The 56,074-nt window shown below is 63.7% G+C and carries 56 protein-coding genes and 1 pseudogene (2 of these 57 running past the window's edge); 30 read left to right on the forward strand and 27 right to left on the reverse strand.

Annotated elements, in window-relative coordinates:
* The 6 genes from stbB to mobF all read left to right on the forward strand — a co-directional run.
* On the forward strand, positions 1-471 hold the 3' portion of the coding sequence (stbB, locus tag ABD022_RS02535; protein ID WP_343819892.1) for a StbB family protein. It extends 237 nt beyond the left edge of the window; the window shows 471 of its 708 coding nt (coding positions 238-708); the start codon falls outside the window, past its left edge; it ends in the stop codon at positions 469-471.
* Between the two features lie 5 nt (positions 472-476).
* Positions 477-917, forward strand: a complete 441-nt coding sequence (locus ABD022_RS02540) for a hypothetical protein (protein ID WP_343819894.1) — start codon at positions 477-479, stop codon at positions 915-917.
* Between the two features lie 13 nt (positions 918-930).
* Positions 931-2,529: a type IV secretion system DNA-binding domain-containing protein gene (locus tag ABD022_RS02545; RefSeq protein ID WP_343819896.1), complete on the forward strand. Its 1,599-nt coding sequence runs from the start codon at positions 931-933 to the stop codon at positions 2,527-2,529.
* Positions 2,530-2,688: 159 nt separating this feature from the next.
* Complete coding sequence (locus ABD022_RS02550; RefSeq protein ID WP_343819897.1) at positions 2,689-3,426, forward strand: hypothetical protein; 738 nt, start codon at positions 2,689-2,691, stop codon at positions 3,424-3,426.
* A 295-nt stretch (positions 3,427-3,721) separates the two neighbouring features.
* Positions 3,722-5,785 carry a hypothetical protein gene (locus ABD022_RS02555; RefSeq protein WP_343819898.1) on the forward strand — a complete coding sequence of 688 codons (2,064 nt, stop codon included), beginning with the start codon at positions 3,722-3,724 and terminating at the stop codon, positions 5,783-5,785.
* Between the two features lie 89 nt (positions 5,786-5,874).
* Positions 5,875-8,757, forward strand: a complete 2,883-nt coding sequence (gene mobF, locus ABD022_RS02560) for a MobF family relaxase (RefSeq protein ID WP_343819900.1) — start codon at positions 5,875-5,877, stop codon at positions 8,755-8,757.
* Between the two features lie 10 nt (positions 8,758-8,767).
* Here mobF and ABD022_RS02565 read toward each other — a convergent pair whose 3' ends face one another.
* Together ABD022_RS02565 and ABD022_RS02570 are read right to left on the reverse strand one after the other, a co-directional pair.
* Positions 8,768-9,268 carry a GIY-YIG nuclease family protein gene (locus ABD022_RS02565; RefSeq protein ID WP_343819902.1) on the reverse strand — a complete coding sequence of 167 codons (501 nt, stop codon included), beginning with the start codon at positions 9,266-9,268 and terminating at the stop codon, positions 8,768-8,770.
* A 560-nt stretch (positions 9,269-9,828) separates the two neighbouring features.
* A complete protein-coding gene (locus tag ABD022_RS02570; protein ID WP_343819903.1) occupies positions 9,829-10,065 on the reverse strand; it encodes a DNA translocase FtsK in 237 nt (78 codons plus the stop codon).
* A gap of 182 nt (positions 10,066-10,247) precedes the next feature.
* Here ABD022_RS02570 and ABD022_RS02575 point away from each other — a divergent pair, with 182 nt between their 5' ends.
* From ABD022_RS02575 to arsH, 6 genes are all read left to right on the forward strand, one after another.
* Positions 10,248-10,502 (forward strand): hypothetical protein, encoded by a 255-nt coding sequence (locus tag ABD022_RS02575; protein WP_343819905.1) that lies wholly within the window; start codon positions 10,248-10,250, stop codon positions 10,500-10,502.
* A gap of 586 nt (positions 10,503-11,088) precedes the next feature.
* Positions 11,089-11,412: an ArsR/SmtB family transcription factor gene (locus ABD022_RS02580; RefSeq protein WP_343819907.1), complete on the forward strand. Its 324-nt coding sequence runs from the start codon at positions 11,089-11,091 to the stop codon at positions 11,410-11,412.
* A gap of 4 nt (positions 11,413-11,416) precedes the next feature.
* Positions 11,417-11,914: an arsenate reductase ArsC gene (locus ABD022_RS02585; RefSeq protein ID WP_343819909.1), complete on the forward strand. Its 498-nt coding sequence runs from the start codon at positions 11,417-11,419 to the stop codon at positions 11,912-11,914.
* A 7-nt stretch (positions 11,915-11,921) separates the two neighbouring features.
* Positions 11,922-13,001, forward strand: a complete 1,080-nt coding sequence (gene arsB / locus ABD022_RS02590; protein WP_343819911.1) for an ACR3 family arsenite efflux transporter — start codon at positions 11,922-11,924, stop codon at positions 12,999-13,001.
* 16 nt (positions 13,002-13,017) lie between these two features.
* The gene (gene arsC, locus ABD022_RS02595) at positions 13,018-13,440 is read left to right on the forward strand and encodes an arsenate reductase (glutaredoxin) (protein ID WP_343819912.1); all 423 of its coding nucleotides are present in this window, start codon (positions 13,018-13,020) and stop codon (positions 13,438-13,440) included.
* On the forward strand, positions 13,433-14,158 hold the full coding sequence (gene arsH, locus ABD022_RS02600; protein ID WP_343819913.1) for an arsenical resistance protein ArsH: 726 nt from the start codon (positions 13,433-13,435) through the stop codon (positions 14,156-14,158). Before arsC ends, arsH begins: the two co-directional genes overlap by 8 nt.
* A 37-nt stretch (positions 14,159-14,195) precedes the next feature.
* Here arsH and ABD022_RS02605 read toward each other — a convergent pair whose 3' ends face one another.
* The 4 genes from ABD022_RS02605 to ABD022_RS02620 all read right to left on the reverse strand — a co-directional run bounded on the left by ABD022_RS02605 (position 14,196) and on the right by ABD022_RS02620 (position 17,553).
* Complete coding sequence (locus ABD022_RS02605; RefSeq protein ID WP_343819915.1) at positions 14,196-16,154, reverse strand: ParB/RepB/Spo0J family partition protein; 1,959 nt, start codon at positions 16,152-16,154, stop codon at positions 14,196-14,198.
* 14 nt (positions 16,155-16,168) lie between these two features.
* Positions 16,169-16,324, reverse strand: a complete 156-nt coding sequence (locus ABD022_RS02610; RefSeq protein ID WP_343819916.1) for a hypothetical protein — start codon at positions 16,322-16,324, stop codon at positions 16,169-16,171.
* 86 nt (positions 16,325-16,410) lie between these two features.
* A complete protein-coding gene (gene ssb, locus ABD022_RS02615) occupies positions 16,411-16,899 on the reverse strand; it encodes a single-stranded DNA-binding protein (RefSeq protein WP_343819918.1) in 489 nt (162 codons plus the stop codon).
* Between the two features lie 84 nt (positions 16,900-16,983).
* A complete protein-coding gene (locus ABD022_RS02620) occupies positions 16,984-17,553 on the reverse strand; it encodes a DUF6573 family protein (protein WP_343819919.1) in 570 nt (189 codons plus the stop codon).
* 637 nt (positions 17,554-18,190) lie between these two features.
* Here ABD022_RS02620 and ABD022_RS02625 point away from each other — a divergent pair.
* Both ABD022_RS02625 and ABD022_RS02630 read left to right on the forward strand, forming a co-directional pair.
* Positions 18,191-18,463: a metal/formaldehyde-sensitive transcriptional repressor gene (locus ABD022_RS02625; protein WP_343819921.1), complete on the forward strand. Its 273-nt coding sequence runs from the start codon at positions 18,191-18,193 to the stop codon at positions 18,461-18,463.
* 17 nt (positions 18,464-18,480) lie between these two features.
* Positions 18,481-19,536 (forward strand): DMT family transporter, encoded by a 1,056-nt coding sequence (locus ABD022_RS02630; protein WP_343819923.1) that lies wholly within the window; start codon positions 18,481-18,483, stop codon positions 19,534-19,536.
* A gap of 94 nt (positions 19,537-19,630) precedes the next feature.
* Here the strand turns inward: ABD022_RS02630 and ABD022_RS02635 are convergent, their stop codons facing one another.
* On the reverse strand, positions 19,631-20,161 hold the full coding sequence (locus ABD022_RS02635; RefSeq protein ID WP_343819925.1) for a JAB domain-containing protein: 531 nt from the start codon (positions 20,159-20,161) through the stop codon (positions 19,631-19,633).
* Positions 20,162-20,647: 486 nt separating this feature from the next.
* Between ABD022_RS02635 and ABD022_RS02640 the strand changes: the two genes are divergently transcribed.
* The 3 genes from ABD022_RS02640 (at position 20,648) to ABD022_RS02650 (ending at position 23,134) form a co-directional block, all read left to right on the forward strand.
* Positions 20,648-20,872: a DUF2188 domain-containing protein gene (locus ABD022_RS02640; RefSeq protein WP_343819926.1), complete on the forward strand. Its 225-nt coding sequence runs from the start codon at positions 20,648-20,650 to the stop codon at positions 20,870-20,872.
* 162 nt (positions 20,873-21,034) lie between these two features.
* The gene (locus tag ABD022_RS02645) at positions 21,035-21,838 is read left to right on the forward strand and encodes a PD-(D/E)XK nuclease domain-containing protein (RefSeq protein ID WP_343819928.1); all 804 of its coding nucleotides are present in this window, start codon (positions 21,035-21,037) and stop codon (positions 21,836-21,838) included.
* Between the two features lie 18 nt (positions 21,839-21,856).
* Complete coding sequence (locus tag ABD022_RS02650; RefSeq protein ID WP_275162860.1) at positions 21,857-23,134, forward strand: IS256 family transposase; 1,278 nt, start codon at positions 21,857-21,859, stop codon at positions 23,132-23,134.
* 141 nt (positions 23,135-23,275) lie between these two features.
* On the opposite strand, the gene ABD022_RS02655 is transcribed toward ABD022_RS02650, so the two are convergent.
* Entirely contained in the window at positions 23,276-23,512 is a 237-nt protein-coding gene (locus tag ABD022_RS02655) for a transcriptional regulator (RefSeq protein WP_343819930.1), read from the reverse strand.
* 134 nt (positions 23,513-23,646) lie between these two features.
* Entirely contained in the window at positions 23,647-23,775 is a 129-nt protein-coding gene (locus ABD022_RS02660; protein WP_343819932.1) for a hypothetical protein, read from the reverse strand.
* Between the two features lie 619 nt (positions 23,776-24,394).
* Here ABD022_RS02660 and ABD022_RS02665 point away from each other — a divergent pair.
* The 6 genes from ABD022_RS02665 (at position 24,395) to ABD022_RS02690 (ending at position 29,147) form a co-directional block, all read left to right on the forward strand.
* The gene (locus ABD022_RS02665; protein WP_343819933.1) at positions 24,395-24,622 is read left to right on the forward strand and encodes a helix-turn-helix transcriptional regulator; all 228 of its coding nucleotides are present in this window, start codon (positions 24,395-24,397) and stop codon (positions 24,620-24,622) included.
* A gap of 138 nt (positions 24,623-24,760) precedes the next feature.
* Complete coding sequence (gene xth, locus ABD022_RS02670; protein ID WP_343819935.1) at positions 24,761-25,561, forward strand: exodeoxyribonuclease III; 801 nt, start codon at positions 24,761-24,763, stop codon at positions 25,559-25,561.
* A 101-nt stretch (positions 25,562-25,662) separates the two neighbouring features.
* The gene (locus ABD022_RS02675; protein WP_325124218.1) at positions 25,663-25,995 is read left to right on the forward strand and encodes a hypothetical protein; all 333 of its coding nucleotides are present in this window, start codon (positions 25,663-25,665) and stop codon (positions 25,993-25,995) included.
* A gap of 12 nt (positions 25,996-26,007) precedes the next feature.
* Positions 26,008-26,652: a guanylate kinase gene (gene gmk / locus ABD022_RS02680; protein ID WP_343819939.1), complete on the forward strand. Its 645-nt coding sequence runs from the start codon at positions 26,008-26,010 to the stop codon at positions 26,650-26,652.
* A gap of 12 nt (positions 26,653-26,664) precedes the next feature.
* Positions 26,665-26,868: a DNA-directed RNA polymerase subunit omega gene (rpoZ, locus tag ABD022_RS02685; protein ID WP_325124216.1), complete on the forward strand. Its 204-nt coding sequence runs from the start codon at positions 26,665-26,667 to the stop codon at positions 26,866-26,868.
* A 14-nt stretch (positions 26,869-26,882) separates the two neighbouring features.
* Positions 26,883-29,147, forward strand: coding sequence for a RelA/SpoT family protein (locus ABD022_RS02690; RefSeq protein ID WP_325124215.1), 2,265 nt, complete (start codon positions 26,883-26,885; stop codon positions 29,145-29,147).
* A gap of 75 nt (positions 29,148-29,222) precedes the next feature.
* On the opposite strand, the gene ABD022_RS02695 is transcribed toward ABD022_RS02690, so the two are convergent.
* Positions 29,223-31,181, reverse strand: a complete 1,959-nt coding sequence (locus tag ABD022_RS02695; protein ID WP_325124214.1) for a SurA N-terminal domain-containing protein — start codon at positions 31,179-31,181, stop codon at positions 29,223-29,225.
* Positions 31,182-31,378: 197 nt separating this feature from the next.
* Between ABD022_RS02695 and ugpQ the strand changes: the two genes are divergently transcribed.
* Together ugpQ and ABD022_RS02705 are read left to right on the forward strand one after the other, a co-directional pair.
* On the forward strand, positions 31,379-32,146 hold the full coding sequence (gene ugpQ, locus ABD022_RS02700; RefSeq protein ID WP_325124213.1) for a glycerophosphodiester phosphodiesterase: 768 nt from the start codon (positions 31,379-31,381) through the stop codon (positions 32,144-32,146).
* A 17-nt stretch (positions 32,147-32,163) separates the two neighbouring features.
* Positions 32,164-33,108: a 23S rRNA (adenine(2030)-N(6))-methyltransferase RlmJ gene (locus ABD022_RS02705; protein ID WP_343819941.1), complete on the forward strand. Its 945-nt coding sequence runs from the start codon at positions 32,164-32,166 to the stop codon at positions 33,106-33,108.
* Here ABD022_RS02705 and ABD022_RS02710 read toward each other — a convergent pair.
* Entirely contained in the window at positions 33,081-33,812 is a 732-nt protein-coding gene (locus tag ABD022_RS02710) for a pseudouridine synthase (protein ID WP_325124211.1), read from the reverse strand. The two genes, ABD022_RS02705 and ABD022_RS02710, sit on opposite strands and share 28 nt — an antisense overlap.
* 122 nt (positions 33,813-33,934) lie before the next feature.
* Here ABD022_RS02710 and ABD022_RS02715 point away from each other — a divergent pair, with 122 nt between their 5' ends.
* Positions 33,935-34,477: a chorismate--pyruvate lyase family protein gene (locus ABD022_RS02715; protein WP_325124210.1), complete on the forward strand. Its 543-nt coding sequence runs from the start codon at positions 33,935-33,937 to the stop codon at positions 34,475-34,477.
* Between the two features lie 5 nt (positions 34,478-34,482).
* On the opposite strand, the gene ABD022_RS02720 is transcribed toward ABD022_RS02715, so the two are convergent.
* Positions 34,483-34,821 carry a P-II family nitrogen regulator gene (locus ABD022_RS02720; protein ID WP_325124232.1) on the reverse strand — a complete coding sequence of 113 codons (339 nt, stop codon included), beginning with the start codon at positions 34,819-34,821 and terminating at the stop codon, positions 34,483-34,485.
* Positions 34,822-34,963: 142 nt separating this feature from the next.
* Between ABD022_RS02720 and argH the strand changes: the two genes are divergently transcribed.
* Positions 34,964-36,382, forward strand: a complete 1,419-nt coding sequence (argH, locus tag ABD022_RS02725) for an argininosuccinate lyase (protein WP_325124209.1) — start codon at positions 34,964-34,966, stop codon at positions 36,380-36,382.
* Between the two features lie 22 nt (positions 36,383-36,404).
* Here the strand turns inward: argH and ABD022_RS02730 are convergent, their stop codons facing one another.
* The 6 genes from ABD022_RS02730 to surE form a co-directional block, all read right to left on the reverse strand.
* Positions 36,405-37,616 carry an MFS transporter gene (locus tag ABD022_RS02730; RefSeq protein ID WP_325124208.1) on the reverse strand — a complete coding sequence of 404 codons (1,212 nt, stop codon included), beginning with the start codon at positions 37,614-37,616 and terminating at the stop codon, positions 36,405-36,407.
* A 10-nt stretch (positions 37,617-37,626) separates the two neighbouring features.
* Positions 37,627-38,949 carry a 23S rRNA (uracil(1939)-C(5))-methyltransferase RlmD gene (rlmD, locus tag ABD022_RS02735; protein ID WP_425545193.1) on the reverse strand — a complete coding sequence of 441 codons (1,323 nt, stop codon included), beginning with the start codon at positions 38,947-38,949 and terminating at the stop codon, positions 37,627-37,629.
* Positions 38,942-39,721, reverse strand: coding sequence for a 3'-5' exonuclease (locus ABD022_RS02740; RefSeq protein ID WP_325124207.1), 780 nt, complete (start codon positions 39,719-39,721; stop codon positions 38,942-38,944). Before ABD022_RS02740 ends, rlmD begins: the two co-directional genes overlap by 8 nt.
* The gene (locus ABD022_RS02745; protein WP_343819944.1) at positions 39,718-40,578 is read right to left on the reverse strand and encodes a peptidoglycan DD-metalloendopeptidase family protein; all 861 of its coding nucleotides are present in this window, start codon (positions 40,576-40,578) and stop codon (positions 39,718-39,720) included. Before ABD022_RS02745 ends, ABD022_RS02740 begins: the two co-directional genes overlap by 4 nt.
* A 13-nt stretch (positions 40,579-40,591) precedes the next feature.
* Complete coding sequence (locus tag ABD022_RS02750) at positions 40,592-41,362, reverse strand: protein-L-isoaspartate(D-aspartate) O-methyltransferase (RefSeq protein WP_343820180.1); 771 nt, start codon at positions 41,360-41,362, stop codon at positions 40,592-40,594.
* Between the two features lie 70 nt (positions 41,363-41,432).
* A complete protein-coding gene (gene surE / locus ABD022_RS02755) occupies positions 41,433-42,179 on the reverse strand; it encodes a 5'/3'-nucleotidase SurE (RefSeq protein ID WP_325124205.1) in 747 nt (248 codons plus the stop codon).
* 217 nt (positions 42,180-42,396) lie between these two features.
* On the opposite strand from surE, the gene plsY reads away from it, so the two are divergent.
* Complete coding sequence (gene plsY / locus ABD022_RS02760; RefSeq protein WP_325124204.1) at positions 42,397-43,038, forward strand: glycerol-3-phosphate 1-O-acyltransferase PlsY; 642 nt, start codon at positions 42,397-42,399, stop codon at positions 43,036-43,038.
* A 42-nt stretch (positions 43,039-43,080) separates the two neighbouring features.
* On the opposite strand, the gene tsaD is transcribed toward plsY, so the two are convergent.
* Complete coding sequence (gene tsaD / locus ABD022_RS02765; protein WP_325124203.1) at positions 43,081-44,127, reverse strand: tRNA (adenosine(37)-N6)-threonylcarbamoyltransferase complex transferase subunit TsaD; 1,047 nt, start codon at positions 44,125-44,127, stop codon at positions 43,081-43,083.
* A gap of 236 nt (positions 44,128-44,363) precedes the next feature.
* Here tsaD and ABD022_RS02770 point away from each other — a divergent pair, with 236 nt between their 5' ends.
* Together ABD022_RS02770 and trxA are read left to right on the forward strand one after the other, a co-directional pair.
* The gene (locus ABD022_RS02770; RefSeq protein WP_325124202.1) at positions 44,364-45,656 is read left to right on the forward strand and encodes an NCS2 family permease; all 1,293 of its coding nucleotides are present in this window, start codon (positions 44,364-44,366) and stop codon (positions 45,654-45,656) included.
* A gap of 134 nt (positions 45,657-45,790) precedes the next feature.
* Positions 45,791-46,171 (forward strand): thioredoxin, encoded by a 381-nt coding sequence (trxA, locus tag ABD022_RS02775; protein ID WP_325124201.1) that lies wholly within the window; start codon positions 45,791-45,793, stop codon positions 46,169-46,171.
* 4 nt (positions 46,172-46,175) lie between these two features.
* Here the strand turns inward: trxA and ABD022_RS02780 are convergent, their stop codons facing one another.
* The 8 genes and pseudogenes from ABD022_RS02780 to recD all read right to left on the reverse strand — a co-directional run.
* On the reverse strand, positions 46,176-46,760 hold the full coding sequence (locus ABD022_RS02780; RefSeq protein WP_343819947.1) for an IMPACT family protein: 585 nt from the start codon (positions 46,758-46,760) through the stop codon (positions 46,176-46,178).
* A 31-nt stretch (positions 46,761-46,791) separates the two neighbouring features.
* Complete coding sequence (locus tag ABD022_RS02785) at positions 46,792-48,393, reverse strand: ABC-F family ATPase (protein ID WP_325124199.1); 1,602 nt, start codon at positions 48,391-48,393, stop codon at positions 46,792-46,794.
* A 108-nt stretch (positions 48,394-48,501) separates the two neighbouring features.
* On the reverse strand, positions 48,502-49,518 hold the full coding sequence (locus ABD022_RS02790; RefSeq protein WP_325124229.1) for an LD-carboxypeptidase: 1,017 nt from the start codon (positions 49,516-49,518) through the stop codon (positions 48,502-48,504).
* A 105-nt stretch (positions 49,519-49,623) separates the two neighbouring features.
* Positions 49,624-50,142, reverse strand: a pseudogene (gene tadA / locus ABD022_RS02795) (tRNA adenosine(34) deaminase TadA); the annotation flags it as partial.
* Positions 50,135-50,983, reverse strand: coding sequence for an HAD family hydrolase (locus tag ABD022_RS02800; protein WP_343819949.1), 849 nt, complete (start codon positions 50,981-50,983; stop codon positions 50,135-50,137). The gene ABD022_RS02800 and the pseudogene tadA, both read right to left, overlap by 8 nt.
* On the reverse strand, positions 50,971-52,539 hold the full coding sequence (locus ABD022_RS02805) for an NAD(P)H-hydrate dehydratase (RefSeq protein ID WP_325124197.1): 1,569 nt from the start codon (positions 52,537-52,539) through the stop codon (positions 50,971-50,973). Before ABD022_RS02805 ends, ABD022_RS02800 begins: the two co-directional genes overlap by 13 nt.
* Before the next feature lie 10 nt (positions 52,540-52,549).
* Entirely contained in the window at positions 52,550-54,196 is a 1,647-nt protein-coding gene (locus tag ABD022_RS02810) for an acyl-CoA synthetase (RefSeq protein WP_325124196.1), read from the reverse strand.
* Between the two features lie 98 nt (positions 54,197-54,294).
* Positions 54,295-56,074: the 3' portion of an exodeoxyribonuclease V subunit alpha gene (gene recD / locus ABD022_RS02815; RefSeq protein ID WP_343819951.1), read on the reverse strand. It continues 188 nt past the right edge of the window; 1,780 of the gene's 1,968 nt are visible here — the last part of the coding sequence; the start codon falls outside the window, past its right edge; it ends in the stop codon at positions 54,295-54,297.

Raw genomic sequence — 56,074 nt, forward strand, 5'->3', positions numbered from 1 at the left:
GATTTCCTGGCGCACATGATGCGCTACGAGGGTGCCCACGAAGAAATCAGCTACTTCGTCCTGCCGGTCATCAACACCGGCAAGGCCCAGCGTGAAACCATCAAGACGGTGGCCGCGCTGGCCGGGCTGGGGGTCGCCCCGGAGCGGGTGCGGCTGCTGTTCAATCGCGTGGAAACCAGCGTCGAGGAAGAATTTCCGTCGCTGCTGGCCTATGCCGCCAAAACCGGCGAAGCCCAGGCCAACCCCAAAGCGGCCATTTTCGAGAACGAAGTGTTTGAACTCCTGGCCGATCTGCGCACGACCATTGCCGATGTGCTGGCCGACCAGACCGACTACCGGGCGCTGTTGCAGCAAACGGATCGCAGTGACCATGACCGTATCTCGCACCTGAGCAACATGCATGCCTTGCGGGCCTTGGCCCGGCCCGTGGATCGGCAGATGCATGCGGCCTTTGCCGCCCTCTTTGCGTGAACGCCATGGACACATCCCCCAACCCGGCTGGGGGCCAGGCCCGAACCAAACTGGACTTGCTGTACCGCGAGGTGCTGGGCGAGGTCGCCAGCCTGGTGGACCGGCTGGAGGCCATCGGCCAACGCCAGGACCAGGCCCTACCGCACATCCAGGCGCTGACCGAAGCCCTGCAACTGCTCCCCCGGCAACTGGACCGCCATCTGGCGGCCACCTTGCGCGAAGTCGCCACGCCCATCCATGAACAATCACAACACGCCATGCAGGCCATGCTGGACGCCACAGGCGTCCGGCTGACGCACCTGGCCGAAGAATCCGCGCAATGCGCCCAGATCGCCCGGCAGTCAGCACGGCGCATGACGGTCATCGCCATGGTCATCGGCGGCGCATCCGGCATCCTGGGCGGGATGCTGGCTGGGCTGGCTTTGGGCCAATGGCTCGTTTCTTGAAGGCACAACCCCCATGTCTACCCTGCTCTCCCCCATCACGCGGCGACGCATTGCCGCCTTTTCCCTGGGCCTCTTTCCGGTCGGTGCCTGGATGACCGCCGCCACCTACGGCAGCGGCATGGCCTGGCAGGACTGGAATAGCCGCACAGCCTGGTATTTCGTGAAACTGACGCCAGGCTATCCGCTGCTCTACGGGGCGCTGGGCATCGGCCTGCTCACCGCCCTGGCACTGATCCTGTTCGTGGGCCGCACCGCAAAAACCCAAGGGTTTGAAGGCGCGGCCTACAAACGCTTCGTCCGGGGCACCCGCATGACCACGGCCAAACACCTGGCCAAGCTCTGCACGGAATCCGGCCAGCAACAGATCGACGTGGCGGGCATCCCGCTGCCGACCGCCAATGAAAACCTGCATCTGCTGGTCAGCGGGGCCACGGGGTCGGGCAAATCCGTGCTGCTGCGCAATATGGCGGCCTCCGTGCAAGCCCGGTCAAAAAACAGTCAACCCGGCTCCTTGTCAGTCCGCAAACCACCACGCAATGACCGCATGATCGTCATTGATCCGAATGGCGACATACTGAGCAAGTTCTGGCAACCGGGCGATGTGATCCTGAACCCGTATGACGCCCGCAGCGAAGGCTGGTCGCTGTTCAACGAAGTGCGGGCCGACTACGACTGGAAGCATCTGGCGCGTTCCCTGGTCCCCATGAGCCAGGACAAAAATGCAGAAGAATGGAACGATTTTGGCCGTCTGCTGCTGCGCGAAACGGCGAAAAAACTCTATCAGCTACAGGGCAAGAAAGCCCAGATCATGGATCTGTTTCGCCTCTGCACCATCGAAGATCCCAAGACCCTCAAACAATTCCTGGAAGGCACGCTGGCAGAGTCCCTGTTTGTCGGTTCCAGTGAGGCCAGCAAGGCGCTGTCCTCGGCCCGATTCGTGCTGTCCAACAAACTGTCGGAACACACCAGTATGAAGCCCGGCCCGTTCTCCATCCGCAGCTGGCTGGATGATCCGCAGGCAGGCAACCTGTATATCAACTGGCGCGAAGACATGATGCACGCCATGAAGCCGCTGGTGTCGGCCTGGGTCGATGTGTTCATCACATCCATCCTGTCCATGCCTGAACACACCGGCAGGCGCTGGTGGTTGTTCATTGACGAGCTGGCCAGTCTCGAAGGCCTGCCGTCGCTGGAGGCCGGACTGACCAAGGGCCGCAAGAATGGCCTGCGCATCGTCGCCGGTCTGCAAAGCACATCGCAGCTGGAACACATCTACGGACGCACCATGGCCACCACCCTTCGGGCCAGCTTCCGCAACCTGGCGGTCCTGGGCGGATCGCGCACCGATCCCCAGACGGCCCGCGACATGAGCGAAAGCCTGGGAAAACATGAGGTCGAGCGCCCAAAATTCAGTGTTAGCCGCAGTGTCGATCACCGCAACACCTCGGATAATATGGACCGCACCACGGAGGATGTGGTGACGGCGGCGCAGATTCAGGCGCTGCCGGTGCTGGAGGGGTATGTGGCGATGGCGGGGGATTTGCCTGTGGCTCGGGTGAAAATGCCGTATCGGCGGTTTATGGAGAAAGCAACATCATTTTTAGAAGTTTAAAACCGTCACCAACCAAAATCAGGCCACCCCCGCCCATAAAATTTTAGCCCCAACAGAAAACCCTCACACAGCAGTAGATTTATTTTTTAACGCTTAGGAAAACAGCACCATCTCGTATTATGCCGTCTATTTTCAGGCAGACCGCAAAGAGAGATCATTATGAGAGTAAAATTAAAACCAAACCTTCCACCCCAGACCGATGCATACAAAATATTTGAAAAGACGAATACCGATCTAAACCAGTTCTACTGGACATTCAGGTGTGCACTTGACTACACAGCTTCGAAAATTCATACGGTCCCCACAGTCCCAGAACTCATTCCGGGAAATTCAGGAGAGAGACTTAATATTTCTTCAAGTCAATTCCTTTCAGAACAACCACAAACGGAAAGAATTGCGCGACACTCTATGTTGGTTCTTTCGGTAACCGCGTTTGAAGACTACATAAAAGGCGCACTGACTACATTTCTCATTAAGAACTGGAAGCCCGAGAAAACGTATCACATATCGTTTAAGCCTCAGGATATACCAATTACCAACCTGCAAGACTGGCTCAAGGAAAAGTCAATCCAAGAGATTGTTGATGACCACCTTAGACGCAGTTATGACAAGCGATATAAATCCATTGAAAAACTATTGATTGAACATGATGCAACTGCGCCCGAACTCTCAGAGTCCATGCAGAGTCTGTCCATCATCGCTTGCGAGGCTAGAAACTGCATCGTCCACTCCTCCTCAATTATTGACCCCAGAGCACATACGGCTCTCGAACCGATTATTCCGGGATTCTCTGTCGGAGATCCTCTTGACATAACCGAATCAATCCTCTGGCAGTTGCTAGGGGCACTGCGCGATTCCGCAAGAGCGTTGGATGTGCGACTTAGAAAGCTGATGTGAGCGTACAGCCGCAGCCTACCCACTCATTCAATCCGACGCTACATTGCAACACGGCTTAAGTCAGGCGATAACGCCTTGCAATACCTATTTTTGACTATGTATTTACTAGCCACCACAAGCCGAAAACAGCTGATTAAAATCAACACCTTCAATTTAAAAATATATCTTATAAATAGAGCACCTTTAAGATTTCGTTTTACACCTATAAACATTACCTAGACACCAACAATCAAACAGCCATTAAACTTGGACCTGATTCTGACATCATTTATTGGGTGTTTGAGAGCAGAGAGCAATGAATCTTCAAGCCTTTCGACAAATTGTTGACTCATCAAATCCTGGAATTACTTCCTGCGCCAATAATCCTCACCAATTGTACGAGTATGTTGACCTTCCTCCGGGATCTTCATTCTCTAGTAGAGCAGTGTCCGACGCGTTGTACACCCGAATTCGGGATTCCTTTACTGCTGGCCATACTGCTGTCTGGAAGACATGCAAACTGCTACGCACAGACCTCATTAGAGAGCATGTGCTTCTAGGAGCAAAGCTAAATCCTTACCTAGATATTATTGACCACCTTGCAGATGCCATACGTACTGGAGAGAACTCTGGATCGACGATTAAGGGTGACTGGTACCTAGCGATCCGAGCAGCTTATGATCATACCCATCTCAACAACTGGGGTGATCGGAATCCGGAAAAATTATATTCTCGGGAATTTAATGTTGCCAAAGCAGCGAAGATCTTACGCGACAATGGGTTTTCGATTCATTTAGAACCCGGGAAGTTAAATCTTGAGGAAACTGCCGAGAGGGCATTAGTTACCACTATCGAAGACATAATTTCCGAGATGGGAGGAATAAATGTAGCGCGGCGGATTTTCAATGAAATTTCGTCACATTTTGATTTTTCACAGCAACGCTATCACATCATTCGTCGCGTATCAATCACTCACGATGCAGCACCACAAGTACCTTGGGGATATTTGATCCAGTTAGCGGTCAAGCATGCACAGGGTAGAAAACCCTACATCAACACCAGTGCCCAATGGCAAAGGCTTTGTAGCTTAGCGCAATCTTTTGCTGCGGTTATTGACGTACAACCTTATACACCAACATTTTTCGGATCAATGGATGCTGCAGAACTAGTCCCATTTCTGCAAGAGATAGCCGTCTACGATACCCTATTTTGCATCCCACAGATGAGACCGCAGGACGTAGTTAAGCTCGCTCGTGGAATGCTGGATTGGTTGGATTTCGAGGCCCCAACAAAAGCAGGGTGGTCGATTGGGCAAGTATTAGAAATCATTGCCTATTTCATGGATTCCTCGTGCAATACAAGGGGTCCAGTTTTTATACAAGAATCCGATATCAGACGCGCTTGCCCAACAGTACCTCACGAGATCGTTACGAAAATTCTAGACGATATACTGAGCCATTCTACTAGCGGCCCCAATAGAAATTTCTCCAATCCTACGGATGTCGCAACCACCGAACACCCAAAAGCGGGGCACGACTTTTTTCTACGCCCTCTAATTCGTTCATCTGGCAGAAAATTTATTCTAATAGACTGCTCTGTTTGTGCTCCAGCTTGCATAGAGGCAGTGCTGTCAGCATTGAGGCCTGAGATCAAAAACCTTGATGACAAAATCGGCTTAGCTGTTGAGAGATTTCTCAAATCGGAACTGGCATATCGTGGCGTAGCCGTTAGTGGAGGTAACTATGAATCAGGTGGCGAACACGGTGAATGCGATCTAGTAATCGAAACCCCCGAGACCGTGATATTTGCTGAAGTTAAGAAGAAACCTCTCACTCGAAAAGCGAAAGCGGGTTCTGATACTGCCCTCATGTTGGATCTTGCTGGAAGTCTTCTAGCTGCACAAGCTCAAGCCGGATGGCACGAAGTGCGGTTTCGACGTGATGGCCATCTTAATCTTGATGACAAGGGAACGACGACATTTATAGAGCTTTCCAACCGAGGGATTGAGCGAGTGGCCATATCCCTATTGGATTATGGGGGATTTCAAGACCGGATTATTCTGAAGCAATTCCTTGAAAGCACCATCGGCGCAAAATTCATGGTGGATGATGAAAGGCTCAAAAACAAATTTGAAAAAATTAATGACGCTCTGACTGACATCCACACTCAATTAGTACAGCTCCACCCTGGAGAATCCAAGATCAACCAGCCTTTCATCCATTGCTGGTTTATTAGCGTTCCGCAGTTTCTGATTCTCTTGGATGACGTTACCGATAGCCTCAGTTTCAAGAATGCACTTTGGAGTAGCAGACATATCACGACCGGAAGCTCAGATTTCTACTTCGATTTGTCATACATGAGGCGGTTAAAAAATAAGTAGCTCCCTCCTCCACTCTTCTCTCCACAGTCGGCATTGACGCGCCTCTCATCCACTGGCTGATCTCTAACCACCCCCACCCCGGAGTCTCCATGATCTCGCACAGCCAGATCTATCGGGTCCGTGCGGCCCTCGCTACCCACTACTACGCCGACCAGGCCGATGACTACTACAGCCGCGACGGCAGCGCCGCGACCTGGCAGGGCGAAGGTGCCCGCCGCCTGGGCGCGGTCGGGGCAATTGATCCGGCCCGCTTCAAAGCCATGCTCCAGGGCGATTTTGGGCATGGCATCACGGCGGTCCAGTCGGTGCGCAAGGACGCCAAGGCCCGCGCCGCGCTGGATTTGACCTTTGGTGCGCCCAAAAGCATCACCTTGCAGGCGCTGATCGGCGGTGACGACCGCCTGATCCAGGCCAATGACGATGCCGTCGCCACGGCGCTGGCCTATGTGGAAAAGCACCTGGCCATGGGCCGACGCAAGGAAGGCGGCAAATCCCGTGTGGAACACACCGGCAATCTGATCATCGCCAAATTCCGCCATGAAACCGCACGGCCCACGGAAGGCGCGGCCCCCGATCCCCATTTGCATGTCCACGCCCTGCTGATGAACCTGACGCAGCGGGCCGATGGTCAATGGGTCGCGCTGTCCAATGAACAGATTTTCCAACTCCTGCGCGTCACGGATTCCATCTACCAGGCCACGCTGGAACGCAATGTCCGGGCGCTGGGTTACGCCGTGCGCCATGAGAAAAACCATATCGAACTGGCGCACATCAGCCGTCAGCAGATCGAGTTTTTCAGCAAACGCAGCACCGGCATCACGGCTGAACTGTCTGCACGCGGCACCCGCCGCGACCAGGCCCCCCATGCACTGCGCCAGGGTATCAACCTGGCCCACCGGCAAGCCAAGGCCCAGGACATGAGCCGCACCGCATTGCATCAGACCTGGAAGGAGGCCGCTGTCGCCATCGGCATTCAGTTTGGGCAGGCGGGGCCACAGGCCCAGCCGCAGCACGAAGCGGAACAATCCTCCCCACTGGTGGCCCAGGCATCGTTGACCTGGGCCATTTCGCATCTGGCCGAACGCGAATCGGTCATGCCCCTGGCCGATCTGCTGCAACAGGCGGTGCGCCACGCCGGGGGCCATGCCGATGTGGCCGCCATCCAGGCACAGGTCCAGGCAGGCCCCCTGATCCGCGAAGCGCCTCACTACCGCAGCACCCAGGACACCCAGGCGGCACCCATGACCCGTGAGGGCTGGGCCGCCGAGGTCGTGCGCCTGGGCGGATCGTCCCATGAGTCTGCCTTGCAGCTCGTAGACCAGGCCATTGCCCAGGGACGGCTGCTGATGGAAAGCCCGCGCTACGCTACCCGTCAGGCGCATGAAGCCGAATCCCGCATCCTGGCGGCGGAACAGACCGGGCGCGGCACCTGGCGGGCCGCCCTGCCCGCCCAGGCCATCGAAACCGGGCTGGATACCCGTCTGACCGCCGGGCAACGGGAGGCGGTCATGCTGATTACCACGGACGCCGACCAGATCAGCGGCATCCAGGGGCTGGCCGGTACGGGTAAATCCTTCGCGCTGCAAAACGCCCAGACGGTGCTGCAACAGCACAACCGGACCTTGGTGGCGCTGGCCCCCTACGGCAACATGGTGCGCAACCTGCGCAACGATGGCGTCCAGGCCAATACCATCGCCTCGGTGCTGGCCGCCCGTGACAAACGCAGCTTCACGGACCGCCTGGGGCCGCACACCGTGGTGGTCATTGATGAGGCCGGGGTGGTGCCCGTACGCCAGATGGACAAACTGCTGGCGCTGATCCAGCCGACCGGGGCCAAGGTGGTGCTGCTGGGCGACACGGCACAGACCAAGGCCATCGAGGCGGGCCGCGCCTTTGCCATGATGCAGGAACAGGGCATGAAAACCGTCCTCATGGGCGACATCCAGCGCCAGCGGTCCGAACGGCTGCGCCAGGCCGTGCAACTGGCCGCCACCGGCCAGGCCAGCCAGTCCCTGCCGCTGCTGGATCAGGTGCTGACCATCCCCGATCAGTTCGGCGTGGATGAACACGGCCACAAGACCCGCGACAGCTCTGGCCGCTATGAGGCCATTGCCCAGGCCTATGTCTCGCTCCCTGAGCGCGAACAGGCCAGTACCCTGGTCGTCACCGGCACCAATGCCTCTCGCCAGGCCATCAATGCCCACATCCATGCGCTGCGCGGCCTGGAGGGTAAAGGCCAGCGTTACCAGCTGCTGGCCCGCCACGACACCACTCGCGCTCAGCGCAGCGTGGCCCGTTACTACACCGTGGGCGATATCGTGGTGCCCGAACGGGACTACCAATGCGGCCTGAAACGCGGTGAACGCTATCGCGTCATCGGCATGCCCCAGCATGACCGCATCACGGTGGCCGCCCTGCACCCGGACGCAGCCGACCAGCCCCCCATCGACATCATCCCCAGGACGATGAGCCGCCTGTCGGTCTACCACCTGAACGAATCGGAGCTATCCGTAGGGGATCAGGTCCGCATCACGCGCAATGATGCCCGCCATGATCTGGTCAACGGTCAACTGGCCAAGGTAGTCGAGGTCCTGGCCGACCGCATCACCATCGCGGCAGGCAACCGGCACATCACCCTGCCCGCCGACCAGCCGCTGCACCTGGACTATGCCTATACCAGCACCGCGCATAGCGCCCAGGGGCTGACCTGCGACCGGGTGCTGTACAACGCGGAAAGTTTCAGCCGCACCACGGCCCAGGACACCTATTACGTCAGTATTTCTCGGGAACGGCATGCCGTCACGGTGTTCACCGACGATGCGGAAAAACTGCCAGAACGGGTGGACCGGCAGGGGTATAAAGGACTGGCACATGATCTGAAATTAATAACAAACAAAGACCTGAATTCAAGCCGAAGCGATCACGATTTCAACCTCTCTCAAAGGGTGCCTGAGCTAGAAATTGAATCATGACCTAATGGCTCTATCCGATCTGCTTGTTGAACAACGGCAATTTTTTATGCCGCTTCAGGTGAACGGTATGCAAATACACTTCCGCCAGCGATACCACTTCAGGGTCAGAGAAGGTAATTACACCAAGTCCCGCCTTACCGTTCAAGACTTCAGCTTCGTATTCTGCTGCTTCAGGTTCAGCTCGAAAACAGTGTTTTGGAAAAACCCAGACCCCGCCCGTGTCATGCTCCGGTGTCTTTACATGATCCCATACCCGTTCATGGAGATTGTTCTTCGTAGCTTTTCCGATATAAATAATCTGACCTTGGGAACAAGTGAAAAAATACAGACCACTTTGGGACCCAATCCCATCGCCCCTTATCAAAAAGCCGGGATCTTCGGAATCAGTCCGATCGCCAATAGCACGCCGCCCACCTTTGTCAAAGGCAAGTTCAATATGGACCTGGCTGAACATGTCTGGCATAGCGGCAGCCAGCTTCCGAACCTCATCAAACGCTTCTTGAACCTTCATCTCTTCATACCTCCTTGGTCGAGAATTGGCTACGATCCCCTGAGTCACAGACTTCGCACGATTCATCAAATTTGGCAACGTCCATGCAAATTAGCGGGCTCACAATATCCTGGCCCTCCAGGGAATAGTAGATAAAATTTGACACCATAGCGGCGTGCAAGCTTACAGGCCTAGGATCGACCTAACGTATTGAATTTTACAATATGTTTCATTTACCCAGCAATCTATTAATTCTTCTTCTAAGTCGCAGCAGGACCGGATCAAACTTTTCCAGCAAGGAAATCTGGACACCTTCAAACCATGGTCCTCTTTGACCGCCGACCTGTATGCAGGCTGTCTAATGGCCGTAGCCATCGCGTCTTCAAAACGTATCCGCAGTGTCTGGGACATGCACCGCATCTGTCACAACGCCGCCCCCAAAGCGCCGCCCTTCTGTTTCTAGCCTGTCTCCCAAACTAATTTTCCCACCTCCCGCAAAATTGCTACGGCCATGTTGGCTACAGACGTAGCCGAAATTCATACCATCTGATCAATAATGTGCGCGACTCCGATTCAACCATTCAGAAAAACTCTGGATTCTCCCTGGCATCGCTCATCAGAACTTGATGCTGTCCTTGTGCGTCTATTGGACCAACCAAACCTTGGTCCTCTAAAGACTGCATAATTGCTAAAGCCTTACCATATCCGATGCGCAAGTGAATCTGAAAGAGGCTTACTGACACCCACCGCACCTGGCTAGAAACAGCTTTAGCCAACTTCTCAAGCTCTGGATGATACAAGGTCGCCCGTTCATTCATAGTGATTTCTCCTGGTCGCAATTGAGTGCGCCGTAATGCTCAACGAGGAAAACAGGCTCGAAGGCAGCCTAACGTTCGCTGTGCCGTAATCGATCCTGCCGCCATTTGTCTGCTACAGCGTCAATTGGGCAGAATGAGTATTCCTCTCTACGCACAGCGCCCAGGGGCTGACCTGCGACCGGGTGCTGTACAACGCGGAAAGTTTCAGCCGCACCACGGCCCAGGACACCTATTACGTCAGCATTTCGCGGGAACGGCATGCCGTCACCGTCTTCACCGACGATGCGGAAAAACTGCCAGAACGGGTGGATCGGCAGGGGTACAAAGGGCTGGCGCATGACCTGGTGCAATCGCAGATTCCACACCCCGTCACGCAGCCACATGATCCGCAAACCGCCCTTGATGCGCAGCCGGCCCCAGCCCTCGAAATCGAATGACGCCAGCCTGTCTGCCATCCGTCCCCAGACTGTCGCGCTGAAGTCCCCAGGCAGTATTGCTCATGCCCTGCGCGTGTCGCAGCAATGTCGCCGCCTTGTCTCCATCATGTCCCAAGGGTGTCTCTAGCCCGGCATTTACCCAGGTAGCACATCCGTCTACGGCGCTTTAGGCCACGGCTGTGGCCGCCAGTTCCGCCGATAGACCAATGCTTTAGGTGATCCCGGTGCCCTATGTGTTCCACAATCCCGGATTCAGCCCAATCCCCGCAAACCCTTGGTGGGCAAGGCTTTCCGGCACCCTGCCAGGGGTGCGTCATGTGTGGGACGTTTAAGGCCACAAATGAGCGCCAGCGAATTTGGGGACAAACGGCCCAGCCTGACCGGAAACCGGGCAGGCAGCGTCACACGGCAGGGACCCAGGCGCAGCCTGGGAAGTGGACGATACGGCGCAAGACCAGCATGGCATAGACCATCAATAGAACTTGACCAGCAACACAATGCACTACGCTTCTAGCAAGCGTAGATCGAGCGGAATCAATCAACAGAAAATAATTCAATTATTCCATTATTGTTGTATTATTGATTCATGAACGAGACTCAAACTGTTTCCGCCCTGAGCGCGCTGGCCCATGCACAGCGGCTGCGTGTGTTTCGCGCCCTGGTCATCGCCGGCTCCGAAGGACGGACCCCCAGCGCCCTGGCGGACCAACTGGCCGTGGCCCGCAACACCTTGTCTTTCCATCTGAAAGAACTCGCCCATGCGGGCCTGGTCACCATCGAGCAACAAGGCCGCAACCTCATCTATCGCGCCGACTTTGCCCAGATCAACGGGCTGCTGGGCTATCTGACTGAACACTGCTGCCAAGGCGGCGTGTGCGAAATCTCCGAATCCACCCACTGTGACTGCTGAAACCATGACCACCAACACCCCCTACAACGCACTGTTCATCTGCACAGGTAACTCCGCCCGCTCCATCCTGGCTGAAGGCATCCTCAACGAATTGGGCCAAGGCCGCTTTCGCGCATACTCGGCGGGCAGCCATCCTAAAGGTGAGGTGCACCCGTTGGCACTCGACACGCTGAAACGGCTGAATATTCCTGCGGCTGATTACCGTAGCAAAAGCTGGGATGAGTTTGTGGCACCCGGTGCACCGCTGTTCGATTTCATCTTCACGGTCTGCGATAACGCAGCCGGCGAAGTCTGCCCTCTTTGGCCCGGCAAGCCGGTTTCAGCGCATTGGGGGGTTCCCGACCCAGCAGCGGTTGAAGGCTCCGAAGAACAAAAAGTCAAAGCCTTCAAAGACACCGCATTGATCCTGCGCCGCCGCATTGAACTGTTCGTGTCGCTACCTTTCGAACGCCTGGATGCCATGTCCTTGCAACACAAACTGCGTGACATCGGCAAGCAGTGAGACGCCCATGACTACAGCAACCGAATCAGCCCACACTATGCCGGCTGCCTCGACCATGAGTGTCTTCGAACGCTACCTGACGGTGTGGGTGCTGCTGTGCATCGTCGCCGGGATTGCGCTCGGCCAATTCGCCCCCACGGTCTTCCAGGCCATCGGCCGCCTGGAAATAGCTCAGGTCAACCTGCCCGTCGGGCTGCTGATCTGGATCATGATCATCCCCATGCTGCTCAAGGTGGACTTCGGCGCACTAGGCCAGGTCAAACAACACTGGCGCGGGATCGGCGTCACCTTGTTCGTGAATTGGGCGGTCAAACCGTTCTCGATGGCCCTGCTGGCCTGGATCTTCATCCGCCATGTCTTCGCCGATGCGCTGCCGGCCGATCAGCTCGACAGCTACGTCGCCGGACTGATCCTGCTGGCTGCAGCCCCCTGCACAGCCATGGTGTTCGTCTGGAGCCGGTTGACGGGTGGTGACCCCGTATTCACCCTGTCCCAGGTCGCCTTGAACGACACCATCATGGTGTTTGCCTTTGCACCCATCGTCGGCCTGCTGCTTGGCTTATCGGCCATCACGGTGCCGTGGGATACGCTGCTGGTGTCCGTAGCACTCTACATCGTCATCCCCGTCCTCATCGCACAGGTATGGCGGCGCACCTTGTTGCGGCGTGGCCAGGCGGCCTTCGATGCCGCCCTGGCGCGGATCGGCCCGCTGTCCATCGCGGCCTTGCTGCTCACCCTGGTGCTGCTGTTCGCTTTTCAGGGCCAGGCCATCCTGCAACAGCCGCTGGTGATCGCGATGCTGGCCGTGCCGATCCTGATCCAGGTGTTCTTCAACTCGGGGCTGGCCTACTGGCTCAATCGCAAGATGGGCGAAAAACACAACATCGCCTGCCCTTCGGCCCTGATCGGCGCGAGCAACTTTTTCGAACTGGCGGTCGCCGCCGCCATCAGCCTGTTCGGATTCCAGTCCGGCGCAGCATTGGCCACCGTCGTCGGTGTGCTGATCGAGGTGCCCGTAATGCTGCTGGTCGTACGCGTGGTCAACCAATCACGCGGCTGGTACGAATGCCGCCCCGCTACACATTGACGCTAAAACCCCACCTATGAGCACCATCACCCTCTATCACAACCCGGCGTGCGGCACGTCCCGCAATACGCTGGCCTTGATCCGCAACAGCGGCGAAGAACCCACCATCATCGAATACCTGAAAACGCCACCCGACCGCGCCACGCTGGTCCAGCTGCTGGCCGATGCGGGCCTGAGCGTACGCGACGTGCTGCGTGAAAAAGGCACCCCCTACGCCGAACTTGATCTGGGCAATCCGAAATGGACGGATGCGCAGTTGCTCGACTTCATCGAACAACACCCTGTCCTGATGAACCGGCCCATCGTCGTGACGCCACTGGGTACGCGCCTCTGTCGGCCATCAGAAGAGGTCCTGGACATCCTGCCCCAGCCGCAGCGAGGTGCGTTCAACAAGGAAGATGGCGAACCTGTGATTGATGCGGAGGGCCGCCGTGTCTGAACCGCTGCAGATGGATTTGCCCCACCTCGACACCGCGCTGTTCCAGCAGCCCGACGCCCAGCAGTTATTCAATCCGGCACGGGCGACCCATGCCCCGCGCTTTCTGCTGCTGTACGGCTCCTTGCGCGAACGCTCGTACAGCCGCCTGGCCGCCGAAGAAGCCGCGCGCATCCTGCGTGCGCTCGGTGGCGAAACCCGGATGTTCAATCCGTCGGGATTGCCCCTGGTGGATGACGCCCCGGCGGATCATCCTAAAGTGCAGGAGCTGCATGCACTCACGCAATGGGCAGAAGGCATGGTGTGGTGTTCGCCTGAGCGGCATGGTGCCATGACCGGGCTGATGAAAACCCAGATCGACTGGATTCCGCTATCCGTCGGTGCGGTACGCCCCACGCAAGGCAAAACACTGGCCGTCATGCAGGTCTCGGGAGGTTCACAATCATTCAATGCCGTCAACCAGATGCGGGTGCTGGGCCGCTGGATGCGGATGCTGACGATCCCGAATCAGTCCTCGGTGGCCAAGGCGTGGCTGGAGTTCGATGAGGCAGGCCGCATGAAACCGTCCGCCTACTATGACCGCATCGTGGACGTCATGGAAGAGCTGATGAAATTCACGCTGCTGACACGCGACAGCGCGGCGTATCTGGTGGATCGCTATAGCGAACGCAAGGAAAGCGCAGACGCACTGAGCCAGCGTGTGAATCAGGCAGCAATCTAAAGCAATGAGCCGCAGAAGCGGCCCGATGAACGGCGGTTTATGCCACCAGGGCGGGATCAGGGGACCGGACCCGCATAGGTTCCGGTATCCAACGCTTCCCAGCCAGGGCCAGGGTCGCAGCCTCAACGGCTGCGGGCTTCTTCATCGCAGACAGGGGCAGCGCAGCATCAGCGCCTGCACCATCGGTCACAGCCTGGGCAATCATGCCCTTGCTGACATGCTGTAGAAAACTTGGCCCGGTAGGCTCCCACCATTCAACCAGGTCAGTACCTGCGGTCGTGGCCAGGACATCAAGCGGCGTTGCATGATCGAGTGCGTGGCTCTCAATGCCCTGCACCGTCCCGGCCACGATGAACGCCAGCAGGTCCACCAGTGTTTGCTGGTCTTGGGCCAGCGCCCAGGCCAGGACATCGGTGATATGCCCGTTTTCGTCTGTAGGCAACACATCCAGCCAGTGCCGCCGCAGACCACCCATCGTTTTTGCCGCCTTGCTGTCGGCGTAGTCCGGCGCGTGGGTGTCGATGGGTTCCGTGTGCAGCGACACGCCCAGGCCAAACCCCCGCGTGTATCCTTTCCCCAACTGATCCTGGGCAAGCTGCGCCACCAGGACGGCCAGCGCAATCGCAGGTTTCCCGGCCAGATCGGCAGCGACGGCGGCGACCTTGTTGGCCGTCAACTGGCGCATCAGCCGTTCAGAATACGCGGGCCGCGTGGTCGGTGCTGGCAGTGAAGTGCGCAGCGCCGGGGTATCGCAGCCCTCGCCCTCTGCGGCCTGGACCGCCGCCTGCACAGCGCGGCGATCTTCGGGTCGGATCAGCCCATAAGTGACATCCAGCGCCCCGCTGCGGTCGATGTAGACGCCGACTCCGGCGATTTTCTTGGCTTCATCCGGCCAGACCTTGGCGGCGTTCGTGATAGCCGTGCGCTGCGTTCGCAGCGGTTCCAGTTCCTGGGCCAGCCGATCCCAGGTTTCTTCATCGGCACCGTTAGCATCTTCCAGCGCCTCCATTTGGCCCGCAATGGCGTCTATTTTTTTCGTCAGCGCCTTGACCTGGGCGGCTTCGGCTTTCGTCAGTGCGCGGGGTTCGGCGTGGACTTGGCCGTATTTGTTGCTATAGCCGGTCCAGCCTGCTTCACCGGCTGACAGCACCGCCTCAATCCAGGCCCAGCCCTCGCCCAGCCGCGCCAGCTCCGCCTGCATTTTGTCGGCTGCGATGCCTTGCAAAATATCCGGGTCATGCAGGTAAATCCTTTGCAAATCGCCATCTGCTGCAAACAGGTCCCGCGTCATCCGGCCCCCTGCTGCCTCGTAGGCATCCAGACCGACATACTTGGCCAGGGCATGATCAGCGGTCCAGGCTTCATCCGTCAAACGATGGCGGATGCTGGACGGGTTGGCATTTTTCCGGTCCCAGGCATCCATACGCGCCCATTGCTCCCGCTGCCGGTCGTGGTCGTCGGTAATCGCAAAGGCCATGAGAACCGCTAGGCTCATTTCGTCATTCTGGTATGCCTGGATCAGTTCGGGTGCAACATGGGCCAGCCGCATGCGCCCCCGGACAAAGGCCGGATCTTTGCCGTAGCGGGCGGCGACATCATCCACCGTCGCGCCCTGCTCCAACAGTGTGGCGAACGCCCGGAATTCATCGACCGGGTGCATGTCCTCGCGGATGATATTTTCAGCCAGGGAGGCATCCAGCCCCTGGGTGCCGGGAACGATCAGGACCGGGACCGGACGATCAGCGGGCCACCGGCCATCCTGCATCAGCAACTGGATCGCGGCCCAGCGTCGGCCCCCGGCAACCGCTTCATACTGACCGCGTTTTTTCCCTTTCACGACGACAAGGTTTTGCAGTAAACCCTGGGCGGCGATGGATGCGGCCAGTTCGGCCAGGGGCTTCTGCCCCGGCTTTTTGCGGGCTTGGTAGCGGTCCGACAAAATGAGGGATTTGGGCAAAATTTCCGTGCGGCCTGCGGTGGGCATGTCCGTAGTCATGATGTCGGCCCCCATCAATGGATCGTCTTGGATTCGTGCGCGGCAGGCTGGCGCAGCAGCTTGACCAGCGCCGCGATGTCGCGGCCCTTGAGTGCCGGCAGACGCATGGGCGTATGCGCGTCATGGACGGCCCGCACATAAATATCGAGTTTGGTAAGATCATGTTTCATCGCTAGTGCTCCCTCAAAAATGTAGTAGCGGTGTGTGCCCCTGGATCGGTTGCCGCCGCCCAGGGGCTTTTTGCATTTGGCTGGATTTAGAACGGGATGTCCGGATCATCGGCCAGATTGCTGGCCGCAGGCTGCGCAGCAGGTGCGGCGCTGCGCCCACCCCGTTTGCGCGGCTGCGCGGGCTTGCCGGTCTTGGGGCCGTCCTCGCCTGCACCGTCGCCCGCAGCAGGGCCACCGTCACGGCCACCCAGCATCTGCATCTGGTCGGCCACGATTTCGGTGCTGTAGCGGTCCGCGCCGGTTTCCTTGTCCTGCCATTTGCGCGTTTTCAGACGGCCCTCGATGTAGACCGAACGGCCCTTCTTCAAATACTCGCCCGCGATTTCGGCCAGGCGGTTGTAGAACACCACCCGATGCCATTCTGTTTCCTCGCGCTTCTCGCCCGTGGCCTTGTCCTTCCATTGGGTCATCGTGGCAACCGAAGCATTGCAGATCGCGGCACCGTCCGGGCTGTAGCGCACTTCGGGATCGCGGCCCAGGTTGCCGATGAGGATGACTTTGTTGACTGATGCCATGGTGTTTCTCCTTGCTTTCCGTGGTTGGGATTTCAGCGACAGCCGCTGTCAATGCTCCGCGCCGCGAAGCATTGGCCGGGGTTGTCAGTCCTCGTTGGGCTGGCTGATCGTGATGACCGGCTCACCGGCATCCCCGGCACCGATGCGCATGGTCAGCACTGCGCTACGCGGGCGGATGCCCCGGCCTTCGCGTGGCACCCGCAGCACTTCAAAGGCGCAGCATCCAGCCCCGGCCGCCCGCCGTGCGGCCCGGTGCGCCATCCACACGACATCCCACAAGCGCCCCGCCTCGTCCTGGCTCGTCGCCTTGCGCCGGTCGGTTTCTTCGGTCCACTCCACACAATCGGCCCAGGCGGCGCGGGTCATGGCGACCGGCACCGTAAACCCGGCTTCGCAGGCCGTCGCGGTCACATCCACCAGCACACCATCTGCGACCGCCTGAGCGCGGCTGTAGGCATGGATCAGGTCTGATGCTTCAAACAGCTTGTTCATGGGTTTCCATCCTTCAAAAAAGCCTTTTGGGGCTGGTTTTTCTGCTGACCGGATTCGAAGATTCTTGAGCCGGATCGTTGATGCGATGTGGGGGGATTGATCCTGGCTCCCGGTGTTGCCGCCGTCTTTCGTGAGTTCCGTCGCCGTGCCGATCTGGACCATGCAGCGGCCAGCCGGAGAGGGTCGTGGAATAAATGGAGGGGACCCGCGCAGCGGGGAGGCAGCCGTTTATGCCGCGAAAGCCCTCGGAGGCTGGACGCGGAGTGGTACACGTCGGCGATTCAGGCGGCGGAACTCACGAAAGACGGGGATGTCGGCAGTGGCGCGGATCTGTCGCCCCACATCGGCTGCGCGGCGAGCGCCCCTAGTCGCGCCCGCACGGGCGCGGCTCCATCTGCGGCCAGCGGCCGCCTGGCAAACGCAGTGCGCAGCGCCGCAAGGCGCGAAGGCGTGAGGGATGGAAGCCCGCCAGGGTCAAGACCCGGCACGGGGCTTGATGCGCAGCACGACAGCCCGACCCCGACGCCCACGGCGGCGGGGACACGTTCAGGTTTGACGGCAATGGGGTGTTGATCGGGGCGCAACCCACAGAAACCGGATGAGGACCCGGCAACGCGCCCCTGATCAGGCTAGGGTCTTTCGAGTCCGAGGGGCTTTTGTGTCAGATACAGAAGACAGGGCAATGAATGTATAGCTGCACACCATAGGTCAGTTACAGCCCCGTTTTTTTCAACGTCTTACCTTGATCTGAAGTTTTTATTTAATATAGTCCCCTAGACTATATTAATCATACTCCATCATGTCCCATACCTCCCGTGAAAAGGCCAAACTGATCGCACGCGTTCGCCGTATCAAGGGTCAGCTCGAAGGCATCGAACGAGCGCTAGAACTGGAAGTGACCTGTGCAGAGGTACTGCGCCAGCTCGCCTCCGTCCGTGGCGCAGTCAGTGGCCTGACAGCCGAAGTGATGGAAGATCATCTGCGTGAGCACGTCCTGGCCCCCTCAGACGACAAGGCGCGTTTTCAAGGCGGTGAAGAAATGATCGAAGTCATCCGAGCCTACATGAAATGAACCAGCCTAGGCCCGTTATGCCGCACGTCTCCATCCGTTGGCCAGCGCTGCGCGGCGGATTGCTCGCCTTGCTGGCCGCTGCATTGTTTGGCATCAGTACGCCACTGGTCCAGCTCATCGGTACAGGTGTCGGCACTTTCTGGACCGCATCACTGCTCTACGCGGGCGCCGCGATCATTGGGGTGTGCTCACGTCAGCAGGTGGACAAAGAAGCCCGGGTCAAGCGTGGCGACCTATCACGTTTGCTGTGGATGGCCGCCTTTGGGGCCGTATTGGGACCAGTAGCGCTAGTCTGGGGCCTACAGCACACCAGTGGTACCGGTGCTTCACTGATGCTCACACTCGAAGCCTTGTTCACCGCCTTGCTGGCACGACTGCTCTACGGCGAAACCATGGATCGGCGTGTTTGGGTCGCCATGTTGCTTCTGCTGGCGGGAGGCATGGCTTTGGTACTCGATCAGGGTCGCCAAGGCAGCAGCCAGCTCTGGGGGCTGCTCGCAGTGTTTGTTGCCACAATGGCGTGGGGAGCGGACAACACGCTGTCACGCGCCCTGGCCGAGCGCGATCCCGGACAAGTCGTGCTCGGCAAGGCCGTTCTGGGTGCTTTGGCCACGGCCATTCTCGCTGCGCTCTCGGGCGATCCGCTGCCCTCATGGGGCTCAGCACTGGGGCTGATGGTCATAGGTGCTACCGGCTATGGCCTGAGCCTGCGCTTTTACCTGCTGGCACAACGTGCCTTCGGCGCGGCGCGCACAGGATCGGTATTTGCATTTGCACCCTTTATCGGCGCGGCCCTTGCCATTGTGCTAGGCGACCGTAGTGGCACATGGGTGATGGCAATCGGTGGGCTGCTGATGGTGCTGGGGGTGATACTGCACCTGGCGGAATCGCACAACCATGAACATACGCACGAGCGGCTGGAACATGAGCACGCGCATCGCCACGATGACGGCCATCACAATCACACGCACGACCCGATGCCGATAGGAGCACACAGCCATCCCCATGTACATGAACCCATGGTTCATGCGCATCCGCATGTCCCAGATGCGCACCACCGGCACACGCACTAGCGCGCAAGCTGGCCCGGTTAATTCAGACCCAGAGGCAGGGCGGCAAACCCGCCCTGGTACAGGGCGGGGCCGCAGCCCCACCCTGCCGACCGCCTTACACCTGACCGCGTTCAGCCAGGGAAACCGCCTGGGTTGCTGCAACCACGACATGATCCAGCAAGCGCACATCCACCAGGGCCAGCGCCTGCTTGAGTTGCCGCGTCATGCTCACATCAGCCGCGCTGGGTTCAGCCAGTCCCGACGGATGGTTATGCGCCATCAGCAGCGCGGCGGCATTCACACGCAAGGCCGTTTTCACAATTTCGCGGGGGTAGATGCTGGCATGGCACAGCGTCCCGAAGGCCTGTTCGATGTAGCGGATCGGCTTTAACTGCGCGTCCAGATACAGGAACGCCGCACACTCATGACCCAGCCCGGCCAGCTTCGCCTGGAAAAACTGCACCACCCGTGCAGGCTGCGCCATCGGGTTGGACACAGAAATCAGGCTTTCAGCCGCCACCCGGCCCGCTGCCAGCACCTGATCATCGGACGCCAGCCGATAGCGCCCGCTGGGGCTGCGGACATACAGCGTATGCACATCGTTCATGTTGTCGTAGCCCAGCGCGGCGGTGCTGATTTCTTTCATGGTGTTCTCCTTTCGGGGTTATCCGGCTACCGGGGCCGAAGATTCCGAGCCTTCTGTAGGTTTTGCGGTGTTCGCAGTCCTACTGTCTGGCCCGGAGTGCCACCGTTGCCGTGAGTTCGTCGCCTTGCCGCGCTGGATCACGCAGGGACGACCGAAAAGGGGCGGGCACGGAGGCCGCAGCCCGCAGGAGAACGAAGAGAAACGAAGGGACCGGGTGAGTACCCGGCGAAGCGCACCCCTTGCAGGAAGGAACGCAGTGATACAGTCGGCGTTTTAGGCGGCGCACTCAGGGCAATGGCTGCCCGCACCATGGAGATGGACTGGGGACACTGGCCGCGCGGCGAGCGCCCCTACCGGACGGAGGACGGTCCAACTCATCAAAAACACCATATATAGATTATTTAAAAATCAAAACTACCATATATAGTATAAATGGCGTAAAATCCACTATGCATGCATCCACGTGCCTACATTTGGAGTCTTATCATGACTGGAAAAAATCAGTGGGTAGTGCCCAGAGAAGATGGCTGGGCGGTTCGTGGCGAGGGCAATAGTCGCGATACATCGCACCACGCCACACAACAAGAAGCAATCAATGCCGCAAAGGGGATCGCTCAAAATCAGGCCAGCGAATTGTTTATCCAGAACAAACAAGGCCAAATTCGAGAGCGTAATTCCTATGGCAATGATCCATTTCCCCCTAAGGGGTGAATTCGAGCAGACCGGGCTGCTCGCCGGTTTTGCAATCCAGCGGAGCCCGTTTTTCACTCCATATCGTCAAAATCCGCGCTAGTGAGCTGCGCATCAGCGAGGCAGTGTTCAAGAGACGGAGTGATCAGTCGCTCGGCTGTCGAAATGAAGGCATCGAGAATCATGGAATCCGCTCGCGCAATCAAAATCTTGGAACGGCAACGTGCCACCATTGACGAACTGCGCTCGTCTCGCCGTTCGCAGGAATTCACGAAATGGAAGCGCGACACAGAGGTTGCAGTTCAGAGGATTTTCGGAGCAGACAGCCGTCACCTGACAGATTTTTCCGAGATTCGTTACTCGCTGAGTGTCTTCACCACCGGTACGCCGGATTCCGACTTCCATGACGCGTATCTACGAGGGCTGGATACGGCAAAGTCCATTCTGTCATCGATGATCGACGAGATTCGTGAATACGACCTGGACTCGAACGCCGATAGCCCGACAAAGGCACTTGGCACGTTGGAGCAGGTGTGTCTGCGATTCCACATAGTCGCGCGACAGCTCCGTGTCCGCTACTCCAACAGAACGACACTGGAGATCGAAGATGAATACGACGTCCAAGACTTGCTTCACTCCTTATTGAAACTGAGTTTCGACGACGTGCGTCGGGAGGAATGGACGCCGAGCTATGCTGGTGGATCGGCAAGAGCCGATTTTCTACTGAAAGAAGAAGGGGTTGTCATCGAGGTGAAGAAGACGCGGCAAGGGCTCAGCGTCCCAGATATTGGCGCTCAGTTGCTGGTTGACATCGCCCGTTATCAGACGCACCCGGATTGCAAGCAGCTCGTCTGCTTCATCTACGACCCAGAGGGGCGAATTGGAAACCCGATTGGCCTTGAGCGTGACCTTGAAAAAACCCCGGCTAAGATGCCGGTGAGAGTCATCGGAGAGTGTCCAGAATTTTGTGGGCGAGGCATAACATGAGAGAAAACGATCATGGATATGCCCGTGAAACACAAGAAGCCATCTATTGCGGCCCAGGCGGCCGCCCGTACGGCCCGATTTCCGAAGCTGCCTGAGCATTTGCTGGACGGCCTGGTCGAAGGTCCGATGTCGGCCATGGAGGTCGAGGATCTGATTGATGCCTTTGGCAAGGCGGTGATCGAGCGGGCCATGGCTGGCGAGATGAACGCCCACCTTGGCTACCGTGCCGGCGAAGACAAGCCGGCCCAACAAGCCGACGAACGCAACGGCGTGAGCGCCAAGACGCTGTTGACCAAACACGGCTCGATGCGTGTTCAGTTGCCCCGCGACCGGGACGGTACCTTCGAGCCGGTCTTGATCCCCAAGCATGAGCGCCATTTCGCCGGGTTCGATGAACGCATCATCGCCCTGTACGCCCGAGGCATGAGCGTGCGCGAGATCCAGGCATTCCTGGCTGAGACCTATGGCACGGATGTCTCGCCCGAGCTCATCAGCGAGGTCACTGACGAGGTCATGACCGAGACGGTGGCCTGGCAGAATCGGCCCCTGGAGCGCATGTACCCGGTCGTGTTCTTCGATGCCCTGCGCGTGAAGATCCGCACCGACGGGCTGGTGGTCAACAAGGCGGTCTACCTGGCCCTGGGGATCGACGCTAACGGGGAGCGTGACGTGCTGGGGCTGTGGATTGAGCAGACCGAAGGTTCGAAATTCTGGCTCAAGGTCTTCAACGAGCTCAAGAACCGGGGCTGCCAGGACATTCTGATTGCCGTGGTCGATGGTTTAAAGGGCCTGCCCGAGGCCATCAACGTGGTCTTCCCGAAAACGACGGTGCAGACCTGCATCGTGCATCTGATGCGCAACAGCCTGGATTACGCCGGCTGGAAGGACCGTAAGTTGGTCGCCGCCGCCCTCAAGCCCATCTATGCCGCCGCCAATGAGCAACAGGCCAGAGAGGCGCTGGCCGCCTTCGCGGCTGGCCCTTGGGGCACGAAATATCCGACGATCGTGGCCGCCTGGGAGCGGGCCTGGGAACATGTGGTGCCGTTCTTCATCTTCCCACCCGATATCCGGCGCGTGATCTATACCACGAACGCCATCGAGAACATGAATCGGCAGCTGCGTAAAATCATCAAGAACCGGGGCCAATTCCCCAGCGACGAGGCGGCCGTCAAACTCCTATGGCTGGCGCTGCGAAACGTGCTGGCCAAGCCGTCACGATCGGTTCATACGTGGAAAGCAGCCATGAATCAGTTCGCCATCCTGTTCGGTGAACGGTTCACCGAGGCGAGGGATTAAACGATGTCAAACCGCCCCGCCCACAAAAAATCTGACACTCCCAGTCATCGTGGGTCCGAAGGGATCGTAGGGATCTATGCGATTCTGTCCATAACATGCAGCTGTGACAACCACCAAAACCTAGCAGCCACCACACACTTTTCAACCCTCTCCCCGCAATTCCGGCCAAATCTGCCACCAGTCATCCGGACGCAACTGCTTCCGGGTGACCCCTCCCCCCGTCAGTTCCTCGATCTCCACGCAGCGAATGATCGGCACCGGTCGCGTACCGGCTGCCCAGCCGCTGACGACCTGCACCGGCAGGCCAAGCTTCTGGGCGAGAGGTGTCATCCCGCCCATCAAGGTACAGGCGTGACGTACAGGTTGGAAGTCAGGCATATATGTTCATAACCACATCGTGAACATGGATTCTATTAGATAAATCAGCTATTTGGATGTGACGGAAGGTAGTGTCTTTGTGCAGTTTTTCTGCACAGAAGTTCAGCCTGAATCAGCCAGAATGTAACGTCATGTCAGATCAACAGCGCCAAGGCATGAAACGGCCTGAACTTCACTGAAACAAACTTGCCCTGCCCGCCTCTAGGGAGTGAGGCAATTTTAACGATCCCGGCACGGTCACAGGAAAAAACAATTTGCGTCATGGTTGTATCCCTCTAGTGTCCGGGATCAGCTACGCTCAACACTCTTCCAGTAAACCATTGAATTGTTTAGAAAAACAATCACCTTTGACGGTTATTGACATTACTAATCAATTTGATGAGAATAACCCCATCTGCTCATCGCAGACCGGCTCTTTAAAAAGCAACAACCGATAAATACTGCGCCCTGCCCGACACGCGGCATGCGATTGCGCAGCAACCTGCAACGCATCGGGGTTGAAGCAAAACCGATGAAATCCGCAACCAGCCGCCTGCCCCTCGCGTGGGGCGCTATGGCTGCCGGTCGCGGGGACTTCCCCAGCGGAAGCGCCCGGAGCGCCCACAACAGGTGCCCAACATCCAGGATGGCGACGTAATCTCACGATGACAGCGGGAAAGACCGCAGTCTCAGGCACCCAGACGAACCGCCATGCGCGGACCAGCGGCTGGCTCTGCCAGCGATGATCAAAGCACCCGACCCCCATCGCGGCATCTTGGCGGGTCGGCCTCCAGGGCTCTGACTAGCCCGCTTTGGCAGGCGCCTGTATGGGCCTCTACCAAAGTGCCCACACTCCCATTTTGGAATCACTATTTTCACCGGCCATCCGAAGAGGATTGACTCATGACAGTAGCAAGCACCTTCACCACGCATCCACCCCACCGCCCAGCGACTCGGGCACTGCTCTACCGCATCAACGTAGCAGAGGCAAAGCTGGGGGTTTCACGCTCCACGATCTACCGACTGGTCCATAACGGCGAACTGGAACTGGTCAAAATCGGCAAGCGATCCAGCGGCATCACGGCCACCAGCCTGCATGCCATGATCGAGCGGAACAAGATGCCCTGCTGATACCATAGTCGTATTCACGCAACACAAAGAAAAGACGCCCACCAGGCTCAAATTGGGTAGCTAGGTGGGTAGCTAGACCGAAAATTCAATGTGCGGTGACGTGATAACTATTTGATTATTAACGGAATTTAGAATCGAATGAAACTCGCCACCTGGAACGTCAATTCCCTGAACGTCCGCCTGGGCCACGTCCTGGACTGGCTGCAGGCCAACCCGGTCGACGCGCTGTGCCTGCAGGAACTGAAGCTGCCCGACGAAAAATTTCCGCACGAAGCGCTGCAGGCCGCCGGCTACCACGCCTGCTGGGCGGGCCAGAAGACCTACAACGGCGTCGCGATCCTGAGCCGGACGCCCCTGCGGGACGTGCAGCGCAACATCCCCGGGTACGACGATCCCCAGCAGCGCATCATCGCCGCTTCGCTGACCGGCCCGGACGGCCGGCCCGTGCGGCTGATCAGCGCCTATTGCCCCAACGGCCAGGCCGTGGGCAGCGACAAGTACGCCTACAAGCTGGACTGGTTCCAGGCGCTGCGCGACTGGCTGGACGGGGAAATCGCCCGCCACCCGGACCTGGCGATCCTGGGAGACTACAACGTGGCGCCCACCGACGAGGATGTGCACGATCCTGCTGCCTGGGCGGGCGGGATCCTGGTCTCGGCCCCTGAACGGCAGGCTTTCCGCGACCTGCTGGAACTCGGCCTGCGGGACACCTTCCGCCTGTTCGAGCAGCCGCCACGCACCTTCAGCTGGTGGGATTACCGCCAGATGGGCTTCCGGCGCAATGCCGGCCTGCGCATCGACCACATCCTGGCGACTTCGGGCCTTGCTGCACACTGCCGGGAATGCACGGTGGACAAGACGCCGCGCGGATGGGAAAAACCATCGGACCACGCACCGGTGGTGGCGACGTTCGGCCCAACCCTGACCGCAGCAGCCTGAGCGGACCCTCCGCCTGGAGAGCCCTCAAACCCTCCGGCAGTGCCCGGGGCGCGTCGGCAATGCGTCTATAATCTAGGATCCGTCACACTTTCCCCACGCCCATGCCGCTCGACAGCCGACTGATTGCTCATCTCGATCGCGGGCTGGTGCTGGACATCACCCTGGAAGGCCTGTCCTTCCGGGTCTATGTGGCCCAGCGCGAAGCCGACGTCGAGCAGGTGGCGGAACTGGTCCCCGCGGAGCAGTTCCAGGGAGACGGTGACGTCCACGTCGCCGCGATCCACGATGGCGATGACGCCTCGGCGCAGATCCAGGACGTGCTCTTCAACCTGAACCCCGGCGATGCCATCGTCTTCCTGTGCACGGGCCCTCAGGCCTACGCCGAAGCGCTGGCCGAACTCGGCCAGCCCGATCAGGCATCGGCCGCACGCTGACACGAACCCGACATGACGCAGTCCTCCGGCAACATTTTCATGGTGGTCGCCCCCAGCGGGGCAGGCAAGTCCAGCCTGGTCAACGCCCTGCTGGACCGGGACCCAAGCCTGGCCCTGTCCATTTCCTGCACCACCCGCGCGCCCAGGCCCGGAGAACGCGACCAGGAGCACTACCGCTTCGTCTCCGTGGAAACCTTCCAGGCCCTGCGTGACCGGGGCGACATGCTCGAATGGGCGGAAGTCCATGGCAATTTCTACGGCACGCCCCGCGACCGGGTCGAGCAGGCCCTGGCCGCCGGCACCGACATCATCCTGGAAATCGACTGGCAAGGCGCTCTCCAGGTACGCCGCCACTACCCCCAGGCAATCGGCATCTTCATTCTTCCGCCTTCCATCGAGGCCCTGGAAACCCGCCTGAAAAAGCGCGGCCAGGATGCGCCTCAGGTCATCGCCCGCCGCCTGCTCGCAGCGGGCAGCGAAATGGCGCATGCCTCCGATTGCGAATATGTTATTATTAATCAAGAATTTAGCCTTGCCCTAGAACAGCTTCGGCACGTGATCTGTGCGGCACGCCTGCGTTATACGGCGCAATCCGTCCGGCATGCCGATCTGTTCACCCAACTGGGCATCCGCAAACCGCTGTCAAACGCTTCCTGAACCAGGACACATATGGCCCGCATCACCGTAGAAGACTGCCTCGAAAAGGTCCCCAACCGCTTCGACCTGACCCTGGTCGCGACCTATCGCGCCCGCGAACTCGCCCAGGGCCACGAGCCCCGCATCCAGAGCCACAACAAGCCCACGGTCACCGCACTGCGTGAAATCGCACAGGGCATGGTCGGCATCGAGATGCTGCGCAAAGTTCCCACCTGATTCCGGGGCGGGCCATGGCGTTTTCAGGCTTGCGCGGCGCGTCCTCCGGACTGCTCGCCGTCCTGCGCAAAGGCCCCCGCCTCCGGCGGCGCAAGCCGCACACGGCCCCGGTTCCGCAATCCGATCCCGCGCCCAGCCCAATCGCCTCGCTGGCCGGGCTCAACCAGATCATCTCGGGCTACCTCGGCCCGCGCGACATCGAGCGGATCCGGGAAGCCTACCGTTTCGCCGACAATGCCCACCTGGGGCAATTCCGCGCCAGCGGCGAACCATACATTTCCCACCCCATTGCCGTCACCGAGATCTGCGCCGGCTGGAAGCTCGACGCCGATTCACTGATGGCCGCGCTGCTGCACGACGTGATCGAAGATCAGAACGTCAGCAAGCAGGAACTGGCCGAGAAATTCGGTGTCGAGGTCGCGGAAATCGTCGACGGCCTGACCAAGCTGGAGCGCCTGGAATACGCCACGAAAGCCGAGCAGCAGGCCGAATCCTTCCGCAAGATGCTGCTGGCCATGGCGCGCGACGTGCGCGTCATCCTGATCAAGCTCGCCGACCGGCTGCACAACATGCGCACGCTGGATGCGGTGGGCCCCGAAAAACGCCGCCGCGTGGCGCGCGAGACCCTGGATATCTACACGCCGATCGCGCACCGTCTGGGGCTGAACGCGCTGTTCCGCGAACTGCAGGACCGCTGTTTCAAGGCCATCCACCCGAACCGCTACGCCGTTCTGCACAAGGCCATGATGGCCGCGCGCGGCAACCGCCGCGAAGTCATCTCGAAAATCGCCGAGGCCGTGCGCGCCGCCCTGCCCGCGGCCGGGCTGGACGCCGAAGTCTCCGGCCGTGAAAAGTCGCTCTACGGCATCTACAAGAAAATGGTCGAGCAGAAAAAGTCGTTTTCCGACGTGCTCGACATCTACGGCTTTCGCGTCATCGTCCATACCCTGCCGGAATGCTACCTGGCCATGGGCACCCTGCACCAGCTCTATCGCCCCGTGCCCGGCAAGTTCAAGGACTACATCGCCATCCCCAAGATCAACGGCTACCAGTCCCTGCACACGACGCTGATCGGCCCCTACGGCACGCCGGTGGAATTCCAGTTCCGCACCCGCGACATGGATCACGTGGCCGAAGAAGGCGTGGCGTCGCACTGGCTCTACAAAGAACAGAGCACCTCGCTCAACGACCTGCAGAAGCGCACCCACCAGTGGCTGCAGTCCCTGCTGGACATCCAGAGCCAGACCGGCGATTCGGGCGAATTCCTCGAACACGTCAAGGTCGATCTGTTTCCCGATGCAGTCTACGTGTTCACTCCGCAGGGCAAGATCCTGTCCCTGCCACGCGGTGCCACGCCGGTGGACTTCGCATACGCGATCCACACGGACGTCGGCAATCATGCCGTGGCCTGCAAGATCAACGGTGAGTTTTCGCCCCTGCGCACGGAACTGCACAGCGGGGACGCAGTGGAAATCATCACTTCGGCGGCTTCGCGGCCCAGCGCCCAATGGCTGAACTATGTGCGCACCGGCCGCGCACGTTCTGAAATCCGCCACTACCTGCGCAACGAGCGCTACGAGGAATCCGTGGCATTCGGCCGCCGGCTGCTGAATCAGGCATTCGACCAGCTGTCCATTCCCTACCCCAAGGACGACGATCCGCAATGGGAACGCCTGGCCCGGGGTTCGGGCGGTGCCTCGCGCACCGAGATCCTGGCCGACATCGGCCTGGGCAAGCGGCTGGCCGCCGTGGTGGCGCGCCGCTTCGCCCCGGAAAACGCCATGCTGGAGACCACTGCGATGGCGGTGGACGAGTTCACGTCCGTGACCAGTGCCCCCATCGTGATCCATGGCAACGAAGGCCAGGCAGTCCAGCTGGCGCCCTGCTGCGGCCCCCTGCCGGGCGATGCCATCATCGGCGGCATCCGCCTGGGCCATGGCCTGGTGGTGCACATGAGCGACTGCCCGGTGGCCAAGCGCCAGCAGGCGCGCGAACCCGAGCGCTGGATCCCGGTCATCTGGGATACCACCACCGCGCGGCACCTGACCACCCGGCTGGAGCTGACCGTGCTGAACGAGCGCGGCGTGCTGGGCCGCCTGGCGGCCGAGATCACCGAAGCCGATTCCAACATCATCCAGCTCACCATGCCTGACGAGGCCGCCTCCACGGCCCTGCTCAATATCGTGGTCCAGGTCGACAGCCGCAAACACCTGGCTCAGGTCATCCGCGCCATCCGGCACGTGCCCCAGGTCAAGAAGATCGTGCGTTCCAAAGGCTGAAAGCAGCAAGGACGCAATCAAAAGGCCTCGGGATCCCGAGGCCTTTTTCATGCGGACGGAACCGGCGGGCGACGGTCAGTTCGATTTGCCCTCGCCCAGCTCGATCAGCTTGCGGCCTTCGTCCGTGATCTTGACGCCGAGCTGCTGGCGCAGTTCGGCCAGCACGGCCTGCTGTTCCATGCCGCCCCAGACGCGGGCCATCTGCTGTCCCAGGCCGTCGAGCGCGGGCGTATCCGTGGTGCCGGGCTGGACCTTGTCGACCTGGACGATCGCGTAGGCGCGCGGCAGCGCCACGCCGCCGTAGGCCGGCAAGGCATTGTCGGCCGCGACGGCAAATGCGGCATCCAGCACGGCCTTGGAGAGGCCGGCAGGATCGAGGCGGCTGATCGTGGCGGGATCGCCGAAGCCTTCGGACGCCGGCTGGGCATGCAGTTCCGCAAGGACCTTCTCGCCTTCGGCCACGGCAGCGGCAAGCGCGCGCTCGTCGGTCAGCTGCGCGCGGATATGGTCGCGGACCTGCTCCAGCGGCGGCACATGGGCGGGCGTGACTTCACGCGTACGGACCACCACCATCGTGTCGGGCGAGATCTCGATCACGCCGGAATTCTGCTTATCGGTCAGGACCTGGGAGCTGAACAGGGCCTGGCGCACGCGCACATCGCCCAGGATGGCGGCGTCGCCGGAAGCGGAAGCCGCATCCGGACCTGCCTCATCGGCGCTCAGCAGGCGATCGCGCGCGATCCCGCCGGCCTGGCGGACCTGAAGACCGAGATCCTTGGCGGCCGGGTCCAGGCTGGACGGATTGTCGTAGACCAGGCTGGTGAGCTTGGTTGCCATGTCGGCGAACCGGTCGGCGGCCAGCTGGCGGCGCACTTCGTCCTCGACCTTGGAGCGAGCCTGCTCGAAGGATTCGCCTTGCTCGGGCTGGACCTGGTCCGCCATGAAGACATGGTAGCCGTCCGGGCCCTTCACGGGATCGGAGATCTCGCCCTGCTTGAGCGCGAACACGGCCTGCTCCATGGGCAACGGCAGCGTACCGCGCTGGATCCAGCCCAGGCGGCCACCGTCGCGGGCGGTACCGGCATCCTGGGATTCCTTGCGGGCCAGATCGGCGAACGAGGACGGCTCGGCGCGGGCACGCGTCACGATGCCTTCGGCCTTGGCCAGCGCGGTCTTGGCGACGTCGTCGGAAGCGCCGGCCGGCAGCTTGATGAGGATGTGGCTGACGTTGACGCGCGCAGGCACCACGTAGCGCGACTTGTTCTGCTCGTAGTAATCCTTCAGCTGCGCTTCTTCGATGGCCGGCACGCTGGCCAGGGCGGCGGCCTCGTCCAGCACCAGGTAATCGGCCGACACCTGCTCGGGCAGCCGCAGCGCATCCTGGTGGCCGTCGTACCAGGCCTGGATGTCCTGGTCGGACACCTGGATGCCCTTGGCATGGTCCTCGGCCTTGAAGACCCGCAGGCGGATGGTGCGCTCTTCGGTCAGGGCGCGCTTGAGGCTGTCGAGCACCGGCGCCGGCAGGCCGGCCGTGTCGCGCACCGGGCCCAGCACGCGGTCCAGGGCCAGCTCGGCGCGCTGCCCGGCCTCGAAATCGCGCGGGGTCAGGCCATACGACGTCAGGACCTCGTGGTAGCGGTCGGGAGAGAATTGCCCATCGACCTGCAGTTGCGGCATGGCGGCGATGGCGCGGCGCAAGGCCCCGTCGGACACGCTGAAGTGATTCTCGGTAGCCACGGCGATCTGCAGCTTGCGGTCGACGAGCTGATCGAGCAGGGCCTGGCGCGCCTGGGGGTTGTCGAGCAGGGCGGGGTCGAAGCGGCCCTGGCTGCTTTCCTGCATCTGCTGCAGCTGGTTGCGCTGTGCCTGGACGAATTCGTCGCGGCTGACCGAGGCCCTGCCGATCTCGACCAGGGCCGGATCCGCCGTGACGAAGGAATAGCCGCTGATCCCGAGGAACACGAAGGAAGGCACCACGAGGATCAGGAGAATCAACTGCATCAGACGCTGATGCGTACGAATGAAATCGAACATGAACGGCTCACCTGCTGGAGACTGACGGCCCCAGGGCCGCGCGGACGAAATGTTCCGAAGTTTACCACCGTGGAACCCACTATCGCCAAGGCGGCGCCCCGGCCGGGCCTTGCGGCAGCCCCGCTTTGCGCGGATTCCTGCAGTGGCGGCCCAGGCTGGCTAAAATGCGGACTGTACCTTTTCGGCACCGGACTTCCATGTCACCCACCCATCACGCCTGGCCCTGGCCGGCGTTCATCGCCCATCGCGGCGGCGGCCGCCTGGCCCCCGAAAACACCCTGGCGGCGATACGCACGGGCGCCGCAGCCGGATTCGGGATGGTGGAATTCGACGTCAAGCTGAGTAGCGACGGCATGCTCTTCCTGCTGCACGACGATACCGTTGACCGGACCTCGGACGGCCGCGGCCTGGCCAGCGAGCTCACATGGCGCGCCCTTGGCGGCATGGACTTCGGCGGCTGGCACAGCCCCGAATTCGCCGGCGAGCCGGCGCCGTCCCTGTACGCCGTGGCCCGCTGCATCCGCACCCACGGCATCCACTGCAACATCGAGATCAAGCCGACCACGGGTCACGATGCCGAGACCGGCGCGGCCGTGGCCCGCGAAGCCGCACGCCTGTGGGCGGACGCCACCCTGCCACCACTGCTGTCATCGTTTTCCGAGGCCGCGCTGGAAGCCGCCCGCACGGCAGCGCCCGGATTGCCCCGCGCGCTGCTCATCGAAGGCCCGGTTCCGGCCGACTGGCGGGTCCGCCAGCAAGGCCTGGGCTGCATCGGCCTGAACATCGACGACCAATATGCCGGCGAGGCCGTGGTGCGCGACATCCTGGACCAGGGCGCCACCCTGGCCGTCTGGACGGTCAACGACCCCGCCCGCGCCCGCACGCTGTTCGACTGGGGCTGCCACGCAGTCTTCACCGACGAACTGGGCCATGTGCGGGCAGGCGCTCCCGGCCTGGCGGAATAACCCAACGGATCGCCGCCATGTTCAGCTACCGCCACGCCTTCCATGCCGGCAACCATGCCGACGTCCTGAAGCACGCCATCCTGGTCCAGATCCTGGACTACTTCAACCGCAAGGACACGCCCTACTGGGTGATCGACACCCATGCCGGCGCGGGCCTGTACGCCCTGGACGGCGAATGGGCCGGCCAGAGCGGCGAGGTCGTCGACGGTCTGGACCGGCTGCTGGATGCGCCCCAGCCGCCCGAACTGGTGGCGCGCTACCTGCGCGCAGTCCAGGATTTCAACCCCGACGGCGTCGCCAACCGCTATCCCGGATCACCCGCGCTGGCGCTGCACGCCCTGCGCCCGCACGACAAGCTGCGGCTGTTCGAGCTCCACCCCACAGAGATCGAGGTCCTGGAAAGCACCCTGCGGCAACTGGGTGCGCCGCGCCGCCAGGCCGCCATCGCGCGCGAGGACGGCTTTGGCGGGCTCAAGCGCCTGCTGCCGCCGCCGACCCGGCGCGGCATCGTCCTGATCGATCCTTCCTACGAGGACAAGCGGGACTACCGCCACACCCTGCAGGCGGTGCGCGACGGCCTGGAGCGCTTCGCATCCGGCTGCTTCGCGATCTGGTATCCCCTGGTGCAGCGCGTCCAGGCGCACGAAATGGCCCGGGCGCTGGAACGACTGCCGGTGGAATGGCTGCACGCCACGCTGACAGTGCGCAAGCCGTCCGCCGACGGCCTGGGCCTGCACGGCAGCGGCATGTTCATCGTCAATCCCCCCTGGACACTGCACGAGGAACTGCGTGCCGCCCTGCCCTGGCTGGAAAAGATTCTGGCCCAGGACGAACACGCCCGGCACACACTGGAAACCAGCGCACGGCCCGCTGCCGGTTCCCCGGCCGCGGCCCGGCCGCGACCGCAGTCCCAGGACCGCGCGCCGGCCCGGGCTCAGAAGCGCTCGCCTTCCCGCAAGTAGCGCCACTGCCCCAGGGGCAGGTCGCCCAGCACGATGCGCCCCATGCGCACTCGCTTCAGGCCCACGACCTTCAGGCCGACCAGTTCGCACATGCGGCGGATCTGACGCTTGCGGCCTTCGCGCAGGATGAAGTGCAGCTGGTCCTCGTTCTGCCACTGGACGCGTGCCGGCCGCAGGGCCTGCCCGTCCAGGGACAGGCCGTGGTTCAGCAGGGCCAGGCCATTGGCCGACAGCCTGCCTTCGACGCGCACCAGGTATTCTTTTTCAATCGATGAATCATCGCCGATCAGCTGGCGGGCGATGCGCCCGTCCTGGGTCAGGACCAGCAATCCCTGGGAATCGATGTCCAGCCGCCCGGCAGGCGCCAATCCACGCAGATGCGCAGGATCGAAGGCAGGACCGCCATGGCCCGGCCGATACTGTGTGCGCGCCTGGATCAGGGACGCGGCCGGGCGGTAGCCCTTGTCGGACTGATGCGACACGTAGCCGACCGGCTTGTTCAGGATGATCGTGACCTTGTCGGTCTGGCGGCGGGCCGCCTGACGCTCGAGCGTGATGCGTGCGCTGGGCAACGCCTTGGTACCCAGCTCGCTCACGATCCGGCCATCGACGCGCACCCAGCCGCGTTCGATATAGGCATCGGCTTCGCGCCGCGAGCACAGGCCGCGCTGGGCCATGAGTTTTGAGATTCGGACCGGTTCCATGATGCTGCGCATTTTATAGGATCGGCAGGCACAGGGCAGTCCGCAGGGACTTCCTGTGCCCGGCCTCGTTCGTGCTATCGTGAGGCCCCCCTTGCACGGCCCATCGGATAGCTGGTTTTTTCATGACCCCGGACACTGCCCTTCCCCGCCCCTGGCGCGACGCGCCCGCTCCCGGACTGGGCCGGGTGCGGCAGGTCTGGCTGCAGCGGCCGGGCGCCCTGACCGCCGGGTTGCGACGATTGGGGGAAGTGCGGCTGACGGTGCGCCGCGAGGCCGTCGAGGCCCTGACTCCGGGTTGGGCAGCCGAAGCGGGGTTGCCGGCCGGCACGCCGGTCTGGTGGCGCGAAATCCTGATGACCATCGATCGTGTTCCCGCCGTGCAAGCCTGCAGCTTCACGCCTCTTCGCGCCAGCCTGGGCGCCTGGAAGGCCATGCGCGGCCTGGGGCAGCGGCCGCTGGCCGACATCCTGTACCGGGATCCGCGCATCCTGCGCAGCGGATTCCGCTTCGGTCGGTTGCAAGTGCGCCGTGCCGATGGAACCTGGGAATACACCGGCGCCGGCGAGACGGTCCTGGCGCGGCATTCGGTCTTCCTGCGCCTGGGGCAACCCCTGCTGGTGGCGGAATATTTCCTGCCGTCCTTCTGGACGCTTGCGGGCCGGTAGTCTTCTTACAGCGCCTCGACGCCGGCTTCACCGGTGCGGATGCGCACGGCCTGCTCGACCGGTGTGACGAAGATCTTGCCGTCGCCGATCTTGCCGGTGCGCGCGGCACGGATGACGGCCTCGATCACGCCTTCGACCTGATCGGCAGCCACCACCACATCGATGCGGATCTTGGGCAGGAAATCCACCACGTATTCGGCCCCGCGGTACAGTTCGGTATGGCCTTTCTGGCGGCCGAAGCCCTTGACTTCGGTCACTGTCAGGCCATTGACGCCCAGATCGGACAGGGCTTCGCGCACCTCGTCGAGCTTGAAAGGTTTGACGATCGCCGTGATCTGCTTCATGTCGGACTGCGCCATGGTGTCGGTGTTCCGCTGAAAAGCTTTTAATATAGCGCAGACGACGCCCGTCCGGCTGCGCGGCCCGTGCGCGCTACGCCCGGGCCTGCCGCCCGGCGGGCGGCCGCTCCCTTATAATGCGCCCACTATGCCCAATACCCCGTCCGCACACAATCAGTTCGACAACAAATCGCAGGCCTGGTCGGCCCGGTTCTCCGAGCCCGTTTCCGACCTGGTCAAGCGCTACACCGCCTCGGTCGACTTCGACCAGCGCATGGCGGCCTTCGACATCCAGGGCTCGCTGGCCCACGCCGACATGCTGGCCGCCGTGGGCGTGATCAGCACCGCCGACCTGGCCGACATCCAGCGCGGCATGGAGCAGATCCTTGAAGAAATCCGCGCGGGCAGCTTCACTTGGTCGCTGGACCTGGAAGATGTCCACCTCAACATCGAAAAGCGCCTGGTCGAACTGATCGGCGACGCGGGCAAGCGCCTGCACACGGGCCGTTCGCGCAACGACCAGGTCGCCACCGATATCCGCCTGTGGCTGCGCCACGAGATCGACCTGGCCATCGATCTGCTGCAACAGCTGCGCCACCGGCTGGCCGCGCTGGCCCTGAAACACGCCGCCACCATCCTGCCGGGCTTCACCCACCTGCAGGTGGCCCAGCCGGTCACTTTCGGCCACCACCTGCTGGCCTACGCGGAAATGTTCGGCCGGGATGCCGAACGCCTGGCCGACTGCCGCCGCCGCACCAACCGCCTGCCGCTGGGCGCGGCCGCCCTGGCGGGCACGTCGTACCCGATCGACCGCGAACGCGTCGCCCGCACGCTGGGCTTCGACGAAGTCTGCCGCAACTCGCTGGATGCCGTCTCGGACCGCGACTTCGCCATCGAATTCTGCGCGGCCGCCGCGCTCATCATGACGCACATCTCCCGCCTGTCCGAGGAACTCGTCCTGTGGATGAGCCCCCGCGTGGGCTTCATCGACCTGGCCGACCGCTTCTGCACCGGCAGTTCGATCATGCCGCAGAAGAAGAATCCCGACGTGCCCGAACTGGCGCGTGGCAAGACCGGCCGGGTGCACGGCCACCTGGTCGCCCTGCTGACCCTGATGAAAGGCCAGCCCCTGGCCTACAACAAGGACAACCAGGAAGACAAGGAAGGCCTGTTCGACACCGCCGACACCATCCGCGATACGCTGACGATCTTCGTCGACATGATCGGCGGGGTGCGCGTCAAGGCCGACGCCATGCGCGCCGCCGCCCTGCAGGGCTACGCCACCGCCACCGACCTGGCCGACTACCTGGTCAAGCGCGGCGTGCCTTTCCGCGACGCGCACGAGACCGTGGCGCTGGCGGTGCGTTCCTGCGAACAGCGCGGCTGCGACCTGGCCGACCTGTCCCTGGACGAACTGCGCGGCTTCCACGCCGACATCCAGGACGACGTATTCCAGGTGCTGACGCTGGAAGGCTCGGTCGCCGCCCGCAACCACATCGGCGGCACCGCGCCCGAGCGCGTGCGCATCGAGGCGCAGCGGATCCTGGACCAGGCCGGGCAGGCCTGAGCCTGAAAAAACCCCGGGCCGGTCAGGCCGGCCGGCGCCCGGCCGGCAGGACCAGCCCCAGCAGCGCCACGCCGGCCAGGCAGGCGCCGGCCAGGAAAGTCGCGGACGGCCCCCAGGACTGCCACAGCCATCCTGCCAGGACGCTGGCCGGCAGCATGCATGCGCCGCTGGCCAGGTTGAAGATGCCAAAGGCCGTGCCCTTCATGCCCGCCGGCGTCGTGTCCGCCACCATGGCGGACAGAATCCCCTGGCTGAACCCCATGTGCAGCCCCCACAGCGCCGCACCGGCCAGCAGCGACCAGGCACCACCGGCCTTGAACGCGAGGGCCAGGTCGGCCAGCACCAGCAGGACCAGGCCGACCGCCAGGACGGCGGAGCGCGGCATGCGATCCGACAGCCAGCCGGCCGGATAGGCCGACAGCGTGAAGAAAAGCGACATCACGATCAGCACGGCGGGCGCCCAGGCGGCGCTCAGGCCCATGTCTTCTCCGCGCAGGATCAGGAAAGCCTCGCTGAAGCGGGCCAGCGTGAACACCGCACCGATCACCACCACGCGCCAGTAGGCGGGACCGAATTCGCGTGCGGCGCTCCAGCGGATGGGGGAACGGAACGACCGCGCCTCGCCCGGCCCGGGGCGCGCTTCGCGCACGCCCCAGAACAGCAGCCCCATGGCAATGATGCCCGGCACCACGGCGAACCAGAGAACATGCCTGATGTCCGTGAAGACCAGCATCAGCGCGACCGCCAGCCCAGGCCCCAGGACCGCGCCCACGGTATCCATGGACTGGCGCAGGCCGAAGGCCGCACCGCGGATTTCCGGCGGCGTGACATCGGACACCAGTGCATCGCGCGGCGCACCCCGGATGCCCTTGCCGATCCGGTCGATGAAGCGGGCGGCGAACACCATATCCACCGAATGCGCCAGGGGAAACAGGGGTTTGCTCAGGGCAGCCAGGCCGTAACCCGCCAGCAGCAGCCCCTTCCGCCGGCCCAGGAAATCGCTGATCGCCCCGGAAAAGACTTTGATGATCAGTGCGGTGGCCTCGGCGATGCCCTCGATGATACCCACGGCCAGCACACTGGCCCCAAGGCCCGACACGAGGAAGATCGGCAGCAGGCTGTGGATCAGTTCCGACGAAAGATCCATGAACAGGCTGACCAGGCCCAGCATCCAGACCGTGCGCGGGATGGTGCGCCGGTCGTCCATGCCCGGAACGGGATTTTCCGGGTTCATATGGCTTCCTTCAGGGTTCGAAGACCGCGATCGATTCGACGTGCGCCGTATGCGGGAACATATTGACCGCGCCTGCGGCCTTCAATGTCCATCCACCCACATGGTGCAGCACCCCGGCATCGCGTGCCAGGGTGGCCGGGTTGCACGACACGTAGACGACGCGGCGCGGCCGCGCCGCGGGCTCGATGGCCGCCAGAGCCTGGGCCACGGCCAGGGCGCCTTCGCGCGGCGGATCGATCAGCATGCGATCGAAGCGGCCCAGGCCAAGCAGCCAGCCCGCATCGATTTCGAACAGGTTGAGCTCGGTGAATGCGGCCTTGTCCGCCAGGCCTTGCCGGGCGGCATCCTCGCGGGCGCGCGTCACCAGTGCGGCACTGCCCTCGATGCCCACGACCTCGCGGCCCTGCGTGGCCAGCGGCAGGCTGAAATTGCCCAGACCGCAGAACAGGTCGGCCACGCGGTCGCCCGGCTGCACATCGAGCAGGCTCAGGGCCCGCGCGACCAGCGCCTGGTTGATGTGCGGATTGACCTGGGTGAAATCGGTAGGCCGGTAGTGCATGCGCAGGCCATAGGCCGGCAAGGCGTAGGCCAGCGCATCGGCCCGGTCCGGATCCAGGGGATGGGCCGAGTCGGGCCCCTTGGGCTGCAGCCACCAGTCGATGCGGTGCAGGATGCCGAAGTCGCGCAGGCGGTCCAGGTCGGCCGGCGTCAGGGGCTCCAGGTGCCGCAGGCAGAAGACCGTGGACTCATCTCCCACGGCCACCTCGATCTGCGGCACGCGATCGGGCCGCGACAGGCCGCCGACCAGTTCGCGCAGGGGCACCAGCAGGCCGGAAACGTGCGGCGGCAGCACCAGGCAGGAGCGGATATCGGCGACATAGCTGCTGGCGCGCTCGCGGAATCCCACCAGCATGCCGCCCTTCTTCGGCACCAGGCGGACCGACAGGCGGGCCCTGTGCCGGTAGCCGGAGACCGGGCCCTGCAGCGCCGGCAGAATCTGCTGCGGACGGACCTTGCCGATGTGGGCCAGGGCGTCTTCGAGGGCGCGCTGCTTGATGGCCATCTGCGCGGCCGGCTCCAGGTGCTGCATGGCGCAGCCCCCGCAGACGCCGAAATGGGGACAGGGCGGCGCGACGCGCTGCGAGGACGGCCGCAGGACGCGTTCGACCCGGGCCTTGTCGAAAGAGGGCTTGCGCCGCGTCACGCGGGCCAGGACCCGCTCGCCCGGAAGCGCGCCCTCGATGAAAACGACCTTGCCCTCGTGGTGGGCGATACCCTGGCCCTCAAGATCCAGCGACTCGACGTCCAGGGACAGCAGAATGGGTTCAGACATGGGGCCAGGCTGAGAGGAATTCTTTCCAATGCGGCGCATCGAGCGCCGACAGTGTGTCGCGCACCAGGGCAAGCTCGGCCGCGTAGGCGGTGGCATCGAGCTCGCCCTTGATCAGGCGATAGCGGCAGTACACCAGCCAGGTATTGACCACGTCGGTCTCGCAGTAGTTGCGCACGTGGTCGCGGTCCCCGGCATGCCAGGCCTGCCATACCTGGCCGCCGTCCATGTCGAGCTTGCCCGGAAAACCGCATAATTTGGCCAGCTGGTCCAGCGGCGCATTGGCGCGGCCGTTGAATTTTGCCAGCAGGTCCATCAGATCGATGTGGCGGGTGTGGTAGCGGTTCAGATAGTTGTTGAAGCGGAAGTCGCGGTCGTCTTCCCCGGTGTCCCAGTAGCGCGGCGCGGCCACGCCGTGGATCAGGCTGCGGTAGTGCAGGACCGGCAGGTCGAAGCCCGAGCCGTTCCAGCTGACCAGCGTGGGCGTGTAGTGGCCGATGGTCTTGAAGAATCCCGAGATCAGGACTTCCTCGGGATCGTCGGCCTGGCCCAGGGTGCGCACGCGAAAGCCCTGGTCGTCGCGGAACACGCAGCCGATGACGGCGATCTTCTGCAGGTGCAGCGGCAGGAAATCGTTGCCGTGGGTCTCGCGGCGCCGGGCCAGTGCGGCCTCGATGAGGGCGGCGTCATCGAGATCCGCCCATTCGGGGTTCAGGCGCCGCAGGCCGTCCGCATCCGGAATTGTTTCCAGGTCGAAGACCAGCGTCGGGATCATCGCGGCGGCAGGTAGGACAAGGGGTTCACGGGCGTGCCACGGCGGCGGATCTCGAAATGCAGCCGCGGCGAGGTGGTGTCGCTCTGGCCCAGGGTGGCGATCTTGGCGCCCTTCTTCACGGACTCGCCGGTCTTGACCAGCAGGGACTGGTTGTGGGCGTAGGCCGTGATGAAACCGTTGCTGTGGCCCAGAAGGATCAGGTTGCCCAGGCCGCGCACGCCGTTGCCGGCGTACATGACCTTGCCTTCGGCGGCGGCCACCACGGGCGCCCCCACCGCGCCTTCGATGTCGATGCCCTTGGTGGTGGCGTTGAAGCCCTGGATGATCTTGCCGTTGCTGGGCCAGCCCCAGGAAATCACGCCCGCATCGCTGGCACGGGCCGCAGAAGTCTCGACCGGGGCCGAACCGGCCGAAGCGGCGCCTTCGCTGCTGGCCGGGGGCGTGGTCTTGACCGGAGACGTCGAGGCCGTCGAGCCGCCGGACGGCATCGGGGTACCACCGTCCAGGCGCAGGATCTGGCCGATGGCCAGCTGGGTGGGGTCGCTGATGTTGTTCAGCTGCGCCAGGCGGGAGACTTCCATGCCGTGATCCTGGGCGATCTTGTAGAGCGTATCGCCGGCGCGCACCACATACGTGCCCTTGGCCGGAGCCGTCGCGGCGGCGGATGCGGCGCTGCTGGAGTGATCGGCGACGGGTGCGCGCGCGGAGCGTGAAGCGCAGCCCGACAGGACGGCGGCCGACAGCAGGACGGTCAGCAGCAGTGCCGCTTTTGCCTTGGGACGGCAATGTGACAAGAGTCGCCCGGTGCGTGGCGATTGGGTGAACGGATCATCTGTCACCAGCGTCCCATCGAGCATGTGGTTCTCCTACTTAGGTCTGCGTGCCAGGACGCAGCGGTACGAATCGGACATCTTCGAGCTCGATCCGGTGCCAGGAAGACGGACCGGTCCGCTCGATCAGAATCAGCCTCTGGTGCGCAGCGCCCACCGGGGCGATCAGGCGCGCACCCACGGCCAGTTGATGCAGCAAGGCTTCGGGGATTTTAACCCCCGCGGCGGCAACCACAATGCCGTCGAAGGGCGCGCGGTGTTCGAGACCCTGCATGCCGTCGCCGAACGTGAGCCGCACCCGACCCCGGGAACGGCCCTGCGCCAGGTTCAGGCGCGCCTGCTCGTACAGGCCGCGCACGCGTTCGATCGCATAGACCTCGGGCACGAACTGGGCCAGCACGGCGGCCTGGTAGCCGCAGCCGGCGCCGATCTCCAGGACCTTGCCCGGCGAGCGGCCGTCGCACATGACAGCCAGCATGTGCGCCACCACCCAGGGCTGGGATATCGTCTGGCCGTAGCCGATCGGCAGGGCGGCGTCCTCGTAGGCCCGGCTGGCCAGCCCCTGGTCCACGAAGAGGTGGCGCGGCACAGCCTGCATGGCCGACAGCACCCGCTCGTCGACGATGCCCTGCTCGCGCAGCCGATGCACCATCTGCAGGCGCAGCCGGTCCGAATTCAACCCCAGGTTGACGGTCTGCGCCGCCGGCGCCCGGGCCGCCGAGGACTGCGGCAGGGTGAAGGGGCGCGGACCATGGATGCGGGTATTGCTGTTGGCAGCCGAATAGCCGGGTCCCAGCGCGGACCCCGCCATGGCGCTGCGCGGGCTGCGGGACGGCTTGTCCAGCGGATGACGCGGCTTGTTCATCGTGCCTCCGGGGTGCTCATCGATCTTCCATCCAGCGCGCGACCGTATCGATCCGCGCATGATCCGTGAGATCGACGCGCAACGGGGTCATCGACACCGCATGCGCTTCGACCGCGCCGAAATCCGTTTCGGGACCGCCATCGAGCGCCCGTCCCACCGGACCGATCCAGTACACAGTGTCGCCATAGGGCGTGGTGCTGCGGATGACGGGCTCGGCCGGGTGACGCCGCCCCAGCCGCGTGGTGCGGAACCCCGCCAGGTCGCGGTAGGGCACCGCCGGGATGTTGACGTTCAGCAGCAGCGGCTCGCTCCAGGGCCGGTCGCGGAACCGCGACACCAGGTCGTGCGCCACGCGGGCCGCGCAATCCAGGTGGCGCCATTCCCGGTCCAGCAACGAGAGCGCCATGGACGGCACACCGAACAGATAGCCTTCCATCGCGGCAGCCACCGTGCCCGAATACAGCGTGTCGTCGCCCATGTTGGCGCCGTTGTTGATGCCGGAGACCAGCAGGTCCGGCCGGAACCCCAGCAGGCCCGTCAAGGCGACATGGACGCAATCCGAAGGCGTGCCGTTGACGAACCGGAAACCATTGGCCGCCTCGCGCACCGTCAGGGGCCTGCGCAGCGTCAGCGAATTGGACGCGCCGCTGCAGTTGGTTTCGGGCGCCACCACCGTAACCTCGCCCAGCGGCCGCAACGCCGCGACCAGGGCTTCGATTCCCGCCGCGTTGTAACCATCGTCGTTGGACACCAGGATGCGCATTTTCTTCGTTCCCGCCTGAAACCGGATGGTGCGAATTGTACCCGGGGAAGGCCCGGCACCCGGCGAATCCAAGCAGGCCGGCGGCGGCGGGCGCAACGGCCGTGAAGGAGCCGGTCCGGATCCGCCGCTGCGCCCGGTTTGGTTCCCCCCTCCGGGGGTTCCCTTAAAATGGCGTCCATCATCCACCCCCAGCGGGCCGTCCCGCCGCCCTTTTGCCATGAATCTCTTTGCCTCCGCCTTCGGCATCGCCGCCGCCCTGTTCATCGGCTACCTGATGGGCTCCGTCTCCTTCGCCGTCGTGGTCAGCCGCGCCATGGGGCTGAAGGATCCGCGCAGCTTCGGTTCGGGCAATCCGGGGGCGACCAATGTGCTGCGCGGCGGCAACAAGTCGGCGGCAGTCCTGACCCTGATCGGCGACGCCGCCAAAGGCTGGCTGGCCGTGACCCTGGCCGCCTGGGCGGCGCAGCGCGGGCTGCTGCCCGAAAGCGCGATCCCCCTGGCGGGGCTGGCGGCCTTCCTGGGGCACCTGTACCCGCTGTTCCTGGGCTTTCGCGGCGGCAAGGGCGTCGCCACGGCCCTGGGCGTGCTGCTGGCCCTGCAGCCCTGGCTTGCGCTGGCGACCGCGGCCACCTGGCTGATCGTGGCGCTGGTGACGCGATATTCGTCCCTGGCAGCCATCCTGGCGGCCATCTTCGCGCCGTTCTACTACATCCTGGGGGACAAGGTGGCCTGGCGCGCGGACGCGCTCACGATCTCGGTGATCGTGTTCATCAGCGTCCTGCTGCTGGCGCGCCACCGGGAAAACATCGCCCGCCTGCTGGCGGGCAAGGAAAGCCGCATCGGCTCGAAGAAGAAGTAGGCGTTCGCCGGGCCGCACGGCCGCCCCGCCCGGCCTGGAGAATCAGGCGACGCAGACGTCGCTCAGATCCCAGCGGGGACGCACGGCAAAGGCCGCATCACCGCGCAAGGCCTGCAGATCGATCAGGCCGGCCCGCGCCCGCTGCACGGCCGCCCAGGCGATCATCGCGCCATTGTCGGTACACAGCTGCAGGGGCGGGAAATACGCACGGCCGCCCAGGTCATCCAGTGCCTGGGTCAGGCGTGCGCGCAGATGCCGGTTGGCGCCCACGCCGCCCGCCACCACCAGGGTCTTCAACCCCGTGCGGCGCAAGGCCTGCAGGGATTTTGACGCCAATACGTCGACGATGGCTGCCTCGGTGGAGGCCGCCAGGTCGGCACGGGCCTTGTGACCGGTGGCGTCACCCTCGTCCTGCAAGGCCCGCATGCGGGTCAGCACGGCCGTCTTCAGGCCGCTGAAGCTGAAATCCAGGTCGCCGCTGTGCATCATGGGACGCGGCAGCGCGTATGCCCCGGGATCGCCGTCCTGCGCCAGGCGCGACAATTCCGGCCCGCCCGGATAGCCCAGGCCCAGCAGCTTGGCGCTCTTGTCGAAAGCCTCGCCCGCCGCATCGTCCAGGGTTTCGCCCAGCAACTCGTAGCGCCCCACGCCGTCGACCCGCATCAGCTGCGTGTGTCCGCCCGACACGAGCAGGGCCACGAACGGGAAATCGGGCGCCTCGTCGGCCAGCAGTGGCGACAGCAGGTGGCCTTCCAGGTGATGGATGGGGATGGCGGGCAAATCCTGCGCCCAGGCATAGGCCCGGGCGAAACCGGCCCCCACCAGCAAGGCGCCGGCCAGGCCGGGGCCGGCCGTGTAGGCCACGGCGTCGAGGTCGCGAGGCCGCACGCCCGCCTCGTCCAGGACCTGGCGGGTGAGCGGCACGATGCGGCGGATATGGTCGCGCGAGGCCAGTTCCGGCACCACGCCGCCGTAGTCGCGGTGCATGGCGATCTGGCTGTGCAGGGCATGCGCGAGCAGGCCGCGTTCGGTGCATGCCACGGCCACGCCGGTCTCGTCGCAGGAGCTCTCGAATCCAATGATCAGCATAGGGCGCCAGTTTACAGGAACCCCCGGCAAGGCTTCACATCCCGTACACCTGCCGTCTGCCTGGCGCAACCGGGAAAACAGCAGGCGCACAAGCAGGCCTGAAAGAGATTTAGAATGGCGAAGCTATAAAAGCGGCCCCCGCGCTGCGCCATCGCATGACCGGCGCAGTTTGCCCCAAGGGGCCGCCCGGCGGAAAACAAGCAGTGAATATCGACGTCCACCCCAGAGGAGACATCATGCTGGAACAGATCTTCAGGCTCAAGGAACACGACACCTCGGTTCGCACGGAATTACTGGCGGGCCTGACTACATTCCTGACGATGTCCTACATCGTCTTCGTCAACCCGGACATCCTGTCCGGCACCGGCATGGACAAAGGCTCCGTCTTCGTCGCCACCTGCCTGGCCGCCGCCCTGGGATCGATCATCATGGCCTTCGTGGCCAACTGGCCCATCGGCATGGCACCGGGCATGGGGCTGAACGCCTTCTTCGCCTTCACGGTGGTGGCGCAGATGGGCTACACCTGGCAGCAGGCGCTCGGCGCGGTCTTCATTTCCGGCGTGGTGTTCGTGATCCTCACGGTGACCGGCATCCGGGAATGGCTGGTGGCAGGCATTCCATCCTCGTTGCGCTCCGCCATCGCGGCCGGCATCGGGCTCTTCCTGGGCATCATCGCCCTGGGCTCGGCAGGCATCGTGGTCGCCAACCCGGCCACCAAGGTGGGACTGGGCGACCTGACCCATGCCACCACCCTGTTCGCGGTCCTGGGCTTCTTCATCATCGCGGCCCTGGGCGCCATGAAGGTCCGCGGCGCCATCCTGATCGGCATTCTGGCCATCACCGTCCTGTCGATCATCACCGGCTACACCGAATTCCAGGGTGTCTTCTCGGCTCCGCCCAGCCTGGATCCCACGTTCTTCAAGCTCGACATCCTGGGCGCGCTGAACACCGGCTTCTTCCATGTGATCCTGGTGTTCGTGCTGGTCGAAGTCTTCGACGCCACCGGCACCATGATCGGCGTGGCCACCCGCGCCGGCCTGATCCGCCCGGGCAACCCCGGCCGCCTCGGCCGGGCGCTGCTGTCGGACAGCACCGCCATCGTGGCCGGCTCCATGCTGGGCACCAGCAGCACCACCGCCTACATCGAAAGCGCCGCTGGCGTGCAGGCGGGCGGACGCACCGGCCTGACGGCCCTGACCATCGCGGTGCTGTTCCTGCTGGCGCTGTTCCTGTCCCCGCTGGCCGCCATCGTCCCGCCCTACGCCACGGCCCCGGCACTGCTCTACGTGGCCTGCCTGATGCTGCGGGAACTGGTCGACGTCAAATGGGACGACACCACGGAATCCGTGCCCGCCGCCATTGCCGCCCTGGCCATGCCGCTGACCTATTCGATCGCCAACGGCCTCGCCTTCGGCTTCATCAGCTACGTGGCGATCAAGGCGCTGTCGGGCCGCTTCCGCGACATCCATCCGGCCACCCTGCTCGTCGCCGTCCTGTTCATCATCAAATACACCCTGTTCCCCGGCTGATCCAAGGCGCGGGGCAGCCCCCACGGGCTGTTCCGCGCCTGAGCCGGCGGGCCGCTTGCAAATTCCCGGCCAGCCCCCATCTGCTCTGAACCGGGCGCGGCATCCTGCCGCCCCGATCCGACTCCGGAGCCCTCATGAGCGTCATCGAACTCACCCAAGACACCTTCCAGGCCGCCACCCAGGCCGCCCAGCCCCTGATCATCGATTTCTGGGCGCCCTGGTGCGGCCCCTGCCGCCAGTTCGGCCCGACCTTCGAAGCCGCCGCCGGGCAGCATCCGGACGTCACCTTCGCCAAGATCAACACCGAAGAACAACCCGAGCTGGCCGCTGCCCTGCGCATCCGTTCGATTCCGACCCTGATGGTGTTCCGCGAAAACGTGCTGCTGTTCCAGCAGGCCGGGGCGCTGTCGGCATCGCAGCTGGAAGAACTCGTCACCCAGGTGAAGGCCGTGGACATGGCCCAGGTCCACGCGGAAATCGCCGCCCAGGAAAAGAACGGCACCACGACGCACTGACGCCCTAGGACACCTGGAACCGGCCTTGCCCCCGGGTCAGGTCGGTGTGCAGGGTTTCCAAGGCCGCCACATCGGTGCGCGCCACCGCCAGGCGCCAGCGCACGCCGCGTTCGTCGAATTCCGCCTGCTCGATGCGCGCGCCGGCAGCCAGCAGGCGTGCCTGAACGCGATCCATGTCCGCATAGGGGCAATCGCACAGCACCTGGCATTCCTCGCGCAGTTCCACCCGGTCCGCCAGGCGCAGGCATTCGGCCGCCGTGCCGCCATAGGCCCGGGCCAGGCCGCCCGTCCCCAGCTTGATGCCGCCGAACCAGCGGATCACCAGCACCACCACGCGGTCGTAGCCCTGGGATTCGATGGCCTGCAGGATCGGCCGACCGGCCGTGCCGCCCGGTTCACCGTCGTCGTGGAAGCGGTACAGCGCCCCGAAACGCCAGGCCCAGCAGTTATGCGTGGCCTGGGGATCCCGGGAAGCATCCAGGAAGGACTGGGCAGCCTCGGGGGCATCGATGGGCGCGGCCAGGGCCAGGAAGCGGCTCTTGCGGATGTCGGCCTCGTGCCGGGCCGCGGCGGTCAGCGTATGCGGCATGCCTGCGTCCCCGATGCGGATGACTGCGGGACTAGGCCTCGATGCCCTGGGACTCGAGGTATTCCTCGTAGGTGCCCGGATAATCGTTCAGGCGGCCATCGGGCAGGATCTCGATCACCCGCGTCGCCACGCCCGACACGAACTGGCGGTCGTGCGAGACGAACACCAGCGTGCCCTGGTACTGTTCCAGCGCGTACTGCAGGGATTCGATGGATTCCATGTCCAGGTGGTTGGTGGGCTCGTCCATCAGCATGACGTTGTGGCGGCCCAGCATCAGGCGGCCGAAGCTCATGCGGTTCTTTTCCCCGCCCGACAGCACGCGCACGGGCTTGGTGATTTCGTCGCCCGAGAACAGCAGCCGGCCCAGCACCGAGCGGATCGACTGATCCTCGTCGCCCGGCTGGCGATAGTCCGTCAGCCAGTCGAACAGATCGCGGTCGGAATCGAACTGGTCGGACACGTCCTGGGCCATGTAGCCGATGTCGGCATTTTCCGACCAGCGCACCGTGCCTTCGTCGGGCGGCAGGTTGCCGGCCAGCAGGCGCAGCAGGGTCGTCTTGCCCACCCCGTTGGCGCCGATGATGGCAACCTTCTGCCCGGCCTCGATCATGGTGGTCAGGCCCCGGATGATGGGCCGGTCGTAGGACTTCGACAGATCCTCGATGTGCACCGCCTGGCGGTGCAGGACCTTGTTGACCTCGAACCGGATGTAGGGATTCTGTCGCGAGGACGGCTTGACCTGCACGGTCTCGGCCTTGATGCGGTCGATCTGCTTCAGGCGGGACGTGGCCTGGCGCGACTTGGACTTGTTGGCGGCGAAACGGCGCACGAAGTCCTGCAGTTCGCTGACGCGTTCCTTGGCGCGCGCATTGGCGGCCAGCTGCCGCTCGCGCGCCTGAGTGGAGGCCAGCATGTAGTCGTCGTAGTTGCCCGGATACACACGCAATTCGCCGTAGTCCAGGTCGGCCATGTGGGTGCAGACGGCGTTCAGGAAATGGCGGTCGTGGCTGATGATGATCATCGTGCTGTCGTAGCCGTTGAGCACGTTTTCCAGCCAGCGGATGGTGTTGATGTCCAGGTTGTTGGTGGGCTCGTCCAGCAGCAGCACATCGGGATTGGAGAACAGCGCCTGGGCCAGCAGCACGCGCAGTTTCCAGCCCGGGGCGATCTCGCGCATCGGCAGATTGTGCTGCTCGACGGGGATTTCCAGGCCCAGCAGCAGTTCTCCGGCACGGGCCTCGGCCGTGTAGCCGTCGTATTCGGCGAACTTGCCTTCCAGTTCGGCCGCGCGCATGTAGTCGTCCTCGGTCGCCTCGGGGTTCGCGTAGATGGCGTCCCGGTCGGTCATGGCCTTCCACATTTCGGCGTGGCCCATCATCACCACGTCCAGCACGCGCTCGTCCTCGAAGGCGAACTGATCCTGGCGCAGCTTGCCCAGCCGCACACCGGGCTCCAGCGCGACGTTGCCCGAGGTCGGTTCCAGGTCGCCGCCGATGATCTTCATCAGGGTGGACTTGCCCGAGCCATTGGCGCCGATGAGCCCGTACCGGTTGCCATCGCCGAATTTGACGCTGACGTTCTCGAAAAGGGGCTTGGTGCCGAACTGGATGGTGAGGTTGTTGGTGGAGATCACGGTGGCGGTGGTGAAAAAGTGAAGTCAAAGCAACCTGCTAGTTTAGCAGGTGGCCGCCTTCCAGCCCCCTGCCCTTCCGTATCGGGCAGCCCCCGGGCCGGACGCCGGTCAGTGGCCATGCTCCCGCAGCACCAGGTGCGCCATGCCGTCTTCGGTGGCGATGCCCACGCGCGCACCCACCGGCAGGGTTGCCTTGACCTTCACGTGGCCATAAGGCAATCCCGTGACCACCGGCACGCGCACCGTCTTGCGCAGCCAGCGCACCACCGCGTCCATGTCGTAGCCGTTGTCGTGCGGTGCCAGGCGATAGTCGGTGAACTGGCCCAGCACGATGGCGTGCTGCTTGTCCAGGATTCCGGCATGCCACAGCTGGGTCAGCATCCGCTCGATGCGGAAGGGATGCTCGGAGACGTCCTCCAGGAACAGAATGCCGCCCCGGATGTCGGGCAGATAGGGAGTGCCGACCAGCGAGGCCACCATGGCCAGGTTGCCGCCCCATAGAATGCCGCGCGCATCCACCGGATCGGCATCGGGGGATTCGAAGCTGAGGATTTCCAGTTCGCCCGACAGGGTTTCCTGGAACAGCGCCTGCGTCAGGTCGTCCACCTTCTTGCCGCCGAAATCGAAGACCGCCGTGGGACCGGCCAGGCTGACGGCGCCCGTGCGCGCCAGCAGGGCCAGGTTGAAGACCGTGAAATCGCTCTGGCCGATGAAAGTCTTGCCGCTGTCGGCCACGGCCTGCCAGTCGATGTGGGGCAGCAGCCGGCTCAGGCCGTAACCGCCCCGGGTCGCCATGACGATCGGATGCTTCTGCTTCAGGGCGCGCTGGATGCAGGCCAGGCGCTGCCTGTCGGTGCCGGCGAAGCGCTCGTGCACCGCCAGCGCCGTCCGGTCGACGGCCGTGCGAAAGCCCATGGCGCGCAGCCGCTGGGCGGCCAGGTCCAGCGCTTCCGGGTTGGCCACGGCGCCCGAGGGCGAGATCAGGTAGATGCCCGAAGGCTGCTCATGCACACCGTGCGCGCCGCAGTCCGGGTCGGCGCAGACCAGATGCGTGTGTTCGCCAGCCGCCACCGGGTGGGAATGCGATGACGAAGAGGCGGCGGAGGCAGGTTTCTGCTTGGGCATGGGGGAGTCGTCCTGAGAAAGAGAGGCAGCGGCCTGGGCGGCCGCGGAAACGAGTACGGGGCGTGCCGGCGGAACCAGCGCGGCGGTGGGACCGTTGCGGGCCGCGCGGGCAGCCTCGCGCCGGGCGCGGAAGAAACCGCGCAGCAGATCGCCGCAGGCCTGCGCCCGGACCCCGCCCCGCACCCGAGCATGATGGTTCAGGCGCGGCTGTACGGACAGATCGACCACGCCACCGCAGGCGCCGGTCTTGGGATCTGGCGCGCCATAGACGATTTCGGCCAGCCGCGCATGGAACATGGCACCCAGGCACATGGCGCAGGGTTCCAGCGTGACGTACAGGCGCGCGCCGGTCAAGCGGTAGTTGTCCAGCCGGCGGGCGGCGGCCCGCAGTGCCACGACCTCGGCATGCGCGGTGGGATCGCGGTCCAGGATCGTGCGGTTGTGGCCGCTTGCCAGCAGGCGCCCGTCGGCATCCAGCACCACGGCGCCCACGGGCACCTCGCCCAGGTCTGCCGCCTGGCGGGCCTGTTCGAGTGCCAGCGCCATGGCGCCATCATCGTCCAGCAGGCCGGCCGCGCCGGCACGGGGGGATGCGGCCTGCCGGCCGCCGCGCGCCTCAGCCACGATACATCCGCGCGCGCAGCACGATCTTGGATGCCAGGCTTTCGACTGCAGCCTCGAGCCATTGGTAGAGCTCGGCGTCCTCGCCGAAACGCGCCTGGTTCAGGTTGGAGACGCGGCCGTCCTCGATGAAGCCCCAGGCACGGCTGCGTTTTTCCTTGTGGCGCGGGTCCCAGACGCCGAATGCAACCCCGCCCGAGCGGCGGATCAGCGAGAAGCAGGGAATGTCGGTATAGCCATCGCCGACGAAGATCATCTGCTCGAAGGGCACGCGCAGCTTGTCCGCATCGACCTTGCGGTTCACTTCGAAAGGCTTGTTGCGCGATTCGGGTCCGATGATGCCCTTCTGGATGTGGAACAGATAGCGGGTCTTGTCGGTGAAGCTGACCACGCGCCGCGGGAAGACGATGGCTCCGTCGGCATCGTAATGGAACTCGGACGCCCAGATGTCCGAGAACCAGCCGGCGATGGGGGTTTCGCGCAGTACGTCGCCGATCCCGCTGGAAATCAGGTAGAACTCGAGCTGCACGGTCGGATGCGCATGACGCAGCCGTTCCCGCAGGCGCTCGAACAGGGTGGTCACGCCTTCGTGCAGCGGCAGCCGGCGCCCCCAGTCGCGCAGGCGGTCTCGGGTGATGGGGCCATGACGCCCGGAACGGGACAATTCCAGCATCCGGTACAGGTAGGCCGGCACCGGGTCCCAGTCCTCGCGGCCGAGCAGCGGATCGACCTGCTCGTGCCAGAAGGCCTGCACGTCCACGCCGATTTCCTGCAGAAAGCCCGATGTGCTGTCCGGCGCCAGGGTATCGTCGAAATCGAAGACCAGCGCAATCACGTCCGCCATGAGCATGCCTCCCCGGAATCCCGCACCATGTCCGCCAGGACGGCCAGCGCGCCCGGCAGGGCGCCCGGCAGATCCTCGGCCAGCAGCCCCCAGCCCAGCCGGTCGGCCGCCAGGCCGTGCAGCCAGACGGCCGCGCATGCCGCCTCGAGCGCCGGCATGCCTGCGGCCAGCAGGCCCACGATGCACCCCGCCAGCACATCTCCGGATCCGGCCGTGGCCAGTGTCGGCGGCGCATTGTCGTTGATGATGCAGCGGCCGTCGGGAGCCGCAATCACCGTGTCGGCTCCCTTGAGCACCACGACTGCGCCGCTGCGACGGGCGGCGTCACGGGCGCGCCGCAGCTTGCCGCCGCCCGCACCGTCGGTCACCGGGCCGAACAGGCGGGCGAACTCGCCTTCGTGGGGGGTCAGCACGCATTGCGCGTGCAGGGCCTGGAGCAACGCATCGGGCTGGCCCGAGAAGACACTGAGTGCATCGGCGTCCAGCACGCAGGACCGCCCGCTCGCCAACAGCTCGAGCACCTGGCTTTTCCCCCGGGGCTCGCGCCCCAGCCCCGGACCGATCAGCAGCGCATTGCGACGCGGATCGGCCAGAGCCCGGGCCAGCGCGCCATCGGGCGGCAGGGCCTCGACCATGACCGAAGCGAGTGCCCCGGCCTGAATCGCCCACGCGGCCGGCGGCACCGCCAGCGTCACCAGGCCAGCCCCGATGCGCGCGGCCGCAAGGCAGGCCAGGCGGCTGGCGCCGGTCATGCGTTCGCCGCCCACGGCCAGGACATGGCCCCGGTGGTATTTATGGCCGTCGGACCGGGGCCAGGGGAAGGCTTCCGACCAGAGATCGGGATGATTGGCGTAGGCCTCGGGAACGATGGATTCCAGGGCTGCATCGGGCATGCCGATGTCGGCGCAGGCCAGCGCACCGCACAGTGCACGCCCCGGCAGCAGCAGATGGCCCGGCTTGCGGCGGCAGAAGGTGACCGTCAGATCGGCCCGGATGGCGGCACCCGGACACCGGCCGCTCGCACCGTCCAGCCCCGTCGGCACGTCGATGGCACACACGGGCACGGCGGCGGCGTTGACGGCATCGATCAGTGCCTGCAATTCATCGGCCGGCGCCCGGCTCAGGCCCGCGCCCAGCAGTGCATCGACAATCAGCCCTGCCCCATCCAGGCTGCCGGGAACGGCGGGTTCGACCGGCCCGCCCCAGGAATCGGCCGCCCAGGCGGCATCCCCGTGCAGGGCATCGCGGCTGCCCCACAGGGCCACCCGCACCGGCCAGCCCGCATCCCGCAACAGGCGCGCGGCCACGAAACCGTCGCCGCCGTTGTTGCCCGGCCCGCACAGCACGAGCACTCGCGTCGGCGCCCAGCGTTCCTGGACCGCCCGGGCCACGGCGGCACCGGCCGCTTCCATGAGCCGCACGCCGGGCACCCCCGCCGCCGGAGCCGCCCGGTCGGCCGACCCCATCTGCTGCGGGCTCAGCAGCGCATGCGGCGACAGCCGTGCCCGCGCACCGCGGCCGGCGCGCGCATCGGAGCAACGGTAGGCTTCCGACATCCCCCGGACCTCAGGCGGATTGCGCGGCCCGCTGGCGCAATTCGAATTTCTGGATCTTCCCGGTGGAAGTCTTGGGCAGCTCGCCGAACACGACATGGCGCGGAACCTTGTAGCCGGCCAGATGGGCCTTGCAATGGGCCACGATGTCTTCGACGCTGACCTGGGCATCGGGCTTGAGTTCGATGAAGGCGCAGGGCGTTTCGCCCCAGCGCTCGTCGGGCTGCGCGACGACGGCAGCCGCCAGGACGGCCGGATGACGGTAGAGCACGTCCTCGACCTCGATCGAGGAAATGTTTTCCCCGCCGGAGATGATGATGTCCTTGCTGCGGTCCTTGATCTTGATGTAGCCGTCCGGGTAGACCACCGCCAGATCGCCGCTGTGGAACCACCCGCCCTCGAAGGCGGCCTGGGTCGCCTGCGCATTCTTCAGGTAGCCCTTCATGCAGATATTGCCCTGGAACATGATTTCGCCCATGGTCTGGCCGTCGGCCGGCACCGGCTGCAGGGTTTCCGGATCCAGCACCGCCGCGGCCTTCTGCAGGTGGTAGCGCACGCCCTGCCGGGCGTTGAGCTCGGCCCGCTTGCCGATGTCCAGGTCGTTCCAGGCAGCGTCCTTGGCACACACCGTGGCAGGCCCGTAGACTTCGGTCAGGCCGTAGACGTGCGTGAGATCGATGCCCAGGGCTTCCATGCCCTCGATCATGGATGCGGGGGGTGCGGCACCGGCCACCATGGCGTGGATGCCCGGCGGAATCGAGTCGCGCAGGTCCTGGGGCGCATTGACCAGCATGCTCTGCACGATGGGCGCACCGCAATAGTGGGTGACGCCATGTTCGCGCATCAGCGCGATCATGGCCGCGGCATCGACCCGGCGCAGGCAGACGTTCACCCCCGCCCGCGCCGCCACGGTCCAGGGAAAGCACCAGCCGTTGCAGTGGAACATGGGCAGCGTCCACAGATAGACCGAGTGCTTGGGCATGTCCCATTCGAGAATGTTCGACACGGCATTGATGGCCGCCCCCCTGTGGTGGTAGACCACGCCCTTGGGGTTTCCGGTGGTGCCGCTGGTGTAGTTCAGGGCGATCGCATCCCATTCGGAATCGGGCATCCGCCAGGCGAAATCGGGGTCGCCTTCGGCCAGCAGGGCTTCATATTCCATCGCGCCGATGGATTCCCCGGGGCCGTCGTACAGGGGATCGTCGACATCCACCACCAGGATGGGCTCGGACCGCGTGCGCAGCGCCAGCGCCTGGCTCACGAGGCGCGAGAATTCCCGGTCCACGAGAATGACGCGCGCTTCGCCGTGATCAAGCATGAAGGCGATGGTGGCGGGATCCAGCCGAGTGTTCAGGGTATTCAGGACGGCTCCGCTCATGGGAACGCCGAAATGCGCCTCGACCATGGCGGGAACGTTCGGCAGCATCACGGCCACCGTATCCCCGCGGCCGATGCCGCGCGCGGCCAGGGCGCCTGCCAGGCGGCGGCAGCGCCGGTAGAGATCGGCCCAGGTGCGGCGGATGGCATCGCCGCCGCGGCCATGCACGACCGCCAGCCGCCCGGGATAGACCTCGGCGGCCCGTTCCAGGTACAGCAACGGCGTCAGCGGTGCAAAATTGGCCTGGTTCTGGTCCAGGTTCTGGTCATATATCGAGGTCATTTCGATCTCCATCCGTCCATCGGGAATACTGCTGCGCGGGCGCATCGATCCATTTTAGCGAGGCGTCAGGCGGGCAGGTCTGATTTCGCGCAGCGGATTCAGGGATTCCAGATACCGCCCGCGCGCCGCGTCGCCTGCCGCACGGCGTGCTCGAGCAGGATATCCTCGCCCGGCAGCACCAGCGCCAGTGCGCAGCGCGCCCGGGTTGCACCGGTATACAGCAGTTCCCGCGTCAGCAAGGGCGACCGCCGGTCGGGCAGCACCAGCGCCACTCGATCGAATTCCGAACCCTGCGACTTGTGCACGGTCAGGGCGTAGACCGTCTCCACTTCGGGCAGGCGCGCGGGCGACACCCAGCGCACCGCATCCCGCGAGGCGCCAGCGAAGGCCACCCGGATCATCCAGCCGTCATCCCGCGCCGGGTCGGGCACAGGCAAGGCGACCCCGATGTCGCCATTGGCCAGGCCCAGCGCGGCATGATTGCGCAGCACAAGGACCGGCCTGCCCGGATACCAGGATTGTTCTGCCACCGGTACCCAGCCCTCGGCCCGCAGGCGGGATTCGATGCGCCGGTTCAATCCCCGTGCGCCCCAGGGGCCGTCGCGCAGGGCGCACAGCACCTGGAAACGGCCCTGCTGCGCCAGGACGGCACGCGCCCAGCGGTCCCAGTCCGCCGGCGAAGCCTGCCGTTCGGGCCGCTCATCCCGCGCGACACGAAACAACGCGGGGTAGCCGGCATGCCCATCCAGGATGCCGCTGTCACGCAGCCAGGCATCGCTGCCCCCCCGGGCCCGCACCAGGCTCAGGCCATCCGGCGGATGCCGCAGCAGCGCGGCGACGTCCGGCGCATCGCCCCGGTTCACGGCGGCCGCAAACCGGCCGATGCCGCTGTCGGCCTGGAAGCGGTGGCTGTGGCGCAGCATGACCACGGCCTGGTCCAGCGCGGTGCCGGCCGGATCGCGCCACGCCTCGGGCACGATCTCGCCGCAGCATTCGCGCAGGCGGTCGCATTGCGCCGGGGTGTAGTGTCCGTCCTGCGCGCGGGCGCACAGTTCGCCCAGCACCGCGCCGGCCTCGACCGAAGCCAACTGGTCCTTGTCGCCCAGCAGCACCAGGCGCGCATGGGCGGGCAATGCGGCCAGCACGGCATCCATCATCTCGATGTCCATCATCGAGGCCTCGTCGACCACCAGCACGTCCAGATCCAGCGGATTGCCGGCATGGAATTTCATGCGCCGGGTGTCGGGCCGGCTGCCCAGGAGCCGATGCAGAGTGAACACCTCGGCCGGCACGCGCTCTAGCGCAGCGCCCAGATCGGCATCGGCCGACGCGGTCAATCGATCCAGGGCGCCGGCAATGGACTCATTCAAGCGAGCAGCCGCCTTGCCCGTGGGCGCCGCCAGGCGGATGCGCAGGCCGCGTTCCAGGCCGCGCGCCCGGGCCAGGCCCTGCAGGACGGCGAGCAGCCGCACGACGGTGGTGGTCTTGCCGGTACCCGGACCCCCGGTGACGATGCTGAAACCGTGCAGCAGCGCCGTCGCGCAAGCGAGCTTCTGCCAGTCGGGCGTTTCGGGCGGCGGATCGGTGAATACTGCATCCAGCCATGCGCGGATCAGTGCGGGGTCGCGTGCCTCGGGGGGCTCCAGGGCCAGCCGCCGGCCGATGTCCTCGCGGATGCGCCGTCCGGCGCGCCAATAACGGGCCAGGTACAGGCGATGTCCTTGCAATACCAATGGCTCCGGCCCGCCGCCGTCGCCCACGAAATCGGCCGCCGCCAGCGCCGCCAGGCAGCCGTCCAGGCCGCCTTCGACCCAGTCCGGCGGCCCCGCCCTGCCCTGCGCGCCGGCCTCGCCCGCGGGGACGCCGCCATCCGGCCCG

This window comes from Castellaniella daejeonensis (genome assembly GCF_039523555.1).
GTDB classification, from domain to species: Bacteria; Pseudomonadota; Gammaproteobacteria; order Burkholderiales; family Burkholderiaceae_B; genus Castellaniella; species Castellaniella daejeonensis.

Excerpts from the sequence above, each read along its gene's own strand:
- ABD022_RS02540 (WP_343819894.1), top strand. The coding sequence starts at position 477 with ATGGACACATCCCCCAACCCGGCTGGGGGCCAGGCCCGAACCAAACTG.
- ABD022_RS02545 (WP_343819896.1), top strand. The coding sequence starts at position 931 with ATGTCTACCCTGCTCTCCCCCATCACGCGGCGACGCATTGCCGCCTTT.
- ABD022_RS02550 (WP_343819897.1), top strand. The coding sequence starts at position 2,689 with ATGAGAGTAAAATTAAAACCAAACCTTCCACCCCAGACCGATGCATAC.
- ABD022_RS02555 (WP_343819898.1), top strand. The coding sequence starts at position 3,722 with ATGAATCTTCAAGCCTTTCGACAAATTGTTGACTCATCAAATCCTGGA.
- mobF (WP_343819900.1), top strand. The coding sequence starts at position 5,875 with ATGATCTCGCACAGCCAGATCTATCGGGTCCGTGCGGCCCTCGCTACC.
- ABD022_RS02565 (WP_343819902.1), bottom strand. The coding sequence starts at position 9,268 with ATGAAGGTTCAAGAAGCGTTTGATGAGGTTCGGAAGCTGGCTGCCGCT.
- ABD022_RS02570 (WP_343819903.1), bottom strand. The coding sequence starts at position 10,065 with ATGAATGAACGGGCGACCTTGTATCATCCAGAGCTTGAGAAGTTGGCT.
- ABD022_RS02580 (WP_343819907.1), top strand. The coding sequence starts at position 11,089 with ATGAACGAGACTCAAACTGTTTCCGCCCTGAGCGCGCTGGCCCATGCA.
- ABD022_RS02585 (WP_343819909.1), top strand. The coding sequence starts at position 11,417 with ATGACCACCAACACCCCCTACAACGCACTGTTCATCTGCACAGGTAAC.
- arsB (WP_343819911.1), top strand. The coding sequence starts at position 11,922 with ATGACTACAGCAACCGAATCAGCCCACACTATGCCGGCTGCCTCGACC.
- arsC (WP_343819912.1), top strand. The coding sequence starts at position 13,018 with ATGAGCACCATCACCCTCTATCACAACCCGGCGTGCGGCACGTCCCGC.
- ABD022_RS02605 (WP_343819915.1), bottom strand. The coding sequence starts at position 16,154 with ATGACTACGGACATGCCCACCGCAGGCCGCACGGAAATTTTGCCCAAA.
- ABD022_RS02610 (WP_343819916.1), bottom strand. The coding sequence starts at position 16,324 with ATGAAACATGATCTTACCAAACTCGATATTTATGTGCGGGCCGTCCAT.
- ssb (WP_343819918.1), bottom strand. The coding sequence starts at position 16,899 with ATGGCATCAGTCAACAAAGTCATCCTCATCGGCAACCTGGGCCGCGAT.
- ABD022_RS02620 (WP_343819919.1), bottom strand. The coding sequence starts at position 17,553 with ATGGTCCAGATCGGCACGGCGACGGAACTCACGAAAGACGGCGGCAAC.
- ABD022_RS02625 (WP_343819921.1), top strand. The coding sequence starts at position 18,191 with ATGTCCCATACCTCCCGTGAAAAGGCCAAACTGATCGCACGCGTTCGC.
- ABD022_RS02630 (WP_343819923.1), top strand. The coding sequence starts at position 18,481 with ATGCCGCACGTCTCCATCCGTTGGCCAGCGCTGCGCGGCGGATTGCTC.
- ABD022_RS02635 (WP_343819925.1), bottom strand. The coding sequence starts at position 20,161 with ATGAAAGAAATCAGCACCGCCGCGCTGGGCTACGACAACATGAACGAT.
- ABD022_RS02640 (WP_343819926.1), top strand. The coding sequence starts at position 20,648 with ATGACTGGAAAAAATCAGTGGGTAGTGCCCAGAGAAGATGGCTGGGCG.
- ABD022_RS02645 (WP_343819928.1), top strand. The coding sequence starts at position 21,035 with ATGGAATCCGCTCGCGCAATCAAAATCTTGGAACGGCAACGTGCCACC.
- ABD022_RS02650 (WP_275162860.1), top strand. The coding sequence starts at position 21,857 with ATGCCCGTGAAACACAAGAAGCCATCTATTGCGGCCCAGGCGGCCGCC.
- ABD022_RS02655 (WP_343819930.1), bottom strand. The coding sequence starts at position 23,512 with ATGCCTGACTTCCAACCTGTACGTCACGCCTGTACCTTGATGGGCGGG.
- ABD022_RS02660 (WP_343819932.1), bottom strand. The coding sequence starts at position 23,775 with ATGACGCAAATTGTTTTTTCCTGTGACCGTGCCGGGATCGTTAAAATT.
- ABD022_RS02665 (WP_343819933.1), top strand. The coding sequence starts at position 24,395 with ATGACAGTAGCAAGCACCTTCACCACGCATCCACCCCACCGCCCAGCG.
- xth (WP_343819935.1), top strand. The coding sequence starts at position 24,761 with ATGAAACTCGCCACCTGGAACGTCAATTCCCTGAACGTCCGCCTGGGC.
- ABD022_RS02675 (WP_325124218.1), top strand. The coding sequence starts at position 25,663 with ATGCCGCTCGACAGCCGACTGATTGCTCATCTCGATCGCGGGCTGGTG.
- gmk (WP_343819939.1), top strand. The coding sequence starts at position 26,008 with ATGACGCAGTCCTCCGGCAACATTTTCATGGTGGTCGCCCCCAGCGGG.
- rpoZ (WP_325124216.1), top strand. The coding sequence starts at position 26,665 with ATGGCCCGCATCACCGTAGAAGACTGCCTCGAAAAGGTCCCCAACCGC.
- ABD022_RS02690 (WP_325124215.1), top strand. The coding sequence starts at position 26,883 with ATGGCGTTTTCAGGCTTGCGCGGCGCGTCCTCCGGACTGCTCGCCGTC.
- ABD022_RS02695 (WP_325124214.1), bottom strand. The coding sequence starts at position 31,181 with ATGTTCGATTTCATTCGTACGCATCAGCGTCTGATGCAGTTGATTCTC.
- ugpQ (WP_325124213.1), top strand. The coding sequence starts at position 31,379 with ATGTCACCCACCCATCACGCCTGGCCCTGGCCGGCGTTCATCGCCCAT.
- ABD022_RS02705 (WP_343819941.1), top strand. The coding sequence starts at position 32,164 with ATGTTCAGCTACCGCCACGCCTTCCATGCCGGCAACCATGCCGACGTC.
- ABD022_RS02710 (WP_325124211.1), bottom strand. The coding sequence starts at position 33,812 with ATGGAACCGGTCCGAATCTCAAAACTCATGGCCCAGCGCGGCCTGTGC.
- ABD022_RS02715 (WP_325124210.1), top strand. The coding sequence starts at position 33,935 with ATGACCCCGGACACTGCCCTTCCCCGCCCCTGGCGCGACGCGCCCGCT.
- ABD022_RS02720 (WP_325124232.1), bottom strand. The coding sequence starts at position 34,821 with ATGAAGCAGATCACGGCGATCGTCAAACCTTTCAAGCTCGACGAGGTG.
- argH (WP_325124209.1), top strand. The coding sequence starts at position 34,964 with ATGCCCAATACCCCGTCCGCACACAATCAGTTCGACAACAAATCGCAG.
- ABD022_RS02730 (WP_325124208.1), bottom strand. The coding sequence starts at position 37,616 with ATGAACCCGGAAAATCCCGTTCCGGGCATGGACGACCGGCGCACCATC.
- rlmD (WP_425545193.1), bottom strand. The coding sequence starts at position 38,949 with ATGTCTGAACCCATTCTGCTGTCCCTGGACGTCGAGTCGCTGGATCTT.
- ABD022_RS02740 (WP_325124207.1), bottom strand. The coding sequence starts at position 39,721 with ATGATCCCGACGCTGGTCTTCGACCTGGAAACAATTCCGGATGCGGAC.
- ABD022_RS02745 (WP_343819944.1), bottom strand. The coding sequence starts at position 40,578 with ATGCTCGATGGGACGCTGGTGACAGATGATCCGTTCACCCAATCGCCA.
- ABD022_RS02750 (WP_343820180.1), bottom strand. The coding sequence starts at position 41,362 with ATGGCGGGGTCCGCGCTGGGACCCGGCTATTCGGCTGCCAACAGCAAT.
- surE (WP_325124205.1), bottom strand. The coding sequence starts at position 42,179 with ATGCGCATCCTGGTGTCCAACGACGATGGTTACAACGCGGCGGGAATC.
- plsY (WP_325124204.1), top strand. The coding sequence starts at position 42,397 with ATGAATCTCTTTGCCTCCGCCTTCGGCATCGCCGCCGCCCTGTTCATC.
- tsaD (WP_325124203.1), bottom strand. The coding sequence starts at position 44,127 with ATGCTGATCATTGGATTCGAGAGCTCCTGCGACGAGACCGGCGTGGCC.
- ABD022_RS02770 (WP_325124202.1), top strand. The coding sequence starts at position 44,364 with ATGCTGGAACAGATCTTCAGGCTCAAGGAACACGACACCTCGGTTCGC.
- trxA (WP_325124201.1), top strand. The coding sequence starts at position 45,791 with ATGAGCGTCATCGAACTCACCCAAGACACCTTCCAGGCCGCCACCCAG.
- ABD022_RS02780 (WP_343819947.1), bottom strand. The coding sequence starts at position 46,760 with ATGCCGCATACGCTGACCGCCGCGGCCCGGCACGAGGCCGACATCCGC.
- ABD022_RS02790 (WP_325124229.1), bottom strand. The coding sequence starts at position 49,518 with ATGCCCAAGCAGAAACCTGCCTCCGCCGCCTCTTCGTCATCGCATTCC.
- ABD022_RS02800 (WP_343819949.1), bottom strand. The coding sequence starts at position 50,983 with ATGGCGGACGTGATTGCGCTGGTCTTCGATTTCGACGATACCCTGGCG.
- ABD022_RS02805 (WP_325124197.1), bottom strand. The coding sequence starts at position 52,539 with ATGTCGGAAGCCTACCGTTGCTCCGATGCGCGCGCCGGCCGCGGTGCG.
- ABD022_RS02810 (WP_325124196.1), bottom strand. The coding sequence starts at position 54,196 with ATGACCTCGATATATGACCAGAACCTGGACCAGAACCAGGCCAATTTT.